At 52.9% G+C, this 55822-nt stretch carries 62 protein-coding genes and 1 tRNA gene (1 of these 63 cut by a window edge); 36 read left to right on the forward strand and 27 right to left on the reverse strand.

What is annotated here, in order from left to right:
* Window positions 1-49: 49 nt before the first annotated feature.
* The 5 genes from BLS94_RS08555 to rplM form a co-directional block, all read right to left on the reverse strand.
* A complete protein-coding gene (locus BLS94_RS08555; RefSeq protein ID WP_090959667.1) occupies window positions 50-493 on the reverse strand; it encodes a bactofilin family protein in 444 nt (147 codons plus the stop codon).
* A 10-nt stretch (window positions 494-503) separates the two neighbouring features.
* Entirely contained in the window at window positions 504-1238 is a 735-nt protein-coding gene (locus BLS94_RS08560) for a DUF6776 family protein (RefSeq protein WP_256325352.1), read from the reverse strand.
* Between the two features lie 191 nt (window positions 1239-1429).
* A complete protein-coding gene (gene argC, locus BLS94_RS08565; protein ID WP_090959670.1) occupies window positions 1430-2458 on the reverse strand; it encodes an N-acetyl-gamma-glutamyl-phosphate reductase in 1029 nt (342 codons plus the stop codon).
* Window positions 2459-2804: 346 nt separating this feature from the next.
* Complete coding sequence (rpsI, locus tag BLS94_RS08570) at window positions 2805-3197, reverse strand: 30S ribosomal protein S9 (RefSeq protein ID WP_072766515.1); 393 nt, start codon at window positions 3195-3197, stop codon at window positions 2805-2807.
* 4 nt (window positions 3198-3201) lie between these two features.
* Window positions 3202-3636 carry a 50S ribosomal protein L13 gene (rplM, locus tag BLS94_RS08575; protein ID WP_025040412.1) on the reverse strand — a complete coding sequence of 145 codons (435 nt, stop codon included), beginning with the start codon at window positions 3634-3636 and terminating at the stop codon, window positions 3202-3204.
* Between the two features lie 281 nt (window positions 3637-3917).
* On the opposite strand from rplM, the gene BLS94_RS08580 reads away from it, so the two are divergent.
* Together BLS94_RS08580 and BLS94_RS08585 are read left to right on the forward strand one after the other, a co-directional pair.
* Window positions 3918-4790: a phosphoribulokinase gene (locus BLS94_RS08580; protein WP_090959673.1), complete on the forward strand. Its 873-nt coding sequence runs from the start codon at window positions 3918-3920 to the stop codon at window positions 4788-4790.
* 309 nt (window positions 4791-5099) lie between these two features.
* A complete protein-coding gene (locus BLS94_RS08585) occupies window positions 5100-7334 on the forward strand; it encodes a UvrD-helicase domain-containing protein (RefSeq protein ID WP_090959676.1) in 2235 nt (744 codons plus the stop codon).
* Window positions 7335-7379: 45 nt separating this feature from the next.
* Here the strand turns inward: BLS94_RS08585 and BLS94_RS08590 are convergent, their stop codons facing one another.
* The 4 genes from BLS94_RS08590 to BLS94_RS08605 all read right to left on the reverse strand — a co-directional run bounded on the left by BLS94_RS08590 (window position 7380) and on the right by BLS94_RS08605 (window position 10364).
* Window positions 7380-8135 carry a BPSS1780 family membrane protein gene (locus tag BLS94_RS08590; RefSeq protein ID WP_090959679.1) on the reverse strand — a complete coding sequence of 252 codons (756 nt, stop codon included), beginning with the start codon at window positions 8133-8135 and terminating at the stop codon, window positions 7380-7382.
* A gap of 62 nt (window positions 8136-8197) precedes the next feature.
* Window positions 8198-9148 carry a homoserine kinase gene (locus BLS94_RS08595; RefSeq protein WP_090959682.1) on the reverse strand — a complete coding sequence of 317 codons (951 nt, stop codon included), beginning with the start codon at window positions 9146-9148 and terminating at the stop codon, window positions 8198-8200.
* A 63-nt stretch (window positions 9149-9211) separates the two neighbouring features.
* The gene (locus BLS94_RS08600; protein WP_090959685.1) at window positions 9212-9577 is read right to left on the reverse strand and encodes a DUF2782 domain-containing protein; all 366 of its coding nucleotides are present in this window, start codon (window positions 9575-9577) and stop codon (window positions 9212-9214) included.
* Between the two features lie 58 nt (window positions 9578-9635).
* On the reverse strand, window positions 9636-10364 hold the full coding sequence (locus BLS94_RS08605) for an LOG family protein (protein ID WP_090959688.1): 729 nt from the start codon (window positions 10362-10364) through the stop codon (window positions 9636-9638).
* Window positions 10365-10386: 22 nt separating this feature from the next.
* Between BLS94_RS08605 and polA the strand changes: the two genes are divergently transcribed.
* The 6 genes from polA to rplS all read left to right on the forward strand — a co-directional run bounded on the left by polA (window position 10387) and on the right by rplS (window position 15424).
* Entirely contained in the window at window positions 10387-13128 is a 2742-nt protein-coding gene (polA, locus tag BLS94_RS08610; protein ID WP_090959691.1) for a DNA polymerase I, read from the forward strand.
* Window positions 13129-13236: 108 nt separating this feature from the next.
* Window positions 13237-13395, forward strand: coding sequence for a hypothetical protein (locus BLS94_RS14900; protein WP_176767835.1), 159 nt, complete (start codon window positions 13237-13239; stop codon window positions 13393-13395).
* 21 nt (window positions 13396-13416) lie between these two features.
* Entirely contained in the window at window positions 13417-13680 is a 264-nt protein-coding gene (gene rpsP / locus BLS94_RS08620; protein WP_072766506.1) for a 30S ribosomal protein S16, read from the forward strand.
* Window positions 13681-13702: 22 nt separating this feature from the next.
* Complete coding sequence (gene rimM, locus BLS94_RS08625; RefSeq protein ID WP_072766505.1) at window positions 13703-14215, forward strand: ribosome maturation factor RimM; 513 nt, start codon at window positions 13703-13705, stop codon at window positions 14213-14215.
* A 4-nt stretch (window positions 14216-14219) separates the two neighbouring features.
* A complete protein-coding gene (gene trmD / locus BLS94_RS08630; protein ID WP_090959697.1) occupies window positions 14220-14990 on the forward strand; it encodes a tRNA (guanosine(37)-N1)-methyltransferase TrmD in 771 nt (256 codons plus the stop codon).
* 29 nt (window positions 14991-15019) lie between these two features.
* Entirely contained in the window at window positions 15020-15424 is a 405-nt protein-coding gene (gene rplS, locus BLS94_RS08635) for a 50S ribosomal protein L19 (RefSeq protein WP_072766503.1), read from the forward strand.
* A gap of 438 nt (window positions 15425-15862) precedes the next feature.
* Here rplS and BLS94_RS08640 read toward each other — a convergent pair whose 3' ends face one another.
* The 4 genes from BLS94_RS08640 to BLS94_RS08650 are packed head-to-tail and all read right to left on the reverse strand — an operon-like array spanning window position 15863 to window position 17563.
* Window positions 15863-16447: a c-type cytochrome gene (locus tag BLS94_RS08640; protein WP_090959700.1), complete on the reverse strand. Its 585-nt coding sequence runs from the start codon at window positions 16445-16447 to the stop codon at window positions 15863-15865.
* Window positions 16448-16449: 2 nt separating this feature from the next.
* Window positions 16450-16605, reverse strand: a complete 156-nt coding sequence (locus BLS94_RS14905) for a hypothetical protein (protein WP_176767836.1) — start codon at window positions 16603-16605, stop codon at window positions 16450-16452.
* Window positions 16602-17084: a DUF411 domain-containing protein gene (locus tag BLS94_RS08645; RefSeq protein ID WP_072766501.1), complete on the reverse strand. Its 483-nt coding sequence runs from the start codon at window positions 17082-17084 to the stop codon at window positions 16602-16604. Before BLS94_RS08645 ends, BLS94_RS14905 begins: the two co-directional genes overlap by 4 nt.
* Window positions 17081-17563 (reverse strand): cupredoxin domain-containing protein, encoded by a 483-nt coding sequence (locus tag BLS94_RS08650; RefSeq protein WP_090959703.1) that lies wholly within the window; start codon window positions 17561-17563, stop codon window positions 17081-17083. The genes BLS94_RS08645 and BLS94_RS08650 overlap by 4 nt, the downstream gene beginning before the upstream one ends.
* Window positions 17564-18254: 691 nt before the next feature.
* Here BLS94_RS08650 and BLS94_RS08660 point away from each other — a divergent pair.
* On the forward strand, window positions 18255-19307 hold the full coding sequence (locus BLS94_RS08660; RefSeq protein WP_371130258.1) for a hypothetical protein: 1053 nt from the start codon (window positions 18255-18257) through the stop codon (window positions 19305-19307).
* 13 nt (window positions 19308-19320) lie between these two features.
* Here BLS94_RS08660 and BLS94_RS08665 read toward each other — a convergent pair whose 3' ends face one another.
* The 6 genes from BLS94_RS08665 to BLS94_RS14910 form a co-directional block, all read right to left on the reverse strand.
* The gene (locus BLS94_RS08665; protein ID WP_090959713.1) at window positions 19321-19650 is read right to left on the reverse strand and encodes a DUF167 domain-containing protein; all 330 of its coding nucleotides are present in this window, start codon (window positions 19648-19650) and stop codon (window positions 19321-19323) included.
* Window positions 19650-20222 (reverse strand): YggT family protein, encoded by a 573-nt coding sequence (locus BLS94_RS08670; RefSeq protein ID WP_090959716.1) that lies wholly within the window; start codon window positions 20220-20222, stop codon window positions 19650-19652. Before BLS94_RS08670 ends, BLS94_RS08665 begins: the two co-directional genes overlap by 1 nt.
* Before the next feature lie 30 nt (window positions 20223-20252).
* Window positions 20253-21065: a pyrroline-5-carboxylate reductase gene (proC, locus tag BLS94_RS08675; protein WP_090959719.1), complete on the reverse strand. Its 813-nt coding sequence runs from the start codon at window positions 21063-21065 to the stop codon at window positions 20253-20255.
* An 82-nt stretch (window positions 21066-21147) separates the two neighbouring features.
* Window positions 21148-21276 (reverse strand): hypothetical protein, encoded by a 129-nt coding sequence (locus tag BLS94_RS15250; RefSeq protein ID WP_256325353.1) that lies wholly within the window; start codon window positions 21274-21276, stop codon window positions 21148-21150.
* Window positions 21277-21426: 150 nt separating this feature from the next.
* The gene (mutM, locus tag BLS94_RS08680) at window positions 21427-22248 is read right to left on the reverse strand and encodes a bifunctional DNA-formamidopyrimidine glycosylase/DNA-(apurinic or apyrimidinic site) lyase (RefSeq protein ID WP_090959722.1); all 822 of its coding nucleotides are present in this window, start codon (window positions 22246-22248) and stop codon (window positions 21427-21429) included.
* Window positions 22249-22275: 27 nt separating this feature from the next.
* Window positions 22276-22440: a hypothetical protein gene (locus BLS94_RS14910; RefSeq protein ID WP_176767837.1), complete on the reverse strand. Its 165-nt coding sequence runs from the start codon at window positions 22438-22440 to the stop codon at window positions 22276-22278.
* Between the two features lie 236 nt (window positions 22441-22676).
* Between BLS94_RS14910 and BLS94_RS08685 the strand changes: the two genes are divergently transcribed.
* From BLS94_RS08685 to BLS94_RS08725, 9 genes are all read left to right on the forward strand, one after another.
* On the forward strand, window positions 22677-24395 hold the full coding sequence (locus tag BLS94_RS08685) for a tetratricopeptide repeat protein (RefSeq protein ID WP_090959879.1): 1719 nt from the start codon (window positions 22677-22679) through the stop codon (window positions 24393-24395).
* 197 nt (window positions 24396-24592) lie between these two features.
* Complete coding sequence (gene lolB / locus BLS94_RS08690) at window positions 24593-25309, forward strand: lipoprotein insertase outer membrane protein LolB (protein ID WP_090959725.1); 717 nt, start codon at window positions 24593-24595, stop codon at window positions 25307-25309.
* A gap of 15 nt (window positions 25310-25324) precedes the next feature.
* Entirely contained in the window at window positions 25325-26170 is an 846-nt protein-coding gene (ispE, locus tag BLS94_RS08695; RefSeq protein ID WP_090959729.1) for a 4-(cytidine 5'-diphospho)-2-C-methyl-D-erythritol kinase, read from the forward strand.
* A 4-nt stretch (window positions 26171-26174) separates the two neighbouring features.
* Window positions 26175-26249 (forward strand) — tRNA-Gln (locus BLS94_RS08700).
* Between the two features lie 168 nt (window positions 26250-26417).
* Window positions 26418-27368, forward strand: a complete 951-nt coding sequence (locus BLS94_RS08705; protein ID WP_072766492.1) for a ribose-phosphate pyrophosphokinase — start codon at window positions 26418-26420, stop codon at window positions 27366-27368.
* A 127-nt stretch (window positions 27369-27495) separates the two neighbouring features.
* Window positions 27496-28194 (forward strand): 50S ribosomal protein L25/general stress protein Ctc, encoded by a 699-nt coding sequence (locus tag BLS94_RS08710; protein ID WP_090959732.1) that lies wholly within the window; start codon window positions 27496-27498, stop codon window positions 28192-28194.
* A 93-nt stretch (window positions 28195-28287) separates the two neighbouring features.
* Window positions 28288-28863 (forward strand): aminoacyl-tRNA hydrolase, encoded by a 576-nt coding sequence (gene pth, locus BLS94_RS08715; protein WP_371130259.1) that lies wholly within the window; start codon window positions 28288-28290, stop codon window positions 28861-28863.
* 97 nt (window positions 28864-28960) lie between these two features.
* The gene (ychF, locus tag BLS94_RS08720) at window positions 28961-30052 is read left to right on the forward strand and encodes a redox-regulated ATPase YchF (protein ID WP_090959738.1); all 1092 of its coding nucleotides are present in this window, start codon (window positions 28961-28963) and stop codon (window positions 30050-30052) included.
* Between the two features lie 113 nt (window positions 30053-30165).
* Window positions 30166-31209, forward strand: a complete 1044-nt coding sequence (locus tag BLS94_RS08725; RefSeq protein ID WP_090959741.1) for an IS481 family transposase — start codon at window positions 30166-30168, stop codon at window positions 31207-31209.
* Between the two features lie 163 nt (window positions 31210-31372).
* On the opposite strand, the gene BLS94_RS08730 is transcribed toward BLS94_RS08725, so the two are convergent.
* The 3 genes from BLS94_RS08730 to BLS94_RS08740 are packed head-to-tail and all read right to left on the reverse strand — an operon-like array spanning window position 31373 to window position 34991.
* Window positions 31373-33364, reverse strand: a complete 1992-nt coding sequence (locus tag BLS94_RS08730) for a DUF3732 domain-containing protein (protein ID WP_218124773.1) — start codon at window positions 33362-33364, stop codon at window positions 31373-31375.
* Between the two features lie 8 nt (window positions 33365-33372).
* The gene (locus BLS94_RS08735; protein WP_090959747.1) at window positions 33373-33834 is read right to left on the reverse strand and encodes a three component ABC system middle component; all 462 of its coding nucleotides are present in this window, start codon (window positions 33832-33834) and stop codon (window positions 33373-33375) included.
* Complete coding sequence (locus BLS94_RS08740) at window positions 33831-34991, reverse strand: hypothetical protein (protein WP_090959750.1); 1161 nt, start codon at window positions 34989-34991, stop codon at window positions 33831-33833. The genes BLS94_RS08735 and BLS94_RS08740 overlap by 4 nt, the downstream gene beginning before the upstream one ends.
* Before the next feature lie 664 nt (window positions 34992-35655).
* Between BLS94_RS08740 and BLS94_RS08745 the strand changes: the two genes are divergently transcribed.
* From BLS94_RS08745 to BLS94_RS08805, 13 genes are all read left to right on the forward strand, one after another.
* Window positions 35656-35850: a hypothetical protein gene (locus BLS94_RS08745; RefSeq protein WP_090959754.1), complete on the forward strand. Its 195-nt coding sequence runs from the start codon at window positions 35656-35658 to the stop codon at window positions 35848-35850.
* 456 nt (window positions 35851-36306) lie between these two features.
* Complete coding sequence (locus BLS94_RS08750) at window positions 36307-36603, forward strand: FmdB family zinc ribbon protein (protein WP_090959757.1); 297 nt, start codon at window positions 36307-36309, stop codon at window positions 36601-36603.
* Between the two features lie 17 nt (window positions 36604-36620).
* Window positions 36621-37286, forward strand: a complete 666-nt coding sequence (locus tag BLS94_RS08755) for a DUF502 domain-containing protein (RefSeq protein ID WP_090959882.1) — start codon at window positions 36621-36623, stop codon at window positions 37284-37286.
* Window positions 37287-37315: 29 nt separating this feature from the next.
* On the forward strand, window positions 37316-39082 hold the full coding sequence (gene aspS / locus BLS94_RS08760; protein WP_090959760.1) for an aspartate--tRNA ligase: 1767 nt from the start codon (window positions 37316-37318) through the stop codon (window positions 39080-39082).
* 118 nt (window positions 39083-39200) lie between these two features.
* Window positions 39201-39695 carry a dihydroneopterin triphosphate diphosphatase gene (gene nudB, locus BLS94_RS08765; RefSeq protein WP_090959885.1) on the forward strand — a complete coding sequence of 165 codons (495 nt, stop codon included), beginning with the start codon at window positions 39201-39203 and terminating at the stop codon, window positions 39693-39695.
* A 286-nt stretch (window positions 39696-39981) separates the two neighbouring features.
* Window positions 39982-41082 carry a quinolinate synthase NadA gene (gene nadA / locus BLS94_RS08770; RefSeq protein ID WP_090959763.1) on the forward strand — a complete coding sequence of 367 codons (1101 nt, stop codon included), beginning with the start codon at window positions 39982-39984 and terminating at the stop codon, window positions 41080-41082.
* Between the two features lie 90 nt (window positions 41083-41172).
* Window positions 41173-41925 (forward strand): endonuclease/exonuclease/phosphatase family protein, encoded by a 753-nt coding sequence (locus BLS94_RS08775; RefSeq protein ID WP_090959766.1) that lies wholly within the window; start codon window positions 41173-41175, stop codon window positions 41923-41925.
* On the forward strand, window positions 41922-42926 hold the full coding sequence (locus BLS94_RS08780) for an L-threonylcarbamoyladenylate synthase (RefSeq protein WP_090959769.1): 1005 nt from the start codon (window positions 41922-41924) through the stop codon (window positions 42924-42926). The genes BLS94_RS08775 and BLS94_RS08780 overlap by 4 nt, the downstream gene beginning before the upstream one ends.
* 62 nt (window positions 42927-42988) lie before the next feature.
* On the forward strand, window positions 42989-43750 hold the full coding sequence (locus BLS94_RS08785; RefSeq protein ID WP_090959773.1) for an HAD family hydrolase: 762 nt from the start codon (window positions 42989-42991) through the stop codon (window positions 43748-43750).
* Between the two features lie 139 nt (window positions 43751-43889).
* Window positions 43890-44333, forward strand: coding sequence for a phosphate-starvation-inducible protein PsiE (locus BLS94_RS08790; RefSeq protein ID WP_072766480.1), 444 nt, complete (start codon window positions 43890-43892; stop codon window positions 44331-44333).
* A gap of 15 nt (window positions 44334-44348) precedes the next feature.
* On the forward strand, window positions 44349-44840 hold the full coding sequence (gene purE, locus BLS94_RS08795) for a 5-(carboxyamino)imidazole ribonucleotide mutase (protein WP_072766479.1): 492 nt from the start codon (window positions 44349-44351) through the stop codon (window positions 44838-44840).
* Window positions 44837-46006: a 5-(carboxyamino)imidazole ribonucleotide synthase gene (locus tag BLS94_RS08800; RefSeq protein ID WP_090959776.1), complete on the forward strand. Its 1170-nt coding sequence runs from the start codon at window positions 44837-44839 to the stop codon at window positions 46004-46006. The genes purE and BLS94_RS08800 overlap by 4 nt, the downstream gene beginning before the upstream one ends.
* A 45-nt stretch (window positions 46007-46051) precedes the next feature.
* Window positions 46052-46942 (forward strand): phosphoribosylaminoimidazolesuccinocarboxamide synthase, encoded by an 891-nt coding sequence (locus BLS94_RS08805; protein WP_090959823.1) that lies wholly within the window; start codon window positions 46052-46054, stop codon window positions 46940-46942.
* Window positions 46943-46996: 54 nt separating this feature from the next.
* On the opposite strand, the gene BLS94_RS08810 is transcribed toward BLS94_RS08805, so the two are convergent.
* From BLS94_RS08810 to BLS94_RS08825, 4 genes are all read right to left on the reverse strand, one after another.
* Complete coding sequence (locus BLS94_RS08810; RefSeq protein WP_090959838.1) at window positions 46997-47794, reverse strand: sulfite exporter TauE/SafE family protein; 798 nt, start codon at window positions 47792-47794, stop codon at window positions 46997-46999.
* Window positions 47795-47875: 81 nt separating this feature from the next.
* Complete coding sequence (locus BLS94_RS08815; RefSeq protein ID WP_072766475.1) at window positions 47876-48331, reverse strand: EVE domain-containing protein; 456 nt, start codon at window positions 48329-48331, stop codon at window positions 47876-47878.
* Window positions 48332-48627: 296 nt separating this feature from the next.
* Window positions 48628-49944 (reverse strand): sugar-transfer associated ATP-grasp domain-containing protein, encoded by a 1317-nt coding sequence (locus BLS94_RS08820; protein ID WP_090959848.1) that lies wholly within the window; start codon window positions 49942-49944, stop codon window positions 48628-48630.
* Between the two features lie 254 nt (window positions 49945-50198).
* Window positions 50199-51146, reverse strand: coding sequence for a Kdo hydroxylase family protein (locus BLS94_RS08825; RefSeq protein WP_256325354.1), 948 nt, complete (start codon window positions 51144-51146; stop codon window positions 50199-50201).
* 223 nt (window positions 51147-51369) lie between these two features.
* On the opposite strand from BLS94_RS08825, the gene BLS94_RS08830 reads away from it, so the two are divergent.
* The 3 genes from BLS94_RS08830 to BLS94_RS08840 all read left to right on the forward strand — a co-directional run bounded on the left by BLS94_RS08830 (window position 51370) and on the right by BLS94_RS08840 (window position 53208).
* Window positions 51370-51603, forward strand: a complete 234-nt coding sequence (locus BLS94_RS08830; protein ID WP_090959851.1) for a hypothetical protein — start codon at window positions 51370-51372, stop codon at window positions 51601-51603.
* 172 nt (window positions 51604-51775) lie between these two features.
* A protein-coding gene (locus BLS94_RS08835) for an IS3 family transposase (RefSeq protein WP_090959854.1) occupies window positions 51776-52896 on the forward strand; the annotation gives its coding sequence in 2 pieces (ribosomal slippage) (window positions 51776-52034 and window positions 52034-52896; 1122 coding nt in all).
* Between the two features lie 39 nt (window positions 52897-52935).
* A complete protein-coding gene (locus BLS94_RS08840; RefSeq protein ID WP_090959857.1) occupies window positions 52936-53208 on the forward strand; it encodes a hypothetical protein in 273 nt (90 codons plus the stop codon).
* 259 nt (window positions 53209-53467) lie between these two features.
* On the opposite strand, the gene BLS94_RS08845 is transcribed toward BLS94_RS08840, so the two are convergent.
* The gene (locus BLS94_RS08845; RefSeq protein ID WP_090959860.1) at window positions 53468-53908 is read right to left on the reverse strand and encodes a pyrimidine dimer DNA glycosylase/endonuclease V; all 441 of its coding nucleotides are present in this window, start codon (window positions 53906-53908) and stop codon (window positions 53468-53470) included.
* 266 nt (window positions 53909-54174) lie between these two features.
* On the opposite strand from BLS94_RS08845, the gene BLS94_RS08850 reads away from it, so the two are divergent.
* Both BLS94_RS08850 and BLS94_RS08855 read left to right on the forward strand, forming a co-directional pair.
* Entirely contained in the window at window positions 54175-55146 is a 972-nt protein-coding gene (locus tag BLS94_RS08850; protein WP_143021671.1) for a GDSL-type esterase/lipase family protein, read from the forward strand.
* A 108-nt stretch (window positions 55147-55254) separates the two neighbouring features.
* Window positions 55255-55822, forward strand: partial view of a CapA family protein gene (locus BLS94_RS08855; protein ID WP_256325355.1) — the 5' end (the start) only. It continues 755 nt past the right edge of the window; 568 of the gene's 1323 nt are visible here — the first part of the coding sequence; it begins with the start codon at window positions 55255-55257; its stop codon lies beyond the right edge, outside the window.

The raw sequence follows: 55822 nt of genomic DNA on the forward strand, positions 1-55822 counted from the left end.
AAATCATCTTCGATGCACTAAAATGAATTCCTTTCCTTATGGCACAACGTTAACTGCAAAACTGTTTCGGTAACCTTTTTCTATGGCGCAACGCGGCCGGTATTAGCGTCACCACCTTGTTGTCGAGCTGCATCGTATCCTGGTGATGCAGCATTCCTCGAACGGATGCGCCAAGCTGAATTTCCATGGTTTTATAGTGTATATCTCCAGAGACTCTGGCCTTGGCTTGTAGTTCCACATACTCGCTCACTTGTATGGCACCGACTACCGTGCCATTGATAACCGCGTGAGAGACCTGGATTACCCCTTCGACGATTGCTTCGTCGCTTAGCACTAAAGTGCTGGGTTTGTCGCCCAGCGCGGTAATATTACCTTTGATATGGCCATCTACCCGCAAACCTCCACTGAAGCTTATATTGCCGTCGATGCGGGTGCCTGCACCTATGAGCGAATCGATCTGGTTCTGGGGCTTGCCTGTCTTCTTCCCAAACATTTTCTCTCCTTCACAAAGACAAATTGACGGTTTGCACCAGCTTAGCCTGGGCTACGTTTTTTTCAAACACTTTCACCTGCATACTTTCCACGGTGGCATCGGGCGGCATGCGGAAGATATTTTCCACTCTCTGGTAAAACTTGAAGCTAACCTCTGTCGTTGATGTGCTGTCTGCGAGTGGCATCGCTATTTTTTTACCATCTTGCTCGAAATTGATGGTGAATTCCAGGCTACCATGGAAATCGCCGGGGCGCTGCTTGCCTTGGACCAGCAGCAAGCTGTAACGGTATTCTCCGGGGAAATTGCCTCGTTCCAGTTTTAAGCGGCCAATGGAAATCCGTTGTTCGTTCTTTCCGGGGGCTGACCCAAGATTCTGGAAAAACGCGAGGTCTTCTTTCAGGCGGGTATTCTCGTGTTCCAGCGTCTTCACCTGCTTGGCGATATCTTCTCGTGCCACGAGGTCCATCTGCAATTGACGATCAAGTCCGGCAAGTCTGACACGCAGCTCCTCATTATCTCGCTGAAGGTCGGCGTTTAACTGGGCTAGCCGATCCAGCTCATGCGTTACCTCATTCTTGTCGAAACCAGCAAACTTGCGCCCGGCGTCATACATTCCCCAGGACAAACCAAGCGCCAGCAGGATAAGTGCGGCAATGGCCAACCATCGGATATACGCCGGGGTTTGCGGGCGAACCGCCACTCGCGACGCGGAGATGCCGGATTTTCTTTTAAACGATTTGATCATAACCCAAGCTTATGCCGTGCGGCAGCGAATTACCGAGACCCGGCGCCACTAAAAGTATTGGAGCAAAGCACTCAAACAAGATGGATGAAGTATTCTCGTTCGGTCGAAATAAAGACAGGGTTAATACCCTTATTGCCGGGTTAACACGGTTGTTGTCGTTGCGTCCCCCATAAGATTTATTCAATGAATACTTAAGGCAGTAATGGAGCGTGATTGATCGCCAGGGTTTCCGGCAAGCCGAACATGAGGTTCATGTTTTGCACTGCTTGTCCCGCCGCACCCTTTACAAGATTGTCTGTTACCGACAGTATAACTGCCATGTTGCCGCCTTGCGGGCGATGGACCGCAATCCGGCAAAGATTTGAGCCGCGCACTGAGCGGGTTTCGGGATGAGCACCTGCCGGAAGCACGTCAACAAATGGTTCATCGGCGTATCGTTGCTCATATAAAGCCTGCAAATCGATATCTGCCGCGAGTCTTGCATAAAGCGTGGCGTGGATGCCACGAATCATCGGTGTAAGGTGCGGCACGAATGTCAGCCCGACCGGACGTGTGGCTACATTCGACAGGCCCTGCCGGATCTCGGGTAAATGACGATGTCCCGCCACGCCATAGGCCTTGAAGTTATCAGCCGCTTCCGCAAACAGCGTATGAATTTCCGCATTGCGTCCCGCACCGGAGACGCCGGATTTCACGTCTGCGATGAGGTGGTCGAGATCGACAATGCCGGCCTCGATCAAGGGCAGGAAGCCCAGTTGCACGGCGGTTGGATAACAGCCGGGATTCGCTATGAGCCGAGCACTCCTGATTTTGTCGCGATTGATTTCCGGCAAGCCATAGACAGCCTCCGCCACGAGGTCGGGACAGGCATGAGGCATGCCGTACCATTTTTCCCATACCGCCACATCCTTGATGCGGAAATCCGCGGCAAGGTCTATCACGCGCACCCCTGAGGCAAGCAAGGATCGGGCTTGTTGCATGGCGATACCGTTGGGGGTGGCAAAGAAGACCACATCGCATTTCTCCAATCCTGCTTCCGCGGGATCGCAAAACTTGAGCGATACCCGTCCGCGCAAATTGGGAAACAGTTCAGCTACGCCAATACCTGCTTCTTTACGTGAAGTAATGGCCTGGATGTTCGCTTCAGGGTGTTGCGACAAAATGCGCAGCAATTCCACACCGGTGTAACCGGTTCCGCCTACGATACCAATTTTAAGCATGGTGTCTCCAGGTTTTAAAAGGACGCGTCAGGCTGCATGCAGCAAGCTTCAGAATGAAACTTGCTCGTGAGCATCCGCTTCGCCATCGGCTCCCCTGCTTTAACACAGCACTCCTGATGTCGCTAAAAAATTCGTTGATACAACCTCATTTTCGAGCTGGATATTTGCACGGATCTCAGTGGCGCCTCATGACGGATCAATTCGAGCCCATAGTCTCTAATGTGGGATTGAAGCTTTGTCCGATTATTTATCTTGGCAGGGGAGGTGAATCTCATCGATTGATTATAAGCAACAAATAAAAAAGCCGCCAGAAGCGGGCGGCTTTTTGTATAGCATCGTACAACGCTTATCTCTTCGAAAATTGCTTGCGCCGGCGTGCCTTGCGAAAACCCACTTTCTTCCGTTCCACTTCACGTGCATCACGTGTGACAAGTCCAGCGCTGCTCAATACAGGTTTAAGCGTCGAGTCAAAATCAATTAATGCGCGGGTAATACCATGTCGCACCGCGCCTGCCTGACCCGATTCACCGCCCCCGTGGATATTGACCAGGATGTCGAAACTCGTCAGATTTCCCGTCAGTTCGAGTGGTTGACGGACGACCATGCGCCCGGTTTCACGGGAAAAAAATTCGTCAACCGGTTTGTCGTTGACCGTGATCAACCCCTTTCCAGGTTTGATGAATACCCGCGCCACCGCACTTTTCCGGCGGCCGGTACCGTAACTATAGGTTGTGCTCATGGTATCAAGCCCTGACTTCGAGTTGACGCGGCTGTTGCGCCGCGTGCGGGTGGGAAGCACCCGCATAGATTTTAAGTTTCTTTAGCATTGCGTACCCGAGCGGACCTTTCGGCAGCATACCCTTGACTGCCTTTTCCAGGGGACGACCCGGGAAACGTGCATGCATTTTCGCAAAACTTGTTTCGTAAATGCCGCCAGGGTAACCGCTATGACGATAATAAGTCTTGTTTTCCGCTTTATTGCCGGTCACGCGTAGCTTATCGACATTGATGACAACAATAAAATCGCCGGTATCCACGTGAGGAGTGAAAATGGGCTTGTGTTTGCCGCGCAAACGATGGGCGATCTCTGCTGCGAGACGTCCCAGCACCTTGTCGGCTGCATCGATCACAAACCAGTCGCGGATTACTTCATGTGGTTTGGCTGAAAAGGTTTTCACAAAACCTACCCCTGCTTATTTCAGTAAAGCGGCGCATTCTATGCCAGAGACCTGTGAATGTCAAACTTGAGTATTTACCCAGGAATTTTCCCTATAAGAAAAAACAGATTGTCCGCAAGCTATTTGCTTACAAGCAAGCGTGAAATGACTTTATCCTCAACCGTTGCCACCAAAATTATTAAAAAAACAGTTATCATTACGCTGCTCGAGATTTGCTGAAATCAGCAAAACCACTGACGCACGCCCTATGAACATCTTATTATCCTGAGGAGAAAGTCTGTATGTCACAAAAGCACCCCGTCATCGCCGTTACCGGGTCGTCCGGCGCGGGTACGTCGACGGTCAAGAATAGCTTCGAGCATATATTTCGGCGCGAGACACTGACTGCTGCGGTGGTAGAAGGTGATAGCTTCCATCGCTACGATCGCGACGGAATGAAAAACGCCGTAGCTGATTCGGAGAAGGATGGCGGTCACGCCATCAGCCATTTTGGTCCCGAAGCTAACGAATTCGAGAAGCTCGAAGCTCTTTTCAAGGAATATGGCGAGAGCGGCAGCGGCCAAATTCGCTTGTACCTGCACAATGATGAAGAAGCTGCGCCATACCAGCAAAAAGCGGGCACCTTTACCCCATGGTCACCGATAAAGCCCGGTTCAGATCTGTTATTTTACGAAGGCTTGCATGGCGGGGTGAAAAGCGATAGCGTCGACGTTACGCAATATGTCGATCTGCTGGTAGGTGTTACGCCCATTGTCAATCTGGAATGGATACAGAAAATTCATCGCGACATGAATGCGCGGGGGTATTCGGCTGAGGCGGTAACACACACCATTCTTCGGCGCATGCATGATTATGTTCATTACATTACGCCGCAATTTTCACGTTCGCATATCAACTTCCAGCGTGTACCAACGGTGGACACGTCCAATCCTTTTATTGCTCGGGATATACCTACCCTGGACGAAAGTTTTGTCGTGATTCGATTCCGCGACCCCAAGAACGTCGATTTCCCGTATCTGCTTTCGATGATTCACAACTCATTCATGTCTCGTCCGAACACAATTGTAGTGCCGGGGGGTAAAATGGGTTTGGCGATAGAATTGGTTCTAACGCCGCTTATTCTGGATCTGGTGAGGAAAAGCCGAAGCAAATAGTCATGTAATATTATCGATAAGGGCGCCCTATAAAGCCCCGCTTCAACGGCTCATTTAATGGATTGCCTGTCGTTTTACACACCGATAGCGCTACATAATGCTTCGAAGCTGGAATTTATAGCGGCGCCATATCTTCTTTTTCTTCTTTTTGCTCGACTACTCCCAATTGCATAAACGCGGATAATCCCGAGCGCAGCAGTTATAGTCAAGTTATACAGGACTCATCGTGCCCTCACTGCACACTGAGCCTTTGCCCAATTTCGGGATTCAAGATCATTCCCGAATATCTGATCGGAAACCCTTTCCATAATGCCTTCTCCTTCTCTTTCCGCACTGAATCCTGAACAACGCGAAGCGGTCACTTTGCCGCATCAGTCGGCATTGGTGCTGGCGGGTGCGGGTAGCGGCAAGACACGGGTACTCACTACCCGCATTGTCTATTTAATCCAGTCCAGCCAGGTAAGTCCTCATGGCATACTGGCCGTCACTTTCACCAACAAGGCGGCGAAGGAAATGCTCACCCGCATCTCTTCAATGCTGCCGATCAATACGCGTGGTATGTGGATAGGCACGTTCCATGGCTTGTGCAATCGCATGCTTCGCGCCCATCATCAGGATGCCGGATTGCCGCAGGCTTTTCAGATTCTGGATTCCGCTGATCAGCTGGCGGTAATCAAGCGCATCCTGAAGAATCTGGACGCGGATGACGAAAAATTTCCGCCGCGGCAGGTCCAATGGTTCATCAACAACGCAAAAGACGAGGGGTTGAGAGCATCGCAGGTTGAAACCTATGACGATTTTGCGCGGAAGGCGGTTGAGTTTTACCATTTCTACGAGCAGCAATGCAATAAGGAAGGCGTGGTTGACTTTGCTGAGCTGCTGCTGCGCAGTTATGAGCTGCTGAGCCGGAATGAAATCATTCGCGAGCATTATCGTAGCCGCTTCTGCCATATTCTAGTGGATGAATTCCAGGACACAAGTCGTCTGCAATACAAATGGCTAAGGTTGCTCGCCGGCGAACAGGCTGCAGTATTTGCCGTTGGAGATGACGACCAGAGTATCTATGCATTTCGCGGCGCGAACACCGGCAATATGAAGGAGTTTGAAAGCGACTTTCGTATTTCAAAAATCATCAAGCTGGAGCAGAACTATCGCTCGCACGGCAATATACTGAATGCCGCCAACACGCTGATACGCAACAATAGCGGTCGGCTCGGCAAGAATTTGTGGACCTCCGAGGGCCATGGCGAACCGATACGCGTGTATAACGCGCCGAACGATTTTGATGAGGCTGCATTCATCGTGGGTGAAGCAAAATCGTTACGTGCGGAAGGCGTGGCGCTGTCCCAGATGGCATTGCTCTACCGTTCCAATGCGCAATCGCGGGTTCTGGAACATGCGTTATTCAATGCCTCGTTGCCGTATCGGGTCTATGGCGGAATGCGTTTTTTCGAACGGCAGGAAATCAAGCATGCCCTGGCGTATCTTCGGCTATTGGTCAACCTTGGCGACGACAATGCGCTGCTGAGGATTGTAAACTTTCCTGCGCGCGGAATCGGTATGCGAAGTCTGGAACAGTTACAGGATGAAGCCAAGCGGCAAGGAGGAAGCCTTTGGGAAGCGATGATTGAGAAATGCGGAGGTGGAGCGCTTTCCATACCGGAGGCGGAAGATAAAACCCCTGCCAGGTCCGAGGGCGGGAAGGGACCGGAGAAGTCAAAGAAAGGAATTGGCGGTTTTGTCGCGATGATTGAATCGATGCGTCACGTATGCGAGAAGTTACCGCTACCGGAGGTGGTGGAGCACGTTCTGGAGCATAGTGGGCTGGTGGCGCATTATCGTGCCGAACGCGAGGGAGCCGACCGGCTGGAAAACTTGAATGAATTGGTCACCGCTGCCGCCAGCTTCGTACATGAGGCGGAGGATGATAGCCTGACGGTATTTCTTGCCCATGCGTCGCTGGAAGCGGGCGAGCATCAGGCTGGCGGTGGTGAGGATGCGCTGCAGTTGATGACGGTGCACTCGTCCAAGGGTCTTGAGTTTCACAGCGTGTTTCTGAGTGGATTGGAAGAAGGCCTGTTTCCACATGATAACAGTCGTAACGAAGCAGCCGGCCTGGAAGAGGAACGGCGGTTGATGTATGTCGCGTTAACCCGGGCCCGGCGAAGGTTGTATTTGAGTTTCGCCCAAAGCCGCATGCTTCACGGCCAGACGCGCTATAACATTCCTTCGCGGTTTTTGAAGGAAATTCCGGATAGCTTGCTGAAGTGGTTACAGCCGCCGCAGAAGGCAGGAATCCGAAATCAGGAATCGGGCCTCGGGGATTACGGTCATGGGTATGGCAAGCCAATCCAGCAGCCAGCGAGGCACGACTCGCCGACATCTCCCTGGCGAGTAGGACAGAATGTTGTGCACGCCAAGTTTGGCGCAGGTGTAATCGTCAATTGCGAAGGAAGCGGCGCAGACGCTCGCGTCGAGGTCAAGTTTGGCCGTGCTGGCACAAAGTGGTTATTGCTGGAGTATGCCAAGCTGGTCGGTGCATGAAGCCGGGATAGATTGGAGCTTTTGAAGAGCTGTTTTGAAGAATTGTTATACGGCTTCCGCCGAGTCCTGGAAAATGTCGCGGTAGCTTGCAAAAATGGAAGCGAACAAGGTTGGCGACACGGCCGTGATTACTGCCAGCTGTACTATTAGCGAGGGGCCTAACAGGCCGCTTGCCAGCATAATCAGTATCGTCATGACGACTACCAGCGTAATGACGTAAACCTGGAGTGGAACGATATTTTTCAGGCAGGCAACAAAGCTGGACCGCATTGCGTCCAAGGCCCGCATATTACCGAATTTCACCAGCAGTGGCGCGAACCAGACAGCCATCAAAAGCGGAATGGTCAACACGAGCGCCACCAGGGATGCGGAGAGCATATCGCCTGATACATTCTGCAACTCATTTTCATCGACCCTTTTCCCCTCCAGCAACAAACCCATCAGTACGTCGCCTCCGACCAGCATGAACACCCCAACAATCAGCACTTGCCCTACCAGATAGATTCCCCCTATCGTAATCAACGGAGATGCAGTGCCGTGAAAGCCTGCCAACAAGTGGGTAATCTCCAGGCGGCCGCCCTCTTCCAGTGTTTTGCATCCTATCATCACGCCTGCCAGGAACACCGGCGAGAGCAAAGTGAAAATAAATTGTCCTGCTATTGGAATAAGCGCTAGTGTGGCAGCGATCAGCAGCAAGGTGGCGCACAGGACAATCCATACCAGAGGAGCTCTGCGGAACAAAAAAAAGCCGGTCATTATCCACTGCCACCCCTGTTTCGCATCGACTTGCCTGACTTGCATTTTTTATCTCCGATAGGGCTGTGCCCGCCGCAAAGGGTAACCGCAGTTTTATTCTTAAATACTTAAACCCAAACCGGCTTCAGTTTGGCTTGGGATGACGCGTGGTTCTTCAGTATATGCATGAAGTGGGCAGGGTCTTTTACATGAGTGAGTTCACCCATGCGCGGCAAATGATAATCCTGGAGCCGCGATAACCAGAAGCGCAAAGCCGCGGCACGCAGCATTACCGGCCATGCGTCGCGTTCGTTGACAGTAAGCGGGCGGGTGCGGTGATACGCCTGGAGTAAAGACGATGTACGTGCCGCGTCCAGTTCGCCATTTTCGTTCAGGCACCAGTCGTTGGCGGCAATGGCGAGATCGTACAGCAAGACATCGTTGCAAGCGAAATAGAAATCGATCACGCCGCCCATCGCGTTGTCGTTGAACAGGACATTGTCGCGAAACAGATCTGCATGAATTACGCCGCGGGGAAGGTTTTCAAAGCGATACAACGACTGAAAACGCAATTCTTCCCGAAGAACTTTCGCGTCTTCCGCGTTAAGAAATGGCATAACATCAGGCGCCGTGGCCTTCCACCACTTTGGTCCGCGCGAGTTCTCCATTTTCTCAGGATAGGAAAGGCCAGATAAATGCAGGCTTGCCAGGAGTTCGCCGACTTCCGCGCAGTGCAGGGTAGTCGGATGTTCCTGAGATTTTCCGCGCAGGCAGGTGACGATGCTCGCCGGTTTACCGTTGAGCTCGCCAAGAAATTTATTGTCGAGATCAGCAATTGGGCTGGGGCACGGAATGCCATGGCGTGACAGATAGGCCATCAGGTTCAGGTAATAGGGCAAATCGGAAAAGCTCAGCTTTTCAAACAGAGTGAGAACGTACTTGCCGTGATTGGTAGTGACGAAATAATTGGTGTTTTCGATACCCGAGGAGATGCCCTGCAGATCGATCAGGGACCCGAGAGAGTAGTTTTTCAGCCAAATGGAAAGCTGATGCTGCGTGACGGTGGTATAGACGGACATGAACGGGAGCAAAGAAGGCTAAGCAGCAAAAGGGAGAAGAATCTCGCTGCCTTTAATCAAAGGTCAAAACTCGCGTATTACCCACATCGGAGGACGAATGCGCTGGTCAAGGCCGCCGGTGTCGTGGGCAGCAAATGTTCCGTCCCCACGATTGTCCATCAAATAATATGGCAGGCCAATGCGGGGTGTCACCTTGATCATGTAGAGGCGCCCATTGATCCGGTACTCCTCGATCTTGTCCTCTCCACGCTTGGTGATCGTAACCTGCGGTTCCAGCGAGGCGTCCTCATCGTCCGCCCCCGGCGAAGGCAAAGGTAATTCTGGTGGTTCGGGAACCTCGGGCAAGGGCCGCAGATCCTTGGGCTGATTGGATTGCGCTGCTGCGGGTAGTGCGGAAATCAATAATAATGCAATCACTATACGACGCATGGCGCCTCCCGGCAGGGGGTCAGGGTCAATATGTTATTCTATCTGAAATGACCCGCCATTACAGATTGAGTTGGACTTCGCGCTCTGCCGCGGAAGGCTCGAACCCCCGGGTTTCATAATATTTGAATATGGCGTTCACCACTTCGCCCGGCTCATCGATCATCTGTATCAGGTTCATATCTTCCGAACCGATCATGCCTTCCGAGACAAGCACGTGCTGGAGCCAATCAATCATGCCGCGCCAAAAATCCGAACAAACGAGGATAATAGGCATTTTCCGGGTCTTGCCGGTCTGAACCAGCGTAAGTGCCTCCATTAGCTCATCAAGCGTGCCAAATCCGCCAGGTAAGACGACGTAGGCACTGGCGAACTTGACAAACATATATTTTCGCGCAAAAAAATGGCGAAAGGTCTGGCTGATATCCTGGTAGACATTGCGATGCTGTTCATGGGGAAGTTGGATATTCAGGCCGATACTGGGCGATTCACCAAAATAAGCGCCCTTGTTGGCCGCTTCCATGATACCGGGACCACCGCCGGAAATTACGGCAAAACCCGCATCGGACAATTGCCGGGTAATCTGCTCGGTCAGTTTATAGTATGGATGCTCGGGGAGCGTACGCGCACTACCGAAAATGCTTACAGCGGGCCTGATCGAACTCAAGCGTTCCGTCGCTTCGACAAATTCTGCCATAATTCTGAACACGCGCCACGATTCGCTGGCCGACCAGGTCTGTTCCCGAAATTCGTTCGTCATGGTACGGGCTAGCTTATCTTTCGGGCTCATTGGCAAAAACCTTTGGAGTTAGATGAAAACATTACTGCTGGTTGACGGTTCATCCTACCTATATCGCGCTTTTCATGCGTTACCAGACTTCCGCAACCGCAACAACGAGCCGACGGGGGCGATTTATGGCGTGATCAATATGTTACGCCGCCTCCACAAGGATTACGAAGCGCATTATAGCGCGTGCGTATTTGATGCAAAAGGCAAGACTTTTCGTGACGATCTTTACGCGCAGTATAAGTCGCATCGCCCTCCCATGCCGGATGATCTCGTTGCTCAGATAACGCCGCTATATGAGTGCATCAATGCGATGGGATGGCCGATGCTGATCGTGGAAGGGGTAGAAGCGGATGATGTGATCGCTACGCTGGCTAAACAGGCTGAACGGGAGAATATGCGTTGCATAATTTCTACCGGCGACAAGGATATCGCGCAGCTTGTAAATCAACAGGTAACGCTGGTGAATACCATGACAAACGAAATACTTGATGAAGCCGGCGTGGTGGCCCGGTTCGGCGTCGCGCCGTCGCGCATGATCGACTATCTGGCACTGGTCGGTGACACATCCGACAACATTCCGGGCGTACCAAAGGTCGGCCCTAAAACCGCGGTAAAGTGGCTCACGCAATACGGTACGCTGGACAATATTGTCGCCCATGCCGATGAAATCGGCGGTGTGGTCGGCGAAAATTTACGCGGTGCTCTCGATTGGTTGAGCAAGTCTCGCGAAATCCTCGCGATCAAGTGCGACGTCGTATTGCCCGTAAATCTGCATGGCCTTGGGCTGCAGCCGCAAAATACCGCCAAATTGGCAGAACTGTATGAGCGGCTGGACTTTAAAACATGGCTGCGAGAGTTGCGGGACGTGGGTTCAGGAGAAAAGGGCGGCGAGCTTTCCCTTTCCCTGACTCGGACCTATCCGCAAGCGAGTGCGGGCGAGGTACGCGCCGACCGGGCGCCGGTAGACTACCAAACCATTGTTACGCCGGCCCAGTTCGATGAGTGGGTCATGCGTATCGATGCCGCGCCGGTTGTTTCACTGGATACGGAAACCACAGGGCTGGACCCGATGCAGGCTCAGCTCGTCGGCATCGCATTTTCCGTCGAGGCTCACCAGGGCGCGTACCTGCCGTTGGCGCACCGATATGCCGGCGCGCCACAGCAACTGCCGATCGGTCTTGTCCTCGATAAGCTCAGGCCCTGGCTGACCAATCCGGCCAAACAAAAACTCGGGCAGAACCTGAAGTACGATAAGCATATCTTTGCCAGTTATGGTATTGCCTTGAACGGTATCGTCCATGACACGCTGCTCCAGTCCTATGTACTCGAATCCCACCGCCCGCACGACATGGATAACCTTGCATTGCGGCATCTCGGCGTCAAGACGGTCAGTTATGATGAGATCACGGGCAAGGGAGCCAGCCGGATAAATTTTGATCAGGTGGATATCGAACGCGCCTCCCGATATGCGGCTGAAGATGCCGACATCACGCTGCAACTGCATCAACACCTGTACCCTGAAATTGCGGCGGATGCAAAGCTTGAATATATTTATCGCGCTCTTGAAATGCCGGCGATGGAGATACTGTTCGACATGGAGCGCAACGGCGTACTGCTGGACTTGAAGTTGCTGGAAAATCAAAGCCGGGAACTCGGCGAAAAAATGCTGCTACTGGAGAACAGCGCGTGTTTAATCGCCGGACAGCCGTTCAATCTGAATTCAACGAAGCAGATTCAGGAAATCCTGTTCAACAAGCTTAAGCTGCCCGTCATTAAAAAAACCCCGGGCGGCGTGCCTTCCACGGACGAAGATGTGCTGCAACGGCTTGCACTGGACTATCCCCTTGCAAAAGTCCTGCTCGATTATCGTGGCCTCGCCAAGCTCAAGTCTACCTATACCGATAAGCTCCCGCGTATGGTGGATGCCGCTACCGGGCGGGTGCATACCAATTACGCGCAGGCGGTAGCAGTGACCGGACGACTCGCCAGCAACGAACCCAATCTACAGAATATTCCCGTGCGTACCATTGAAGGCCGTCGCATTCGTGAAGCATTTATCGCATCGCCGGGGCATAGCATTGTCTCCGCGGATTATTCGCAGATCGAGCTACGCATCATGGCGCATATTTCGCATGATGAAGGGATGCTCAACGCTTTCGCCAAGGGTGAGGACATCCATCGCGCCACAGCCTCGGAAGTGTTCGGCGTCCCGCTGGAAGCAGTGAACAACGAACAGCGGCGTTACGCAAAAATCATTAACTTCGGTCTGATATATGGGATGTCCGAATTCGGCCTTGCCTCTCAGCTCGGCATTGAGCGCGCGGCCGCCCGCGCTTACATGGACCGTTATTTTGCCCGTTATCCGGGTGTGGCGGACTATATGCAGCGGACCAGGGAAACTGCCAAAGAAACGGGCTGCGTAGAAACCGTATTCGGCCGACGACTACGGCTCCCGGAGATCAACAGCGCCAACGGCAATCGCAGGCAGGCTGCAGAACGTGCCGCTATCAATGCGCCGATGCAAGGCACTGCGGCGGACATCATCAAGCTTGCCATGATTGCGGTGCATGGCTGGTTGGAACGGGAAAATCTTCGCAGCAAGCTTATCATGCAGGTCCACGATGAACTGGTATTGGAAGTGCCGGCTGATGAAATCGAAATGATGAAACATGAATTGCCGAAATTGATGGGTAACGTGGCCGAGCTCGATGTGCCGCTGTTAGTGGAGGTGGGTGTTGGCTCAAATTGGGAACAGGCGCATTAAGGTAAGGAACTGCGAATAAATTATCGTTTTGCCAGCTTGGCCACCCGCCGCCGGTGGCAGGCGATCATGATAGAGATTCCGTGCTTTAATGAAAGAGCCGCCTTAAACATGGAAACGCGGAAACGAGCAAACGTGGAGGTGGCTGGCTTGCCCGATCAGCATGTGGTAATCTATTGGCTCTACGCCTTCTATCCCTATTGGCAAGCGGAAGTATTACTTGCTAATCCGGCAAAAATTACCGTAAAATCACACCCTTTTCAGTTTTAGACCCCAATAGGCAATATATACATGGTCATTATTCGATTGGCACGCGGCGGCGCCAAGAATCGCCCGTTTTTCAATATGGTAGTAGCGGACTCGCGCAATGCTCGTGATGGAAAATTCATCGAGCGCATCGGTTTTTATAATCCCAGAGCGGCTGAAGGTGAAGAAGGGCTGCGGGTCAAACTGGATCGAGTCACTTATTGGCAATCACAGGGTGCGCAGCTGTCGGACACCGTAACGAGGCTGGTCAAGCAGTTTGGCGCGAAACAAGAAACCGCAGGAAGCTAGACCGGGCACAGCGGTCGAGCCGATGGTGGTGATGGGGCATATCGTTGGCCCTTACGGTTTGTCAGGTTGGATCAAGGTTTTCCCCTATACCGAATATATAGATGGGCTGGCTGACTATCCGGTGTGGTGGTTGGGCAGCGGCAATGGCGAATGGCGCAACGTTAAGGTTAACGCAAGCGGTGTTCACGGGAACAGATTGACCGCGTTACTTGAGCAATGCGCCGATCGTAACGCAGCGGCGGAACTGAAGGGCCTGCAAATTGCAATTCCTCGCGGTCAATTGCCGGTCTTGTCGAATAGCGGTAACGACGGCTATTACTGGTCGGATCTGATCGGGCTTGAAATCGTTAACCAACAGGGCGAAGCACTGGGGAAAGTCACTGGATTGCTTGAAACCGGCGCCAACGATGTGCTTCAAGTGCAGAGTTTGAAAGAACCCGAAAGGGAAAGATTGATTCCTTTCATCAGCCAGGTAATTGTAAAAGTAGATTTCAAGGCGTGCCGGATAACGGTGGATTGGGGTGTGGACTACTAAGAACATGGCTCGTGAATTTGATGTCGTTACCCTGTTCCCCGAGATGTTCGACGCGATCACCAAGCATGGCGTGACCGGAAGGGCGAACGCAAACGATATTTATCGTCTGCATACCTGGAATCCGCGTGAGTTTACCGTGGATAATTACCATACAATAGATGATCGTCCTTATGGTGGCGGGCCAGGGATGGTAATGTTGGCTGAGCCGCTTGAAAAAGCGCTCACTGCTGCAAGGAATCGGCAGGCAGCGCTCGACGTTGCGGAAACGAAAGTGATTTATCTGTCTCCGCAGGGACGCCCGCTGGATCATGGTCTGGTTGTAGAGTTGGGCGAGCTACCGGCGCTGGTACTGCTGGCGGGACGCTATGAAGGCGTGGATGAGCGTTTGATAGGGCGTCAGGTCGATTATGAAATTTCTATTGGCGATTACGTGCTTTCTGGCGGCGAACTGGCCGCGATGGTGCTGATAGACTGCCTGGTGCGGCAGATGCCAGGCGTGCTGGGCGATCCCGAATCGGCGAACCAGGACTCATTTGTGGCGGGGTTGCTGGACTTTCCCCAATACACGCGGCCGGAGATATATCGGGGAAATGTGGTGCCTGAGGTTCTGATGTCTGGCAATCATGCCAGGATCAAGCGGTGGCGTTTACAGCAGTCCCTCGGCAGGACATGGCTGAGGCGACCGGATTTGATGGCATTGAAAGTGGAACGTGGCCTGACGAGAGAAGAAAAGGAGTTGCTGGAAGAATTCCAGCATGTCCACATCAGAAATTGAAACCAGAGAATATAAAGTAAGGAGTGCAAATGAACCTGATCGAACAGCTTGAAAATGAAGAAATCAGCCGTCTCGGCAAGACAATTCCGGATTTCGCTCCTGGGGATACCGTGATCGTTAACGTCAACGTAGTGGAAGGCGACCGTAAACGGATACAGGCTTATGAAGGTGTCGTCATCGCCAAGCGCAACCGCGGTCTCAATTCGGCCTTTACTGTACGTAAAGTATCCAGCGGGGAGGGTGTGGAACGGACTTTCCAGAGCTACTCACCGCTGATTGCCAGCATAGAGATCAAGCGTCGCGGGGATGTCCGTCGCGCCAAGCTTTATTATCTGCGGGATCGTTCCGGCAAGTCGGCGCGCATCCGGGAAAAGCTTCCCGCCCGTGCTACGGTAAAGAAGGCGGCGCCGAAAGCCAGCCAACCCGAGGGTTAAGCGTAGCGCTTTTGATCGGGAGTGTGAGCGACGTTGAATTGCCGACTGCTACCTTGCAGCCTGTCGAATTTGAAGAAAATCGGCTGCAAGCGTCTTGGCGGTTTATATGTCGCCGCTTTTTAGGCCAATAGAATAACTATTGGCCTTCAAAATCCTCAAAATCTGTCCTCACCCGGCCACCTTTTAGGTGCGATTCTTCAACAGGCTGCTGGATAAGATAGGGAAAGGTCGGCGGATTGATCGGTCTGGTGGCCTTGTTGTTATATCTCAACTCTACCTGAATCCTTCGCCTGTCGCAGTTCCTGTCCCTTCAGGTGGGATTAGCAACCTAGCGAAACTCTGGTCGCCCTTTTCGGGCTTAAACCAGGTCTCAGCCCGAAAAGTAGCGCTATCTCCGTTATCCCAAAACCAACGCAGCAAATAGCCGGCGCTTAGAGCCTAGCCTCGTTTTGGTTCCGGCTTACTCTCAATTTCCTTAAGCCAGATATCGTAGACTTCATCTGGCCATAGCGATTTTATCCAGACGATCACGTCATCTATTTCCTGTTTCGTCAGTTTTCCATCCCACGCTGGCATACCGGCACCCGGGCTACCGACCCGGATCATTGTTTCCAATGTTTCGGTTGAGTGATGCCAGGCATGGGCACTGCCGTCCAAAGGAGGCGGTGGATATCTCCCGTCAGCCGCCGGTATTCGCCAACCTGGAGTGGCCTCGCCATTGGGTCCATGGCAGCTTGCGCAATTTTTGGTATAAGTGGCCTGGCCACGCTTGATTTTTTCCGGATCCAGCTTGCGCGCTGCCAAGTTTTTGGGTTGTTCCACCGGTGCCGGTACAGATGCCGCAGCTGGTGGCCCAGGTTCAGCAACAGGCGCGGCGGGTTCGGCAGTAGCCGGTGCGGCGGCTGGTGAGGCTGGTGCAGCGACGGGTGAAGCCGGCGGCGCTTCTGTTGTGGCAGGCGGTTTGGATTCGCCGCAGCTTGCAATGATACCGATTACCGCACTTAAGAGAATGAAACGATGCATGCTCAAGGCCGCTTGCCTCCCGCGCCAACCATTCCTTGCCCGGTGAGCGGCATAATGGTCGGGACTGCAAAGAAACTTACTGGCGGGGTCAGGGAAACCTTGCTGGATCTCTCTTTCATGCCTTGGGGGGTGAGGTTACAGGATTCGATACTCTTCATTTCAGCCTCATCACTGAATCTTTTGCGTCAGATGGACGATGCTGGCTGTAAACCGTGGTATCGCCTTGCTTGTTTATCAAAAGCACGTCATAAGGATCGCTGCGTGCCCCTTCCATTCCCGGAGAACCGTGAGGCATGCCCGGAGCGGTCAGGCCAATAGCACGGGGACGCTCCTTGAGAAGGCGCTTGATATCCTGGGCGGGCACATGGCCTTCAATTGCATAGCCGTCGACCAGGGCAGTATGGCATGAGCCGAGGGTAGTGGAAATTCCGGCTTGCTCGCGGGCTTCCTTGTTGCCCACATCGTGGGTATTGACCGTAAACCCGTTTGCTCGCATGTGATCAACCCATTTTGCACAGCATTTGCAGGTCGAACTCTTGTAAACCTCGACCGTAGTTGCAGTCGCATGAGCACCGCTTCCAGCCAGTGCGCTGATGAGGATGGATCCTGCTAATAATACCTGCTTTGATATTTTCATTTGGTCTCCACTTCGATTGTTCCTTTCATACCTGGAAAATTCATACCCTTGAAATGGCCTGGCAACGGGCAGGCAAAGTCAACCGTCCCGGCTTCGGTGAAATGCCAGACCAATTCCGCGGTCTTGCCTGGAGCAACGCTGACCATGTTGGGCTCGTCAGGGTGCTCCATGTCGGGAAATTTTTTCATCATTTTATTGTGCTTATCAATGTCTTCTGGCGTACCGATCATCATCTCATGCTTTTTCTTGCCAGTATTGTTAAGCAGAAATTTAACTGTTTCACCTTGTTTTACTTTTATTTCCGAAGGCTTAAAGCGATTATCCACCATTGTTATTTCGATGGTTCGTGAAACCTCGCCGGGATCGCCGGGGTTGCCGAGGGAGGTGTTTTTTTCTTCACTGTGATGATCATGCTGCGCAAAGGCGACGGGTGAGGCCAAACCTAAAGTTAACGCAGATACGATCAAAATCTTTTTCATGTGATTTTCCTCCCGGCAGAGATTCGAATTCCCATTTTCAGTATCGATCTTATTGCTATTGGGGTACCTCAATACAAATATAGCAAAAAAGCTCACCGGCTCGTTTTGCCCCAACTGCCAGTGGCAATCAGATTTCCAATATACAGGCAGGACGCATTCATTTTACATTATTATCCGGATATTATCTGATGGGTGGCTTCCATTCATTTTGTCAATGCCTTACTTCGTAGCCTTGAATTAACATCTTGACCGCGGGGATTGGAAAGAGGTAATGTCTTGCCGGAAATAGACTGAGAAGCGGCAGCGGAGTTCCTCACTTTCAGGCTGGCGGGGAGTTCATACCCATTTGGGGTATGTAGACAGTGCTGAGCCAACTTCTCGACATTCGCGGATTATACAGGTGGACCTGCGAAGTGCTATGCCTTGAGTCGAACCCGTACCGTCTTGAGCATTTACTTTAAATACAACAAGAATCTGTTATCTCGCTCCCATTCTGCTCGCCTATCCGTTTATCCAGATGAACCTACAGTACATGGGCAGTTTTTGCTCTCGCCTTAAACGTTCGCTATGCGTGTTATTTTGCCTGTTAGCCCCGCTGATGCTGTCGGCTTGCCTGTCTCCCATCACGCTCAACCGAGCAGTGGGCGCTTATGATAATGCCATAACCAGTGCGGCGTCCAAGCAGCTATTGATGAACATTGCTCGTGCGCATCACCGTCAACCCATACATTTTACCGGAGTCTCAAACATTGCGGCGACGTTCGATTTCCGATTCAATGCCGGAGCCACACCCGCCCTGGGCGGGCTGGCGGGCCCGGTGCTCATGCCATTATTCGGCGGTAGCGTCGCGGAAAATCCGACCATCAGCATTGTTCCGATCGAAGGGGAAGAATTTACGAAACGGCTTCTTACCCCGTTTCACCAAAACAAGTTTACCCTGCTGCTTCGACAGCGTTTTGATATTGATCTCTTGCTGAGGCTGATGGCTCAGGAAGTACGAATTCAGCATTCTGAGCACCATGTCGCCTATCGCAACAGGCCGTCCGATACAGCGGGCTACGAAATGTTTCGCCGCGCGGTTCTTCACCTCTCGGCCATTCAGGATCAGGATCAGCTCCACGCCGAACCGTTGACCCTGGAACAAGCCTGGAGTATTCCCGCAGGGTCGGTTACGGCGGAGGGCTTTCAAGCGCTGGAGAAAGAGTTTTCCGTGCTCTATAACAGGGTGGATAATACTTTCACGCTTCGCAAACAAGTGCCTGGGCCCATTCTCATGACCAATTACGACCCAAAGACTTTGTCTACTGACGAACGCATGCGGTTGAGCCGGGAGGCGGTAGATTGGACCAGTAACGATATTGCGTTCGACATCCGTTCCGATTTTCCGGGGGGGACGTGGCCTATGAGAGGCGTTTTCCGGCTCAGAAGCTTCCATTCGGTCCTCAATTTCCTGGGCCGCTCAATCGGCGACGATCCAGAGTATGATGTCGACAAGGATCCAAGAACTCCCGCAATCCATAACGACGAAAATCCCGCCGCCACCATCGGACTCGTTGTTTCAGAGTCGGATCCCGAGGAAGCCGACCTTTCGGTTCACTCGCACGGCCGATATTACGCGGTGGACACGGCAGGACCTCTCGCGAATTGGAACCGGGATGCCTTCCAGATGTTGTACCTTCTGTTTCAGATAACCGTCACCGATTTACCCCGTGTTGGTGTGCCCAGTATCACTATCGCCAAATGACTTGCCGAAACCGCTAGCCCGTATTCGCATCCCTGGCATATTTCCATAGCACGCTGGGGTCACGGAGCGGATGGCTAATCTCAACTACTTTACGCCGGGATTTAATCCCGTGCTTGAGCGTCACCTGGCATTGGGGCACCCCAAATATTCCGGCGAGAAATTCAATCACCGCAGCGTTGGCGGCGCCTTCTGCAGGTGGCGCAGCCAGCCTGACTTTCATCGCGTCGCCATGCAACCCAACCACTTCCGTTTGCTTCGCGCCCGGCTGTACGTGCAGGGTAAGGATAAGCCGTTGTCCGCCACTATCACAGCGGTACCAAGTGGAAGATGTTATATCCGACATCAGAACAGGCGGGAGATTTCCCCTTCCGTCCTTGCCACTACAAACAGCAGCAATTGGATAATTATCAGCACAAACAGTGGCGACAGATCAATGTTGCCGATAGGGGGAATGCGTGCCCGGATAACCCCGAGGAACGGCCGGGTAAAACTGTCGAGTACCGGCGCCAGTGCGCTATAGGGATTGAACCAGGAAAGCACCGCCTGAATGATTACCGCCGCCATTATGATATAAAGCGTCATCTTGATGATTTCCACAAGCGCCAGGAGCGCCAGCGCGCCGGCTGCAAGGCCGATAGTCGAGGTGAAGTTGTACCCCTGAAGTATGTACACACCTGCCAATAATATGAGTTGCGTAAGCCATGCCAGCAGCAACGTGGGAAAATCGATACCTCCGAAGCCGGGGATTACGCGTCGCGCCGGTCGTACCAGAAAATCCGTAATCGCGATGAGAAATTGCGATAGCGGATTACGATGGGGCGCCCGTAGCAACTGCATATAAAAACGCAGCAGCAGCACCAGGGAAAATAGCCCCAGAAGGGTGTCGAGGAGGAATATCAACATCTGGTTGAGCATTCAATTTCCTAAAATAATAGTAAGCGCTGTTTATATATTGCCAAACTCATCGCCCAGCTCGCGCGCCCGCGCGTTCGCGACATGTATCGCCCGCAGAATGGCGCTCTTGACTCCTTCGTTTTCTAGAGCTCGTATTGCGCGCTCGGTAGTTCCCCCTGGGGACGTCACTCGAGCACGCAGCGCGGCGGGTTCTTCACTGCTCAGGCTTGCAAGCCTTGCCGCACCGACGAAAGTATCGATACTCAACTTCCGTGCCTGGGCCGCATCCAGGCCTAGTTCATGCGCTGCCTTTTGCATCGCTTCGATGAAATAAAATACATAAGCCGGGCCGCTGCCGGAGATGGCTGTAACGGTGTCCAGCAATTCCTCACGCGCAACCCACAGTACGGAACCTACCGCACCGAGTATGGCCTCTGCATCACCTCTTTCCGCTTCATTCACGCCAGCCATGGCATATAGGCCGGTAACAGCCGCGCCAACCAGGGCCGGGGTGTTGGGCATCGCTCGCACGATTCGTGTATAGCCACCCAGCCAGCGGGAAATATCCTTTGCGCGAATACCGGCGGCGATAGAAATAACCAGGTGATTATTGAGTAGCGCTGCAAGCTCTCGTGCCACGGCGGGTAGCTGCTGCGGCTTTACCGCCAGCACAACCACGTTGCTGTTGGCTACGCCTTGGAAGAGCTCCGCTACGGCCTCTACATTAAACTCCTGCTTTATCCTTTTGCGCCCTTCAGCGCTGACTTCCACTACGCATATCTGAGTGGGCAGATAGCCTTGCTGCAACAGGCCACCGATCAAGGCGGAGGCCATGTTGCCGCCGCCGATGAAAGTAATGTTCATATAAACTCTAAACTCGTAATAAATGCGATGGATCGCGATCTGGAGGCGCTTGTGTCCTGGTCATGAATGTTGTGGCACACATTCAGGCGAAGATACCCGCGAAACCGGGCACGGCTGTGCCAGCGTACGCCGTACGTATTTGGCAAATGCCGAGATCGCGCTTTTCGGCAACGATCTCGGAGACATTTTCGCCTTTCATCGTGTAAAACATGTTTTTTTTCCGGAACTCAGCCCTTACCCCTTGCGTAGCGTAACCCACCGGTAACGTAACGGGGTTAACGTAATGGGAGCTGTGGCAGTTTATCAGATTCCGCAGCAGGTAAAGCCTGCGCCCCTTACTGCAACGATGGCCTTGCGCAGCTTATTCTTGACATTGTGGACAATAAAAAGTTGACCGCTGCCCCTGCCTTGCTTGCAAAATGTTCGTTCCGCACTTCCGGCAAGGCCGGCCGGTTTGGCGGTATACCCAGTACTGCTGCTGAAAATAACCAGGGTTGCCGCTGGTATCAACAAAATCACGCAAGCTGCTGCCGCCGGCTTCAATTGCGAGATCCAGGATCTCTCTTATTGCCTGCACCAGTTTTTCGCATTCGAGTAACTCAAGTCCACCCGCTGGCCTCATGGGATTGATGCTTGCCCGGAAGAGCGCTTCATTTGCGTAAATATTGCCGACGCCGGCGACGATGCGGCTATTCATCAGCACTTCTTTGATGCTGGCGCTACGGTTCCGGGTCCGCTTATATAGCAGGTATCCGTTGAACGCTTCAGTGAGCGGTTCGGGGCCAAGCTGAGCCAGTAACGGGTGGCGCATGACATCAATCGATGTCCACAGTATTGCGCCGAAGCGGCGAGGGTCCTTGAAGCGGAGAGTCATGCCGTTGTCTAAAGTCAGATCGGCATGGTCATGTTTTTCCGGCACGGTTGTTGCTCCAGTTGGCAGCAACCTCAAGCTCCCCGACATTCCAAGATGCAGGATCAGCGTGCCTTTGCCACAGCCAAACAAGAGGTATTTTGCGCGCCGCTCCACCTTGTCGATTGTCACGCCGCGAAGTGTTTTATTCAGATCGGATGGCACCGGCCAGCGCAGATTTGGATTCCGTATCGTGACGCAGGCAACGCGGCGGCCTTCCAGATGGGGGGCGATTCCGCGACGGATAACTTCGACTTCAGGCAGTTCAGGCAATTGCGATTACCAAAAATATGGTTCAGCTTACAAAAAATCAGTCAAAAAAAGCACAGCACGTCGATCGAAGCGCATTTCCGCCAGATTGGTTCCGCATACCCGGCCGGCCAGCGAAATGATGGCAGGGGCACGAGCCGGCATGGCGGCTGAGGCGCTGGCCGACATGGCGGCTGAGTCGAGCTGTTCGGCCATGAGAATATCATGATGAATTCGGATTCGGGCATTCCTCCCTTATCTGCTGATCTCTGTGCTTCTTCATACGATTTGAGAAGTCGTTTTTGAATTAACAGGTGCGACGATAAGCGCATTTACGACATCGTCGTTCTGATGTGCACTTGTGATAAGCGTAAAATATACCTAATATGTGGATTGTACTGAAGGACAGCCCCGTCCTTGACAGCCTTTTTTCGAACGTTGCGGACTTCCCCATGAGTTTTAAGATTTTTGGCGCATTGCCGCTGCTTTTCCTCGCTGCCTGTGCGCAGTTTCCTGCCAAGACCGATGTCACGACGAGCAATCAGTCGAACAAGACAGGAGTTGGACAGTCGAAATTGCCCGATCAGGAGTTGACCCCACCCATGCTGTTCGATTTCTTGCTGGGGGAGACGGCTTTTCAGCGCGGTGATCCGGAGATCGCTACCAATACTTATCTCAAGCTAGCGAGAACCACGCGCGACCCGCGTGTCGCTCAGAGAGCGACAGAAATCGCCCTTCAATCACGCCAACCCCTGCCGGCACTTGAAGCAGCGAACATCTGGGCAACGCTTGATCCGAATTCGGTCGGTGCCCGCCAGACGCTGGCAGCGCTACTGGTTAACTTTAACAGGCTGGACGAAGCCCGGCCCCATCTGGAGAAATTGCTGGCCTCTGGCGGAAGCAATATCGATGAGGCTTTTATGCAATTGAATAGCCTGTTGGTGCGCAGCTCAGACAAAAATGCGACATTTGAGCTGGTCAGAAAACTTGCCGAACCTTATCCAAAACTACCGGAAGCACATTTCGCCGTGTCTCAGGCAGCATGGCTCGCCAATCGTTTCGATATTGCCTTGGCAGAGATGAGAAAGGCATTGGCACTTAGGCCGGAGTGGGAGATGGCGGCAATTTATGAAGGCCGAATTCTTGCGCGCGAATCCAATGCCAGCGCTATCAGATTTTTTGAACGCTATCTTGAAACCTATCCCAAAGCCAACGATACGCGCATTACCTACGCCCGGTTATTGCTGGCGGAAAAAGATTACGCCAAGGCACGCGACCAATTTCAGCAATTGCTGGCGGAAAATCCGGATAATGCCGATGTCGCTGTGGCTGTAGGTTTGCTTTCGATGGAATTACGGGAATATGGTTTGGCCGAATCCAATTTCAAGAGAGCGCTGGAGTTGGATTACAGAGACCCGGGCTTGGTGCGTTTTTATCTGGGTGGCATTCATGAAAAAACCCAGGATGATGCCACCGCGATGGAGTGGTATCGCTCAGTAACGGCTGGCGCACAGTATCTTCCGGCACAGATAAAGTATGCCATCCTGCTGAGCAGAAAAGGCAAAACCGACGAGGCTTTACAGCACTTGCAGCAATTGCCGGTGACAAACGACCAGCAGCGTGCGCAATTAATGATCGCCGAGGCGCAATTGCTGCGCGAGGACGGTTCGTACCGGAAAGCGTTCCAATTGCTGAGTAATGGCCTTGAGAAGCTTCCTGACTCTCCTGATTTGCTCTACGACCGCGCGTTGGCAGCGGAAAAAATCGGTAAATATGAAATTCTGGAGCAGGATTTGCGTAAGTTGATCCAATTGAAGCCGGATCATGCTCATGCTTACAATGCCCTTGGCTATAGCCTTGCAGAACGTACTGACCGCCTGCCGGAAGCGCTTGAACTCATCGAGAAGGCTATCACCCTTTCTCCTGGTGATCCATACATAATGGACAGCCTGGGGTGGGTGCATTACCGCATGGGCAATCTCAACCAGGGGCTCAACTACCTGAGACAGGCATTCGGGCTGGCGCCGGACCCGGAAATTGCAGCCCATCTGGGAGAGGTGCTATGGGTACAGGGAAAAAAGGAAGAGGCTACAGAGGTTTGGGAGGCAGCGCTCAAGAATCATCCTGGCAATGAGGCATTGCTCAGCACAATGAAAAAATTCATGAAGTAGTATAATCCCAGATAATCCATTGGGACGCGAGATGATGGCGAGGCAGGTTGCGAGACAGTTTTGCCGGTTGAGAGAAGTCCATAGTTTGGTTTATGGACGCCGCGCAGGTAGCAAAAATGGCGGCGAAAATGGCCGCCAACTAACCGCCAGCACTCGGGCAGGCTCGCGGAGCCGCCTAATGAATTATCTGGGATAATATGAGTCATTCTGGTATTGCGACGATGCAGCCAGGCATCCGGGTGGGTCTGCCGTTAAAACAAGATTTCGTTTTCTCTTGGCAGGTTTTCATATTCTGCATACTGTTCATACCGGTTTTTTTTTCGGGATGCGCTACTTTCAGCACTCATACCCACAAAAATGCCGTCAGCACTATCGTCACCGAACCTGTTGCCGGTCTGACCAACGCGACGGCAGCGGATTTCGGGCTTATTGGCAGGGTATCGGTGAAGGGCGGCAAAGAAAGCTTCTCAGGTGGAGTACAATGGCGTCACAGCGACAGAGGCGATGAAATTCTTCTGCTTTCTCCATTAGGTCAGACGCTGGCGCAAATTCAGCACACTACCGATGGCGTATACCTGACTACCTCCGAGCACAAGCGTTATTACGCGACCGATGTGGAAAGCCTGACGGAACAGGCGCTAGGGTGGCGATTGCCCCTCATAGGGTTGCAATACTGGGTACAAAGCCTGAATTCGCCCACTACGGCATCGGCGATAGACCTGGACATGGACGGGTCCGTGGTGGCTATTCGGCAGGACGGATGGGAAATTGATTATGCGGGCTATGCCCCTGCGGCGCTGACACAAGCCAGGCAGTCCGGGACTACGTATCCGAGTCCGAGGTTATTGGTACTTAAGCGAAACGGTCTTCAGATAAAACTCATAATAGATAACTGGAACCCAGGGGACCGCTGAAGCCACGTGGATTTGATGACCAGACTTGCTTGCCCTGCTCCCGCCAAACTTAATCTGTTCCTGCATGTAGTAGGACGTCGGGAGGATGGCTATCACCTGTTGCAAACTGTGTTCCGATTGTTGGATTTCTCGGATCAGCTTCATTTGGCGCCACGGACAGACGGCTTGGTTAAGTTGCATACGCCAACTCCCGGTGTACCTGAAGACAAGGATCTGTGTGTGCGTGCTGCAAGGTTGCTGCAGCAGGAAAGCGGCATTTCTCTGGGTGTCGATATCTTTCTAGAGAAGCGTATTCCGATGGGAGGCGGGCTGGGAGGCGGCAGTTCCGATGCGGCCACGACATTGCTTGGACTCAACCGTTTGTGGGGCTTGGGCTGGAAAAAGAGTCGGCTATTAGAACTGGGACTCAGATTGGGTGCGGACGTGCCGGTATTCATCTTCGGAACCAATGCCTTTGCTGAAGGCATAGGCGAAGCGCTTTCGGCTATCGCCCTACCAGACGCATGGTATCTGGTCCTGACGCCGTCCGTGCACGTGTCGACCGCGCAGGTTTTTGGCAGCAAGGAATTGACACGAAACACAATCCCAATCAAAATACCGCCCTTTTCCATCGAGCACGGGCATAATGATCTGGAACCGGTGGTATGCCGGCTATATCCAGAGGTGGCGCGCCATCTTGAATGGCTGAAGCAGCTCGATGGTCCCCGGATAGCTGCAATGACGGGCTCCGGCGCTTGCGTATTTGCGGAGTTCGCCACAGAGCGGGCGGCAAGGTCGGCGCTGTCGCAAGTTCCGTCCGGTATGAATGGTTTTGTGGCACAGGGACTGAACCATCATCCCATGCATGATTTTGCGGAATAGTTATTGGGGAGTCGCCAAGTGGTAAGGCACCGGATTTTGATTCCGGCATTCGTAGGTTCGATCCCTACCTCCCCAGCCAGTTTTCAGGTTTTGAAATATAAGGAACCTCCGAATAATCCCACGCGCACTCCACGGAAGCGTAATCAGGCTTTCCAGACCCAGCCGGATCAGACGTGCGAGAGCCGCTTGTATTCGCTTGAATCCCTCAGTTCCAGGTTTAGAATTTTCAAACTTATAGCTTCCAGCCATGGCCTACGATAGCTTGATGGTTTTTACCGGCAACGCCAATCCCAAGCTGGCTCAGGATGTGGTGCGGCATCTGAATATCCGTATCGGCCGTGCCACGGTGGGCCGCTTCAGCGACGGCGAGGTGATGGTGGAGATCCTCGAGAATGTCCGAGGCAAGGATGTGTTCGTGTTGCAATCCACCTGCATGCCTACCAACGATACACTGGTAGAACTGCTGGTCCTGGTGGACGCGTTGAAGCGGGCTTCCGCTGGGCGAATCACGGCGGCGATACCCTATTTCGGCTACGCCCGCCAGGATAGACGGCCGCGTTCGGTGCGGGTGCCAATCACCGCCAAAGTGGTAGCTAACATGCTGACCACCGTCGGGATAGACCGATTGTTGACCATGGATCTGCATTCCGACCAGATTCAGGGATTTTTCGATATTCCCGTGGACAATATTTATAGCATGCCGATCCTGCTGGGCGATCTGTGGAAAAACGATTACCAGAACCTGGTAGTGGTTTCTCCTGATGTGGGCGGAGTGGTACGGGCCAGACAGATGGCAAAACGCCTGGAATGTGATTTGGCAATCATAGATAAACGCCGCCCCAAATTTAACGTCGCCAAGGTAATGAACATTATCGGCGAGGTTGAGGGGCGTACCTGCGTAATCATGGATGACATGGTGGATACCGCCAACACCCTGTGTGAAGCAGCCCGTGCCTTGAAGGAGCAAGGGGCGGAGCGAGTGCTCGCTTATTGCACCCATCCGGTACTGTCGGGCAATGCCGTGGAACGCATCGAGAATTCCGCCCTTGATAAATTGGTGGTCACCGACACAATTCCGCTACGGGAGGACGCCAAAGCTTGTGTTCGTATTCATCAGCTGAGCGTGGCCAGTCTGTTGGGGGAAACGATGCTGAGGATCAGCAATGAAGATTCTGTGAGCTCACTGTTCATGGAATAAGAAGGACATATCTACGAATTCGGAAGAAGAGAAAAAAGAAATATCTCAACAAGAATTCCGGGAACGGTACAAGTTTTATTAATCAGGATCATCTGGTCGCGGATGATCCACATTTTGGAGAAAACAGATGCAAATTGAAATCAGCGCCAGAAAGCGCGTACTGCAGGGCAAGGGTGCGAGCCGCCGCCTGCGTGGTTCCGGTGTCGTCCCGGGAATCATCTACGGCGGAGAAAACCCGGCCCAGGCAATCGAGCTGGATCATAATAATCTTTATCATAAGCTCAAGCTCGAAGCCTTCCATGCCTCCATCCTTTCCATGGATGTGGAAGGCCAGAAAGAACGGGTTCTATTGCGCGACATCCAGATGCACCCGTTCAAGCTTCAAGTGCTGCATATCGATTTCCAGCGTGTCGACCCGAACAAGAAAATACACATGAAAGTGCCATTGCACTTCATTAACGCGGACATTGCCCCCGGAGTGAAGCTTTCCGGCGGGATCGTCAGCCACGTGCTTACCGAACTGGATATTTCCTGCTTACCCAAAGACCTGCCCGAATTCATTTCGGTGGATCTGGCCGAGCTGGCTTCCGGAAATACGTTGCACCTGAGCGATCTGAAGCTGCCGGAAGGTGTGGAAATTCCGGCGATCACCAAGGGCGACAATTTGCCTGTGGCGACCATCGTCATTCCGCGAGCAGTGGCAGCGGAGGAAGCCGCCGCGGTCGTGGCCGCGGGCGATATCCCGACAACGGTACAGAAGAAAGAAGCTTCAAAGGAAGGGGAGAAAAAGGATTCCGGCAAGAAAGACGGGGGAAAGAAGAAATAAACCCTGTAATTTACGTGAGGCCCGCTGGAGCCATGTCTGTTCCAGCGGGCTTTTCTTTAATGAACAAGCGTATTTTTCCTTCTGTCGGATTCAATGAAACTCATTGTCGGCCTGGGCAACCCCGGTAAGGAATATGCGGCGACTCGCCACAATGCGGGTACCTGGTGGATATACCGGCTCGCGGATGAGTTGCGTATTACGCTAAAAGCAGAAGCCAGGTTTCACGGCTTGTGTGCGCGCATTGGGCGGGGTGATTCAGAGTTGTGGCTGCTCAACCCTCAAACCTATATGAACGTAAGCGGAAAATCCGTTGCAGCCTTGTGCCGCTTTTATAAAATCCAGCCTGAAGAGATTCTCGTGGTTCATGATGAACTGGATTTGCCGCCCGGAACCTCCAGACTGAAGCTGGACGGTGGATTGGGTGGACACAATGGCTTGAAGGACATCGCTGCTCATCTTGCCACCAGAGAGTTCTGGCGCCTGCGCATTGGCATCGGTCATCCAGGCGATAAAAACGCCGTGGTGAATTATGTATTGCAGCCTCCCCGCCGGGAAGAAGCGGCGCTGATAGACGACGCTATTCACCGCAGCCTGGAAGTCTGGCCGCTCATCGCGGAGGGCAATTGTCAGGCAGCGATGATGAAATTGCACACCAAAAGTAAGGAATAAACGGTAAGTCTTGCGAAAGACCGGCGGTTCATCTCATCTTTACATTTCAGGATTCATTTAGTCTGAAATCTTCTAATCTTTACAGTTCGAAAAACTTATGAGCCTGAAATGCGGTATCGTTGGTTTGCCCAATGTGGGGAAATCCACTCTATTCAATGCACTGACTAAGGCCGGCATAGCCGCGGAAAACTATCCGTTCTGCACCATCGAGCCCAATGTCGGTATCGTCGAGGTTCCCGATAAGCGTTTAACTGCGCTCTCCGCCATCGTCAAGCCGCAAAAAGTGCAACCCGCCATCGTCGAGTTCGTTGATATCGCCGGTCTTGTGGCGGGCGCATCCAAGGGCGAGGGGCTGGGAAACAAGTTCCTTGCCACCATCCGCGAGACAGACGGCATCGTCAATATGGTGCGTTGCTTCGTCAATGACAACGTCGTGCATGTTGCCGGTAACGTCGATCCGGTTTCGGATATCGAAACCATACAAACCGAATTGGCGCTAGCCGATCTCGCTACGACGGAAAAGGCATTGCATCGAGAAACCAAGCTCGCCAGATCCGGCGATAAGGATGCGATCAAGTTGGTGGCGCTACTGGAAGCGACACGGGCACACCTCGACCAGGGTAAACCCGTCAGAAGCATGGGGCTGGACAAGGAACAACAACAACTGCTGCAACCGCTCTGCCTGTTGACCGCCAAGCCAGCCATTTACGTGGCCAACGTCGATGAAAAAGGCTTCACTGATAATCCGTTGCTGGGCCGAGTGGAAGAATATGCCGCGCGCGAGGGTGCGCCGGTGGTAGCAATATGCGCAGCTCTCGAATCGGAAATTGCAGAGATGCCGGACGAGGATAAGCAAATCTTCCTGGACGATATGAATCTGGAAGAGCCGGGATTGAATCGTCTGGTTCGTGCAGCATACCAACTGCTCGGCCTTCAAACTTATTTCACCGCCGGCGTGAAAGAAGTGCGCGCCTGGACCATATCAAAAGGAGATACGGCGCCCCAGGCCGCCGCAGTGATTCATACAGATTTCGAGAAAGGCTTCATCCGCGCCGAGGTTATCGCTTACGAGGACTTCATCGCGTGCAAAGGCGAGCAGGGCGCCAAGGAAGCCGGAAAAATGCGGTTGGAAGGCAAGGAATATGTGGTCAAGGATGGAGATGTGATGCACTTTCGGTTTAATGTGTAGTAGTTTAGATTTAATCTGACAGTAGGGCCTTGCCAAGAGTGGGGTTACCCGGTTTGATAGAGGTTGCGAAATCTTTATCAAATAGAGCGCTGGAAGCGCAAAGGAGTAACCCCATGAGTAGTGTTCAACAAAACGTTATTAAACACAAGGTAGGCCTGCTTAATCTGGCAGCCGAGCTTGGCAATGTATCCCGAGCCTGCAAGGTGATGGGTTTTTCCCGCGATACCTTTTATCGTTACCAATCGGCCATGGAATCAGGCGGTATTGATGCCCTGATTGATGCCAGTCGCAGGAAGCCCAACCCCAAGAATCGAGTGGAAGAAGCAACCGAGTTGGCGGTAGCTGCATTTGCCATTGAGCAGCCTGCCTTCGGGCAAGTGCGGGTATCCAATGAGTTGCGCAAACGCGGCATCTTCATCTCGCCTTCAGGCGTTCGCTCCGTCTGGTTGCGCCGTAACCTGGAGTCATTCAAGAAGCGTTTGTCAGCCTTGGAGCGCCATGTTGCGGAAACGGGCCAGGTTCTGACCGAGGCGCAGGTCAGTGCGCTGGAGAAGAAGCAGGATGATGATGTGGCTCATGGCGAGATTGAAACGGCTCATCCAGGCTACCTGGGCTCCCAGGACACCTTCTATGTCGGCACCATCAAAGGCGTGGGCCGGATCTACCAGCAGACATTCGTCGATACCTACTCCAAGTGGGCCGCGGCCAAGCTCTATACGACCAAGACGCCCATTACCGGCGCCGATCTGCTCAATGATCGGGTGCTACCTTTCTTTGCAGAACAGGGCATGGGCCTGATCCGAGTCCTGACTGATCGCGGGACCGAATACTGCGGTAAACCCGAGACCCATGATTACCAGCTCTACCTGGCGATCAATGACATCGAGCACTCCCGCACCAAGGCCAATCACCCGCAGACCAACGGCATCTGTGAGCGCTTCCACAAGACCATTCTGCAGGAGTTCTACCAGGTGGCGTTCCGGCGCAAAATATACCGGTCAATCGAGGAATTGCAGATCGATCTGGACGACTGGCTGCACAGCTACAATCATGATCGCGCTCATCAGGGCAAAATGTGTTGCGGTCGAACACCTATGCAAACATTAATTGACGGAAAGGAGGCCTGGCACGATAAAATCACAGCACTGAACAACTGAATCTGATCTGACATTCAGGGAAGTAGAGGTCGAGTGGGTGGAATTCGACCTTGAAGCCACGCTCTGGCGCATCCCCGCTGAACGCATGAAAAAGAAGGAGCATTCAGCGCCACTCGCCCATGCTCATCGCTGGATTCCGATTAACTAGTCCCACTCAGGTCTATCAATCATCAGCAATGAACCCTCGTTCGCGCCAGTTCGCCCGCACGTAGTCCTTGAACACGTAGCCTTCACCGAGCTCCAGATTATCTGCATGGTCGGAGACAATAATTTGCGGCATCACCCCGGTCTCCTTCTCAGTTTCGGCACAGAACTTAGCGAACTGTGTGAACATGTTGATCACCGAGCCTAGGTCAGCATCCAGTTTCTCTTCTCGTTTTGCCTGCTTTGCCAACTCTCTCGGCTCAAAGGCCTTGCCGTCATCTAGCGAAGCCGGGAAATACACCTGAGTGGGCTGATCCAAAAACAAGATCGGCGGGATCTTGCATCCCTCGTCTGAGCGCGCAGCAAATTGATGGTGCAGCGACATGAACAATGCCAGGTGTGAGTACAGCCAGTTCGCCCCGCTGCCCATTGAGCGCAGGTAAACGCGGGTATTGGAGTCCCGCTGGTACCAGAGGTCGAACGACTCAAGGTCGAATTTCAGGTTGACCGGCATGTAGGTCGCCTCGAAATCAAAGTGATCGCCAATCTCACACATCTTGGTGTTGATCGCCTCCTGCAGACCATTCAGTCGTTCCTCAATGTTGTACGCCGTCAATTGCTCGTCGAGTTCCTTCACCCGACCCTGCCAATGTTTCTTCTCCTTCTCCAGTTCCGACAACGGCTTGTCGATCTGCGCTTGGATTGCGATCTCCAGCTTCAGCTTCGCCTTCATTGCCTGCTCATCAATCGACTTCGACGTTTGCAGTTTCTCAATTTCCTCTTCGAGAGGCCGGAGGTCGGCCTGGATGCGTTTAAGTTGATGGTTGATCTCCTTGAGTTCACCATCGACTTTTCGGCGCTCTTCCACGAAGCTCTCGCGCGCGTAGGCAGACAGCCGCAGCTCACCATTCAACCACTCGATAGCAGCGGCAAGCTTGTTCGCCTCAATTATCGGAATGCTGATCTGAGTTTCACACCAAGGGCAATGCGCCTCGGCCAGCTCTGTCGACTTCGGAATGCCACTGCCGGTCATATCCAGTCCGAATTGCACGGCCGATTTGATCGAACCATCGATCAGACGCAGTTGACCTTGTGCCCTCCGTTTCTTGACCAGGACGCCCGCTTGTTCATCCAGTAGCTTCCGGCGCAGTTGATCGGCCTGATTCGAAAGCACATCGATCTTGACCGAGCGACCCGAAATCAACTTTTGCGCCGACTTGGGATCGGCCCAAATCTCATCTGCTGTCATCTGAACCATGGAATTGCCGGCCAACGCCTCGAACTCCGAGAGGTACCTCTTATATTCCTTTATGCCGTCTTCTTTGCGCTGCTGCATCTTGGGAATTTGAGTCTGGATTTTTTTCAGCTCGTACTTAGCCAACTCGAAGTCTTTGGCTAAATCGAAATATCCCTCACCTACCAATCCCATTAGGATCTTGAAATGGTCGATCGCTTGGTCACGCTTGTACTTCTGATCGAAGCGATAGAAGATCGCGTGCTTATTTGCCACCAAGTTCTGGTGCTGCAGCATGAACGACGAGAAGCTACGCACCGATGGGGTTTCGGTTTTTGAGCGGCCGCTTGCCTTGACGAAGGGATCCTCGTCGATATTCTCCAGCGTTATGGCGAAGTGCCGCCCTACGCTTTTCTTGAAATCGTCCAAGGGCATGAAACGGCGCTCATCAAAGAACGCCGAAGGCTGCTTCAGCAAACCCAATAGATAGTCTAAATCCCTGCCCATCACCTCCTGCAGGAAACACCGATTGGCCTTGGCAAAGCGCGCTGTTACCAGCATATAGGTGGGGAATTGGAAGACCGTGAAGAACAGCTTCGAACGATCGGTAATAACCCCGACTGGAATAGTGTCCTCGGTACTGCCCAAGCAGTAATCGAAGATCTCGATGATCGCACTTTTACCCGTCGATGACTTACCGGTGATAATATTCAGGCCCGGCAGGAACGATACATAGTGGAGCTTGTTCTCGTAATCCGCCACACCGATGTACTTCACAAAACACTTCACAGTGATTTCAACCCCAACGTCCTGTAAATGGAAACAACGTTTACACTCGAAAAGACAATAGAAATCTTTCTACCCGCGTCAAGAAGCTCTTTGTTTGCATTGGCCACCCGCACTTCCCCGATCGACCTCACTGATAAGTCGTCGGCTACCTCGATACCGCGCTCGGCGGTTAGGATCAGCATCGCCGCATTGGTAAGCGACTTGAAATCCTGTACCCTCGCCGCGAGGCCCACCAAACGGCTCTGCTTCTTACACATCGTTCTCAGCGAGCTCGTCTTATTGGCGCCTATCAGGAAGGCGCGCATGGGTGGATAAAGCACCATCGGTAGCACCAGGTAACTGAGCAGCACGCTTCGCTCCTTGATGTCTGACGTCTCATAAAACTGGTGAATGACAGGGGCCAGGGCGAAGGGCGAACGCTGGAGTGTAAATAGAAAATCAATTGGACTGCTGTTCATTCCCACATCTTCCAATGTAATTCTTGTGACCGAGTGCTTGGTTCTTCGTCTGCCAGCATTTGGTATATCCCGTTGCGAAATTCACTCGGGGTGTGGTCATATCCACAGAGTCGGTCAACCTGCAGTGCGCATCGTTCAAAATAGAATTTCTGCGACTTTTTGTGCAGGTCAGCGATGCTCAAGCCAGCCGGGCAGTCGACAAGGTAACTACGCCGACTACTGATATGGGATTTATATTGATTGCGAGTATAGTCCTTGATGTCTGATTGGGAAACGGTGCAATCCTCGATCAATTCAGAAATATAGTGTTGCGCACATAACAAGTCTACTGTCGCGTCACGAATACTGCTATCAGCACCAATCTCACTAAGTTTTTTAGCAAACCGGCGGGGCTGAACGTCCATGCCATTCGCCGTGCATTCAAGCATCTCATGATCCACCTCGGGAAATTTCAAAGTGCCCGCCATATACCTTGAAGTCAACTCCCGCGTCTTTGAGGTAAATGCTTGGCCGGTAATCTGCCAACCACTAGTCATTAAAATCGGGCTGGTCATGAAGCCGAACATATCGTTCATGTACTCATCGCAGCGATGATCCCAGACGGCGCGCAGGCACTGTTTCTGGTAGCGCGCGATGCGCTCCGTGAGGTTGGGCTGGTCGGTTGCGATCTGCATCTTCTCAAGCACATCCATAAGATCTGAACGGCGCTCGTAGGCAAGTACCTCTCGTTGCAGCTTCAACGATTTGGAAGCAATCGCCTTGTCCGATTCCGCTAGCCTCGCTTCCGCAGCGTTGTAGATGTCCTCCAGCACCTTCAGTCTTTCCTCAGCCGTCAAACTATCCCAACTTTTCAGGCTTGCATTTTCACCAAAAATCTGGGTCGTCAGAAGAACTAAGTTAGTGTACTTCCGACAGTCGAACTCCGGCTTGAGCCAGTTATTCAAAGTTTTCCAAAAATTATGGTGACTGTCCGTCAAATTGTCGGCATAGTACTTAACTTCTATCTGTTTCTTGTCCGAGACAGTTACATCACCGAAGACTTCAATCCACAGGCTTTCATCATCCCCAAGTAAGTGGCAGCACTCCATCGCCACCAGTATCTGGTACTTGAGGGCTATAAAAAGCTTGGTTGCATCAAAATCGAGTTTTACGTCCACGACCACTCCAATCTCGAGAGACAGACCGGCCAGCGAGCAGCATCTGCCTTCCTGGCCTCAAAACCTCCAACATTGCTGGATGTATATCCAGCTTTTTTTGCAAATGGCATTGGTAGGTTATAAGGACCAGAATACATGATGTCCCTTTGGTCGAAGCCAGCCACTTCCCTTTTATTTACGCAAGCTCTATACAGCAGTAGAAGTAAACATGGACCAGCGAAACTGGTCAGCCGTGATCGGTACTTTGATCAATTTTCATTAGAACCTGCACTGTAGCCAAAGCCCTTCCTCGCTCTAATGAAATAGTCGCCTGAACTTTATATAGTGCTTATACACGCGCTGCCGTTCGTGTTCATGAGCCAAAAATCGCTCATCAGTTTGATGCTCATCAAAATAGATTCGTTGGACACCGCCAAGGAGGTGGACCGTATTTTACATCAGCATGCAACCAATTTGGTCCGTCATGGAAATTTGTAAGACATTCGCGCCAGCAGCATTATTTTAGGTCCGATACTATTGATTATCTGTGCTGTGAGTATCGGCATCTCAATTTTTTCGTGACGCATCTAAACGCAGACTTTGGCGGCGCCAATTGTTGCCTATACTATATTCAGCCGCAAATAAAATTTTGCGAAGTCAGTTGCGAGAGAAATATGGAGGAGTTATGAAATACAAGGTTCTTATAACACCTGCCGAGCCATCGATAAACGGTGAGCCCAATTACAGTGGCGTTCTGGCTGATTACGATATCGAAGCCGATTCGGAGACTGAAGCTGGAGATTTGGCGTTCACTCGATTTTGTCAGGAAAAACCTTATCACTCTCTCAATCGCGATGACTATCTCATAGACGTGCATTGAAAATCGGATGTGTCGTGTCGTGTCAGGTCTGATCTGCGCTGGAAACGCGCTGTAGATCTGCCTTAAAACATACTCGTGCCATTTTCGATATCCACCTATCAGTATTTTACTCGGGTTCGATTTCCTGTTTCCTATCCCAACTTCTTACCCTTAACTCCGAATTTCGGTATTAATCCAAGGTTCGTTCAGCTATATTTCCGTGCACCATTCACAGTTTGATGAGTGGGTCGCTCGATAGCTTGGTAGGTCGGGCTGCGCCCGACGATCAAAAAACGATGTCGGGCGCAGCCCGACCTACAGTGCTACGCTTCACCCATCCTGCTGCACGCCAAAAGCATATTCAGGTATATCCGCAGCTCCATCTTGTAATCCCCGCTTGCAGCCCATATTTTCCGGTTAGGCAAGTGGTTGAGGTATAATTCCATTTTTTCTATTCCGCTGTATTGGAGGGCTGTCATGCCGATCTATGAATACCGTTGCGGGTCCTGTGGTTTTGAAAAAGAATATCTGCAAAAGGTGAATGATGCGCCGGTTGCGGCGTGTCCCTCGTGCGGCAGCGATGCTTATGTCAAGCTTATTTCCGCTGCGGGCTTTCAATTGAAGGGTAGTGGCTGGTACGTTACCGATTTTAAGAACGGTGCAAAGCCGAAACCGAAATCTGATGCGGAAGCGCCAGCCGCTGTCAAGAATGAAACCGGACCTGCAGCAGCACCAGCTTCGGGCGCTGCGTGCCCGGCTTGCCCGGGTGAGTAAGCTTGCAACCTGCTAACGTGAAACGCTATTTCATTACCGGGCTTTTGATCTGGGTACCGCTGGGCATTACCGCTTGGGCGCTGAAATTTCTCATTGGTACCATGGATCAGTCCCTGCTGCTCTTGCCGGAGGCCCTGCGCCCTGAAGCGCTTGTGGGCGTATATGTGCCCGGCGTTGGTACGGTGTTGACCTTGCTTGTGGTATTTCTCACCGGCTTGCTGACGACGAATATCATCGGCCAGCGGCTGGTGATATTCTGGGAAGGCGTTTTATGGCGCATACCGGTCGTAAAATCGATCTATTACGGGGTCAAGCAAGTCAGCGACACGCTGTTTTCCAGTCAGGGTGAGGCGTTCCGCAAGGCATTGCTGGTGCAATATCCGCGTAAGGGTTCGTGGACGATCGCATTCATGACCGGGCACCCGGGCGGTGATGTGGCCAACCATCTCAAGGGAGACTATGTGAGTGTCTATGTGCCGACTACACCCAACCCTACTTCCGGATTTTTCCTGATGATGCCGAAAAGTGATGTGATCGAGCTCGACATGAGTGTGGATGCGGCATTGAAATATATTATTTCCATGGGTGTCGTCGCGCCCGGCAATGGTAAAAAAGATGCGAACCAACCCCAGGCAGCGCTGCTGCATGGCGCTGCCAGTTCCGCTTCAAGCGACAAATCCTGATTTCTTTTTCCCCCGATTACAGAGCTGTCATGCGTACTGACTACTGCGGCCTCATTGATGCCAAATATCTGAAGCAGAATGTCACCCTCTATGGCTGGGTGCATCGCCGTCGCGACCATGGTGGAGTCATATTCATCGATCTGCGCGACCGCGAGGGGTTGGTGCAGGTGGTATGCGATCCCGACAATGCGCCCACTTTTGAAAGCGCGGAGAAAATTCGCAACGAGTTCGTACTCAGAGTTACCGGCACGGTAAGACCCCGTCCTGCTGGGACCATCAACCCCGACCTCGTCAGCGGTGAAATCGAGGTGCTGGCACAGTCCATCGAGATACTCAATGCTTCGCTCACGCCACCGTTTCTGATGGACGATGAAAACCTGAGTGAAGCCGTGCGCCTGGAACATCGCTATCTCGATCTGCGACGTCCGAAAATGCAGGAAAACCTGCGGTTGCGCTACAAGGTGGCGATGGCGGTTCGCGTATTTCTCGACCAGCACGGCTTCATCGATGTTGAAACGCCCATGCTGACCAAATCGACACCCGAGGGTGCGCGCGATTACCTGGTGCCGTCACGTGTCAACACGGGACATTTTTTCGCGCTTCCACAATCGCCGCAGTTGTTCAAGCAGCTCCTGATGGTTGCCGGATTCGACCGTTACTACCAGATCACCAAATGCTTTCGCGATGAGGATTTGCGCGCCGATCGCCAGCCGGAATTCACCCAGATTGATATCGAAACATCTTTCCTGAACGAAGCTCAGATCATGGCGCTGATGGAAGAGATGATTTGCGGAATATTCAAAAGCGCAATGAATATTGATCTGCCAAATCCCTTCCCGCGCCTGGCTTACGGAGAAGCAATGTCCCGGTACGGCTCGGACAAACCGGATTTGCGTGTCTCGCTGGTTCTGACCGAGCTTACCGATGTGATGCAGGATGTGGAATTCAAGGTCTTCCGCGAAGCCGCCCTGAAAACCAGCGGCAGGGTGGCCGCGCTCCGGGTACCGGCGGGTGGGACATTATCCCGCAAGGAAATAGATGACTACACCAGTTTCGTAGCAATATATGGGGCGAAGGGGCTGGCCTATATCAAAGTCAACGCGCTGGAAAAAGGCCTTGAAGGCTTGCAGTCGCCGATACTGAAATTTCTGCCAGAGGCAGTGATACAAGTTATTCTCGAGCGTACGGGCGCTGAAGATGGCGATCTCATATTCTTCGGTGCGGACAAGGCCCAGGTGGTGAATGAGGCGCTGGGCGCGTTGCGCGCCAGGGTCGGGCATGACCGTGGACTTGCCGAATTTGGCTGGAAGCCTTTATGGGTAGTTGATTTTCCCATGTTCGAGCGCGATGAGGAAGAAAACCGCTGGAAAGCCTTGCATCATCCGTTCACCTCTCCTGCGGATGGCCACGAAGACCTGCTGGAAAGTGACCCTGGAAATGCATTATCCAGGGCTTACGATATGGTGCTGAATGGCTCGGAAATTGGCGGTGGCTCGGTGCGTATCCATCGCCAGGAAGTACAGTCAAAGGTATTCCGTGCGTTGAATATCGGCGCCGATGAGGCGCATGAAAAATTTGGTTTTCTGCTGGAAGCATTGCAATACGGCGCGCCGCCTCATGGCGGCATCGCGTTTGGACTCGACCGTATCGTTGCCATGATGACGGGCTCCGAATCAATCCGCGATGTCATTGCTTTTCCGAAGACGCAGCGCGCCCAATGCCTGCTGACCCATGCGCCCAGCGCGGTGGCTGAAAAGCAGTTGCGCGAATTGCACATCAAGCTTCGAAATATGTAAGCGCCAAAAGCAAAAGCTCGGAGCATGGTCGCGCGGAGATCCGGATTGAAAACAGTGCTCTCCGCAGGTGGGAGTAATTTTTCCAATCTCTATTCTTTGCGCAATAATCGCGGTGAAAATTTATAAGACGCCGGTTTCCGTCCTGGTAATTATCCACACGCCGGATAGGCAGGTTCTGTTGCTGGAGAGGGCGGATCATCCCGGGTATTGGCAATCGGTTACGGGGAGTCAGAATCAAGGCGAAACGCTTCTGCAAACGGCAGCGCGCGAAGTGGCTGAGGAAACCGGACTGGATGCCAGTTGCTACGAGTTGACCGACTGGAACATTCAGAGCGAATACGAGATTTATGAGGAATGGCGGTGGCGGTATGCACCTGAGGTGACGCACAATACCGAGCATGTTTTTGGCCTGCTCGTGCCAGCGCCGGTTCCGGTCACGGTGGCAGCAAGAGAGCATCTTCGCTTTGCCTGGTTTCCTTTGGAGAAAGCAGTGGAAAAGGTTTTTTCACCGACTAACGCAGAGGCGATACGAAAGCTGACGTCAGATAAAAGCGACAGAAATAATCGTAGCGAAAAAAATCCATGCCTGGAGCCGGGTAGAACCGATAGTTAGGATATTGGTCTGATAAAGTATTTTCCAGGCAGACCTTTGGATAGCTACCCGAGTTGCCAGCAGGATACTGGAGCATAATCGTGGCAAAACAGCATCTGTAATGAGCTGCTTCAAAAATGAAATGCTCCGTGCAGATGGACCGCGTCAACGGCGCATATGCCTTGAATTAGTCCAGTTTTAACAGCTCAGTTGCATTGCAGTTGCCAACTCGGCTCTTGATAAGCGATCCATGTGGGTCCTATTAGAGGTTGTCTAACCGTTTCCAGAGGAAAGAACAGGAGTAGCCATGTCAGCGGAAGCTATTGCATTTGAACGTTTTGATAACTTGAAAGATGATGACTGCGCGCAGCGCATTGTGGAGGCTAAAGCCGCACTCGGAAAGCGCGTCGTTATACTCGCTCATCATTATCAGCGTGCAGACGTTTACAAGCATGCCGATCTCACTGGCGATTCCCTGAAGCTATCGCGCCTTGCCGTGGAAACCGATGCGGATTATTTGGTATTTTGCGGCGTGCATTTCATGGCTGAGGTGGCGGATGTTCTCTCCAAGCCGGAGCAAATCACCATCCTGCCTGATCTCGCGGCCGGTTGCTCGATGGCGGATATGGCAAGTCTTTCCAAGGTGGAGCGTGCCTGGCGCGAGTTGTCGGAAGTGCTTGACCCTGATGAGACTATCACGCCCGTGACCTATATTAATTCGGCCGCTGATCTAAAAGCCTTTTGCGGCGAGCACGGCGGCATCGTCTGCACTTCCAGCAATGCGACAAAGATTCTGGAGTGGTCCTTTTCGCGCCGCGAAAAAGTACTTTTTTTTCCGGATCAGCATCTGGGACGCTGGAGCGGCCACAAGCTGGGGGTTCCATTGGACGAGATGGTGGTGTGGGACTTTGATGAGCCGTTGGGCGGGCTTACACCAGAGCAAATCAGGAAAGCAAAAATCCTGCTATGGAAGGGGCATTGTTCGGTGCATCAGATGTTTCAGCCGCAGCACATATTGCGATTCCGCAATCAGCATCCGGACGGAAAAGTGATTTCACATCCGGAATGCAGTTTCGAAGTATGTAAAAATTCCGATTTTGTTGGTTCTACCGAGTACATCATCAAGACCATCCGCGAAGCGGAGGCGGGAACCCGCTGGCTGGTGGGTACCGAACTGAATCTCGTCAGCCGTATTGCGGAGGAGTTCAAACCCGAAGGGAAAATAGTGCAGTTCATGGCCTCGACAATCTGCATGTGCTCCACCATGGCGCGCATCGATCCACAACATCTGGCGTGGACACTGGAAAACCTGATCGAGGGCGAAGTGGTGAATCAGATCAAGGTGCCGGCTGCCGAAGCGGTACTTGCCAAGCTGGCACTGGAGCGGATGCTGGAGGTTTCAATATAATGAAAAGATACGATTTCTCCAGGGGACCGGAAACGGATATCGGCGGGGAGCATGCATATCAATTTTCCGGGATAAGCTGACGTTCACCATATGCTCAATACGCTGCATATCGCGACCTATAACATTCACAAAGGTTTTTCCCATTTTAATCGGCGCATGGTGTTGCATCAGTTGCGTGACAGCTTGCGCGCGCTCAATGCAGACATCATTTTTTTGCAGGAAGTGGTCGGCCTCCACAAGGGGCACGCGGCGCGTTTCGAAAACTGGCCTTGCAACCCCCAGTACGAGTTTCTTGCCGATTCGGTCTGGTCGGATTTCGCATACGGAAAAAACGCGGTATACACTGAAGGGCATCACGGCAATGCAATTCTAAGCCGTTACCCTATTATGCGATGGATCAACCTCGATGTTTCGGCGCATCGTTTCGAGAGCCGGGGCCTGCTCCATTGCGAGATCGATGTTCCTGGCTGGCCGGAAAGGCTCCACTGCATATGTGTGCACCTGGGGCTGTTCAAGAGAGGGCAATCCCAGCAATTGCAAGTGTTGGGGCAGCATATCGAGCAACTGGTCCCGCGAGGGGCACCGCTGGTCATTGCCGGAGATTTCAACGATTGGCGCGAAATAGCGAGCCGCGTTCTGGTTGAGCGATTCAGCTTGATCGAAGCTTTTGAGTCGACTGAGGGTAGGGCGGCGCGCAGCTATCCCTCGGCATTACCGTTGTTCCGGCTCGACCGCATCTATGTGCGAGGGTTCCAGGTAGAAAAGACGCAGGTGCATCGAGGCCATCCCTGGTCGAAAACTTCCGATCATGCTGTGCTGTCGGCGACAATGACGCTCAGATGACATTATCCGAACCGCACAGCCAGATCACCGCTGCTGCTGCGCTGCTAAGGGCGGGCGGGGTAGTGGCCTTTCCTACCGAAACGGTTTATGGTCTTGGGGCGGATATCTCTAGTCCTTCTGCGGTACAACGTATATTCGAGATAAAAAAACGGCCGGTGGATCATCCTCTCATCGTTCATTTTGCCGGCTCGTCCCATTTGCAATGGTGGGCGCAAGAAGTGCCCGAACAGGCTTGGCAACTGGCCGAACACTTCTGGCCGGGGCCGCTGACTCTGGTATTGCGGCGCAGCCGTCACGTGCCGGAAAGTGTAACGGGAGGTCAGGATACGGTTGGGTTGCGGGTGCCGGATCACCCCGTCGCGCTTGCCTTATTGAATGCACTGGGCTCGGAGAAAGCGCTTGCCGCACCGTCCGCCAACCGGTTTGGGCGTATAAGTCCCACAACGGCGGCTCACGTGCGGGAAGAGCTGGGTGAGTCGGTAGATATGATTCTGGATGGCGGTCCGTGCCGAGTTGGCCTGGAAAGCACAATTGTCGGATTTGATGGCCAAATGGCCGTCATATTGCGGCCTGGCGGCATCTCGTTGCCAGCACTGGCAGAGGTATTGAAAGGCAGGGTGACACTATCCGGACAAGAGAAGCTTGCTGTACGCGTGCCGGGTGCGCTCAAGTCTCACTATGCGCCGGAAACGCCATTGGAGCTCTGGCCTTCGGGATCATTATCTCCCCGCGCGCTCCAACTTGGAGCAAGAGGATTGCGCGTTGCGGTAATAGCTTGGTCGGACCAACAAATGGATCATGCCGAAAACAAAAATATCGTCCATTTTTCCATGCCTGCTGAACCGGCGGGATACGGTCGTCTTTTATATGGAACGTTGCGCCGTTTCGACCATGAACGGTTCGATTGCTTGCTAGTGGAAGCCCCTCCGGATAAACCAGGCTGGATGGCGATTGCGGATCGGTTACAACGCGCCAGTTGTGCCGTTCAGCGCGATGATTGAACTATATCGTTCATGGCAAAAGATCTCGAAAATAAAGTGATAAGGTGGAGGTAAAGGTGGCGATGAATAGCGCGGTTCGTGCGGTACTGTTTGACGTTGACGGCACATTGGCTGATACCGAGCGTGACGGGCACCGTCTCGCTTTCAATGCCGCGTTCGAAGAGTCCGGCCTCGACTGGGAATGGGAAGTCGAACTCTATGGCGAGCTGCTGGCTATAACGGGTGGAAAAGAGCGCATCCGGCATTTCATGGAAAACTATGCACCCGCCGAACTGAGCAGAAGCGGACTGGATGAGTGGATAGCCGGCTTGCATAAGGTGAAAACGAAGCACTATGTGAATTTGCTCGAAAGCGGCGGAATTCCGCTACGTCCCGGTGTGGCTCGCCTGATTCATCATTTGCGCGATACGAATATAAAAATGGCTATTGCGACTACCACGACACCGGAAAACGTAACCGCACTTTTAAAATCTACGCTAGGGGAGGATTCCCCCGGCTGGTTCGATGTTATTGGCGCGGGAGACATTGTTCCCGGAAAAAAACCCGAACCGGATATTTATCACTGGGTACTTGATCAACTGGGGTTGCCGGCACAACAATGCGTGGCAATAGAAGACTCTGAAAACGGGCTGAGAGCATCGCTTGCTGCAGGGCTCGATACGGTAATCACGATTAGCGATTACACTCGACTACAGGATTTTAGCGGAGCGGCGGTAGTATTGTCGGATCTGGGCGAACCGACGCAACCATTTACTATGCTACAGGGGAATCTGCCTGTCACCGGTTGGGTGGATAGTGCACTACTGCTGAGGTTGAAGGGTTGAAATACAGGGGGAAAGCCATAGAGCCGCCTGCAATAATCATCGCCCACTTCAATCAAAATCCGCGCCCCAAAATTGGAATTGTCATCTGGAAGAGGTAGTATCGGTTTTGATTGCTGGCAATTGCTGACAGAAAAATAAAATGCTGAATCCCCGCACCACTATTTATTCCCGCAGAATGCTTCGACTCTTTGAAGCCGCAGGACTCATCGTTATCGCGTTGGCCACGATATTCGCAGGTTATCAAGAAACCATGCTGATGGTACACAACGCCAGAGTTACGCTTGCAGATCTGCTGCTGATGTTTCTCTATCTTGAAATCCTGACTATGGTGGGGTTATATTTCGAGTCCGGCAAGCTGCCGGTACGATTCCCTCTTTACATCGCAATGGTGGCGATGGCGCGATATGTGACCGTCGATATCAAGGAGATGGATAGTATGAGGCTGCTCGGTGTCTCCGCCTCGATTGTACTGGTCGCATTGGCGGTTCTGGTCATCCGTTTTGGACATGTGCGTTATCCCTACCTGGAAGACCTGGAGGATCTGGAAGACGCGACGTCCAGAAAAACGCGTCCCCTCGATTGAAATGAAGGGCATTAGATGAACAATCCTGTGGTTGGCGTAATAATGGGTAGCAGTAGCGATTGGGAAGTCATGAAGCATGCGGCTAATATATTGAGTGAGTTTAATGTGCCTTACGAGGCCGAGGTGGTTTCCGCTCATCGTACTCCGGATCGCATGTTCGAGTATGCGGAAACCGCAGTCAAGCGAGGGCTCAAGTGTATTATCGCTGGTGCCGGCGGTGCGGCCCATCTCCCTGGAATGATTGCCGCCAAGACTATCCTGCCGGTACTGGGCGTACCGGTTACCTCCAGGCAGCTTAAAGGGCTGGACTCGCTTCTTTCCATTGTGCAGATGCCCAAGGGTATCCCCGTCGCCACCTTCGCCATAGGCGATTCGGGTGCATCCAACGCGGCATTGTTTGCCGTTGCGTTGCTGGCGGTGGAAGATACAAAACTCGCAACGCGTCTTGTCGCATTTCGCGAAACTCAGGCAGCAACGGTCGCGGCAACGACACTGCCTAAATTATGAGCATCAGGCCGGGAGCGATGCTGGGGCTTCTTGGCGGCGGCCAGCTCGGCCGCATGTTTATCATGGCTGCGCAGCGCATGGGCTACCGTGTCACCGTACTCGATCCAGCCGAAGGGAACCCATCGAGCAGCGTGGCTAACCGCCATTTGCGTGCGGATTATCTCGACGCCGATGCGCTGGGTGAACTCGCATCCACCTGCGCGGGCGTTACCACGGAATTCGAGAATGTTCCCGCTGAGTCCCTTCGAATACTCGCTGAGCACTGTGTGGTCAGTCCGGCAGCAAACAGTGTAGCGATTGCGCAAGATCGCATTCTTGAAAAAAATTTCCTTGCGGCAAACGGGTTGGGGGTTGTGCCGTATGCGGTAATACAGAATTCACATGAATTGCATAAATCGCTCAATCTGGATGAGGTGTCGCCCCAAAAGCGTCCGGAACTGTTTCCTGGATTATTTCCGGGTATTCTCAAAGTAAGCCGTTTCGGTTACGACGGCAAGGGCCAGGTACGGGTAAAAAACGCAATAGAACTGGATCATGCGCTGAGTGGAATGAACCGGACTGCATGCGTGCTGGAAAAGCTGTTGTCATTGGAACGTGAGGTGTCGGTTATCGTATCGCGCGGATTCGATGGCGAAGTTAACACTTTTCCCGTATCGGAGAATCAACACCGTAACGGCATACTCGATGTCAGCATTGTTCCAGCCAGGGTATCGGAGGCTGTCGTTCAGAAAGCACGTGAAATTGCGGTTCGGGTTGCGGAGAAACTCGATTACCGTGGCGTTTTATGCGTGGAATTCTTTGTGCTTGCCGATGGCAGGCTGCTAGTGAACGAAATTGCTCCGCGCCCACACAACAGCGGCCATTACACTATTGATGCCTGCGCCACCTCCCAGTTCGAACAGCAGGTAAGAATACTTTGTGGCCTGTCGCTCGGCAGCACGGCCATGCACGGGGCAGCGGTGATGGTGAATTTGTTGGGCGATCTATGGCAGCGGGGAGAGCCGGAATGGGAACAGTTGCGGCGGCATCCGAATGTCGAATTACACTTATATGGCAAGCTTGACGCTCGTCCAGGACGAAAAATGGGGCACTATACCGTGCTCGCCGAGACGACTGAAGCCGCGTTGCAGCTTGCGCTCGAAATCAAGCAGTCGCTGGAATGTTAGCGTGTCTCCATATTTACAATGGCACGTTTGTAAAAGATAAACATCATGCCCGATCAATACACGTTGTTTGAATCCAGCATCCGAAGCTTGCCTCTGTTGCATCGCGGAAAGGTGCGCGACATCTACGCGGTAGATGGAGACAAGCTCCTGATTATCCAGACCGACCGACTTTCCGCATTCGACGTGATCCTGCCGACGCCCGTCCCGGGGAAGGGAAAGCTGCTCACCGCTCTATCCAGTTTCTGGTTTGAAAAACTGGCTCGCATTATTCCTAACCATCTGACCGGCATTGCGCCGGAAGCGGTTGTAGCTAAGGGCGAGCATGAACAGGTGTCCGGCCGTGCATTTGTGGTAAAGCGGTTGAAGCCGCTGGCAATAGAAGCCATCGTGCGAGGATACGTTGCCGGCTCAGGCTGGAAGGATTATAAAAGTACCGGCATGATCTGCGGGATCTTATTTCCTCCTGGATTACGGGAAGCCGACAGGTTGCCTGGAGGGGCGGTCTTTACGCCCTCAACCAAGGCTGAGCATGGCGCGCATGATGAAAACATCCCATTCAGTGAAGCAGAAAAACTGCTGGGCAAGGGGTTAGCGGAGCAAGTGCGAGACAAAGCCATCGCGCTGTATACAGAAGCGGCAGATTACGCGATAACAAAAGGCATCATTATCGCGGACACCAAGTTCGAATTCGGTCGGGACGACGCAGGCGAACTTTATCTGATAGACGAGGCCCTGACTCCCGATTCCTCCCGTTTCTGGCCTGCCGACCAGTATGCACCCGGAAAAAATCCCCCCAGCTACGATAAACAGTTCGTGCGTGACTGGCTCGAGACTCAGGACTGGAACAAAAAAGCCCCCGCTCCTGCGCTACCCCCCGATGTGCTCGCCAAGACAACACAAAAATATCAGGAAGCCCTGCGACGTCTGGCCGGTTAGCTATAGGGCTGAAAAAACGAGCACAGCAAGCATGCCGCCAGGGAGGTTTTGCTGTTAAAAAAGCCCTATCAGCATCTTTGTTCCCAACAGGTAAAGCAGTACGACAAAAATTGCCTTGAGCGTGCCCGTCCGAATAATGTGGGTTGCTTTTGCGCCAAGGGGCGCGGTTAGCATGCTGGCGAGCGCGACCCAGCCTACCGCCGGTAGATGGACGTAACCGAGGCTGTAATCCGGCAACGGCTGGGATTGCGTCATCCCATTCACAATATATCCAATGGTGCCAGCCATGGCGATGGGAAAGCCCACCGCCGCGGAAGTGGCGATGGCATGTTGCAGTCTGACGTTGCAGATGGAAAGAAACGGCACCGTCAGCAATCCCCCACCGATCGCGACAAAACTGGAAACCATCCCGATTATGCTGCCCGCCCCAACCATACCCCACCTTCCGGGAAGCGTGCGGCTGGGTTTGGGTCTGATTTTAAGCAGCATTTGTGTGGCGGCATAATAGATGAACACGACTACAATAATGCTGAGGACCTGGCTGGAGAGCATTCCCGCCACCGTCGCGCCACTCAATGTGCCCAGGATGATACCCGGAGTGATAAATTTCACCACTTGCCAATTCACCGCGCCATGAGCGTGATGTGCGCGCATGCTGGAAGCGGAAGTGAAGATGATCGAGGCCATGGTAGTGCCCAGGGCAAGGTGCAGGATGCGTTCAGGCGGAAAATGCTGGGCACTGAAAATGAAGCTGAGTACCGGGACCATGACTAATCCGCCACCAATACCCAGCAGTCCGGCAAAGAAGCCCACGAACATGCCCAACAGCAGATAGGCGAGCCACCACTCCACTTCAGCCTTTGCCGTAATGGGCGCTCGGCTTCGGCGCGCCGGGATAACTCCCTGGAGGGGAAATCCTCGACAAGCCCGACATTACAGAATTCCCATGATGAAATTCCACTCGGCCGGATCCACCGGTGTAATGGACAGACGGCTACCCTTTTGTAGAATACGCAGGGTGGCCAGTTCGGGATAACCCCTTAATTCCTTGATGCTAACCAGGCGCGTCTTTTTGACGAGCCGCACGTCAACGTTGAACCAGCGCGGGCTCTGCGGTGTCGCTTTCGGATCGAAATATTTACTGCCGGGATCGAATTGTGTAGCGTCCGGGTAGGCAAGTTTGCTAACCTCGGCAATGCCGGCGATTCCGGGTTGTTTGCAGCTCGAATGGTAGAAAAAAACCCCATCGCCGACGCGCATTTGATCGCGCATAAAATTGCGTGCCTGGTAGTTACGCACGCCATACCAGGTGACGGTTTGTTGGTACATTGCGCCAAGGTCGTCAATACTTACGTCGGAGGGTTCAGATTTCATTAGCCAGTAGCGCATATCAGTTCCTTGCTGTTCCTATAATGTTCCAAGATTGTTTCAAGAGAATATACTCGAATCCATCACCTTGATTGTTCGACAAGACCGGTAAAATCTCGTCCGGAATCCCACCCAAAACCATTCCCGAGGGAACAATATGGGAACCCTGCAGCATGACGTACGGACAAAGCCGATCCGAAGCGCGGCCGCTTCTCTCCGACGGGTGGTGATTTGCTTCTGCGATACGACCAAGGGAACGAAGATATGGTCATGACTCTGAATTGCAGGGAAGCTGCACATCACTCTTCGGACTCCTGCTAAACCGAATGATGCTTGGCCTCGACAGTACGCCTCAGGTTGAACGCGAGGAGTTTTCCCAGCCGTTCGTTGCCCACCGGCCCCCTGCCGATCCGCTGGAGCATGTCAAAATCCGGTGCTTTGTTAATTGCGACCATGCATGGTCCGTTGTCAAGCAGGGCGACGTCCCAGCCGATCACCACCTGGTCAGAGAACGCGGTGCCATGGGCATATCGGACCAGATCGATCAGCTCAGGCCAGCATGGAAGCTTGCGATGCAGAATCTGCGCGCCATTTTCGTAATACTGCTCATACCATCCATCCACGGTAGACCCCCAGGCTCCGCAGGTTGCCCTCCCCAGCTTGCCGGTATGAATATCCACATTGGCCGCGATTCCCCCTTTGTGAAAATTGTCGACAACGGCGGTGCTATTTTGCGCCATGCGAAAAACCGCATTGGTAACTTCGAATTCGCCTCGCTCATTACGGCAGCTCATCACCCGGATCGTTGCAAGGGTGCCATTGCCGAGGTCGGCGATCTCCCTGTGATTCACGAGCCGTGGCTGCACCAGGAAAGCTCTTCGTTGTGATGCCTGGCGCAAGCATTCAAGCACCTCGTTCGCGGTAGCATTCTTACCGTCGTTGCGTCGATATTGCCCCGAACCTAGATAATCCCAGCGTGTGGCATTTTTTCCGTTCTGACCATGCAACGGCTTCACGAAGAGATCGATCTCCGGGAGGCCCGGCCCGCTCCAATCAATTGCCGTAATCTTTCCCTTTGCGACGCTTAGAAGGGCAGGCGCAGTGGCAATATCAAATTCACGGCAACGGGACATGAAGCGTAATTTGTCTTTGATGCACGCGGTGCTGCGCTCCGCCGGAATGGGAAGGCCACCATTGTAGTCGCGCAGGAGGCGATATAGCCCGCTTTTCATCTCAAAGCGATTCACGTATTCGGAGGCGTGCTGTCGCTTATCATCGTCATGCAGTTCGAAAATATAGTACCAGGGAGGCAAAATCGCGCACCGGAGCGCGAGTCCGATCTGCTCGCGGGCTTGGCGGGTTATCCCCTTCCCAGTCCTCTTCTTTATTGTCTGCCCGTTTAGCGCGGTAAAGACTGTTGCCAGTACAGCGATCACCAATGGCACAAACGGTAGCACCGCACAGATTACGATACGTTCGCGGAGCCTGATCTCGTGCCAAATCTCGTGCTGAAAGCATCGGTGGACAAAAGTTGCTGCCGAGGTATCGTCAGGCAAGCGGGAAAACGTCCACATCGCACCGCTCAATTCGCGCGTGATCCTGTCAAAGCCCCAGCCGCTTACAATCTTCGTCATGGCTATCCAAAATTATAGCTTCAATATAGTTATTATAAATCAACGACCTGTGTATGAAGTTCTATTGCAAGCATTTGGTGCTTGAGTAAAGAGTCAAGGCTTAAGTCGAGGACTCCCACCGTTTCCCCGGTCTGCCCGAGGAGGAGCAGAGCAGTACGCAGCCGCTAAGGTAATCGTGATGGCTCTGGAACTCCGGGACCTTCTCTCGTCGGGCCGGCAGGAGCGTCTTGACGAGTCCTGCGGCCGTCGCTCGCTTAAACCAGGGCCTCGCCGGTCAGCCTCTCCAAAATGCGAAGCGATGAACGCGACGGATCGTTCATCGCATCCACGGGCAGGTAGAACGTCTGATCGAAGCTGTGCTGCCCCGACACCGCGCCGTGCAGCACCAGGTCGGTGATCGCGATCCAACTTGAGCCGGGCGGAAACTCCATGAACTTGTGCGGTGCTGTCTGCTGGTATTCCTTGTCGCTCATGCCGAGGGCGCGAAGCGCCGCAATGTACTGATCGTATTTGGTCTTGGTTCCATCGACGATGCCGAGGCGGGCCAGAATAGAAGAAATCAAACTCGGCTCTTTGAGGCGCACGGAAGGCAGGAAGCGACGCACGAAGGGTTCAAACGGTTCGCCGAGCTGCCAGATACGCGGTCGAGTGGTGGGATGGATGTTGGAGAAAATGCGCAACATGCCGCGCCCCTGGGTAGGATACCCGTAGCTCGAGTCGATGTGCAGGGCCTGGATGTTACTGCGCTGAAAAGGCCGATAGGTGACCCGTTTGCGGTCCAGCGTTCCTTGATAGCTGGGGAACAATTGGCCGATCACACTTTCGGTCCACTTGCCGTAGCGCGCCATGGCCGCCTCGAGATCAGGACGCGCCGTATCTCTGACCTTGGCGCGCATCATCTTGCCGCGCACGCGCGCGTAATGATATTTCTTGATACTGCCGCGCGCAGGATCGAAGATGATTGTGGGCCGGCCGTCCTGAACGTCGGGCTCTTGGGTCAGGATCTTCGCCGTGTCAGAGATCAGGTCCCGCTCTTGCTCGGTCAGCTCAAAACCGCTTCTGGGCAGGTAGATGACGCCTCCCCCTTCCAACGTCTCAATGGCTGTGCGTCGCATTTCCGGCGTCGATAGATCGGCTCCGGGCTCGATCGTCAGCATCTTCACGGTTTCAGCTTCGCATACGGAAACATGTTCTTCATTCACCACGGCATCCCCTCGAGGTTTAAGAGTGTAATAGCCAGCCAGCAAATTAATAATACTACTTCATCGCTGGTATCGGGTAGTATCATATTGATACCATTCTGATCCGCCCTAGGATCATGCCCGCGAGAAATGGAAATTCCGACTCCATTGGCATGCAGGATGAGGCGTTTTTTTGCCCAGTGTGCGAATTGCGCCAGCGCCGCCGTCGCTATGCAGAGTAGGGATGCGGCTCACTCCAGTCGTGCCGCTACTCATCAATTTTGCGCTTGGCATCCGCGGAAGACAAGAGTCACTGCGCATTGTGGCGCTCCTGTCGCAAGCGTCCATTGAAGCTTTTCAACAGGCGTTGCCGGTCAGCTTGACCTGGTCAGCTATTCCCAGATCGCAGGTGGTTATCGTACCGGTCATGCTGTCTTCCTTTCGACATCATCTCATGACCTTTCATACACAAGAATAGCTGATAGTTCTTACTTTGGCAGCTTCTGTCCGCTGCGCGAATTGCGCTATATTAAATGTAACCGAAAGGTATTCTAAGAAATAACGTTGCGCCATATTAAAGGTTACGACGTCCCCCCGAATTCGAGTAGTGTCTGAGTTTGGAGTCCAATCTTACGCAAAGGAGATTGGACATGAAGAAGCGATTTACCGAAGAACAGATCATTGGATTTTTACGGGAGGCTGAAGCCGGGTTGCCGGTGGCGGAGTTGTGTCGCCGGCACGGGTTTTCTGAGGCGAGCTATTATCTCTGGCGCAGCAAGTTTGGGGGAATGAACGTCTCCGATGCGAGGCGGCTAAAGGAACTGGAGGCCGAGAACACGCGGTTGAAGAAACTGCTCGCAGAGTCGATGCTGGAGTGCGAGATCACGAAGGAGGCCCTCCGAAAAAAGTGGTAAGCGCACCGTCACGTCGTGATCTGGTGCGCCATATGATCGGCCGGGGATTAAGCGAACGGCGGGCATTACGGGTAATTGGCATGAGTGCCAGTGCCTATCGCTATCGACCTGTTGCAGACCGAAACTCGGCGTTGAAAGCGCAGATCGTGGCATTGGCACAGCAGCACCGTCGTTATGGGGCAGGCATGATTTATCTGAAGCTGCGTCAAGCCGGGGTGGTGGTCAATCACAAGCGCGTCGACCGTTTGAATGCAGAGGCCGGTCTTCAGGTAAGAAGGCGTAAGCACAAGAAGATTCCGATGGCCCATCGCCAACCGCTGTGCAGGCCACAGGCCGCCAACCAGGTTTGGTCCATGGACTTCATATTTGACCGCACGGCGGAAGGCCGCAGCATCAAGAGCTTGACCGTGGTGGATGATGCAACCCATGAAGCGGTGGCCATTGTTCCAGAGCGAGCCATTGGCGGACAGCACTTGGTACGAATCCTGGACAGGCTGGCGGCCGCGCGCGGACTCCCTCAAGCAATTCGCACGGACAACGGGAAGGAGTTCTGCGGACGGGCCATGTTGACCTGGGCACACGAACGGGGTGTCAAGCTGTTCCTGATCGAACCGGGCAAGCCCAATCAGAACGCCTATATCGAGTCATTCAATGGACCTTTCCGCGAGGAATGTCTGAACGAGCATTGGTTCACCAGTTTGCAACATGCCAAAGTCATCATCCATGCATGGCAGCGGGAATACAACGAGGAACGCCCCAAGAAATCATTGGGGGGATTGACACCTTCCGCCTATGCCAAAACACTCGTCCATAAATCAGATAAACTACCCTCGGACTCTAAAGCCCGGTGCTACTGAAAACGGGGGGACGTCGGTTACAGAAAAGGAGGCCATGATATGGTAAAGAGTGCCCGGCGTGAATATCTGGAAGCGATCCGAAGACGTTATCGCCAAGCGCGCAGGAAAGACAAGAATCCCATCCTGGATGAATTCTGCGCCAATTGCGGCTATCACCGCAAATACGCCATTCGACTCTTGGGCTTGCGCTCCAGACCCCAGGGCGAAGGCCGGGCGCCGAGCCAGTTTACGCTTGAGCGGCGTTGCTCATGCCGCTCAAGCGCATCTGGTTTGCCACTGATCAGCTGTGTTCGAAGAAGCTCAAGGCTGTAATCCAGTAACGCATTTGATGTTCAGCAAGCCCTGTAAGTTACTTTAAGCCCCCTTATTATCTTAGAGGATTGAGTACGAGCTTTACGCTACCCTGCGTTATGCAGGTCGGGTATGCCGGTAATTATCACTGAAAGTATAGCAATCCAGTTCTGGCGAGCGGAAGCATCCATGACAAGAATCGTTAAGTACCCAGGATTTAACTTCGGGTGGCAGATTTAATTCTTGAATATAGAAACCGACATACTCAAGAGGCTGAGCCTCATCCAGGAGATTTAACCTTTTCCCACTCTCTGACTTGGCCCGGAATGATACGAAACAATGGATGAGACTCGGGAATAATGATGCTTCGAAACTGCCGATGAAGGTTTGGCGTTCGCCTGTGAAGTTTTTCTCTGAGGTGAGCCCACTCGTACAATAACTGTCCTTCTGTTTCCTCAATTTGCTTCACGGTTACCGGTTGCAAAATCTTGCTTGTGTCAAAAGCATAGCCGCGCCTTTCGCCCTCCTCCGCAAGTCCGGTCAGAAATGCTCCCACTGCTGGGATCGGCTCTGGATGTGAACTAAATCGGATAAGCTGAGGATGCTGCCTGTAGCCGCGAGTTACCCCGCCTAATACCGCTTGGGCGAGTAACGCCTCTCTCCATGCTGCGACGAGGCCTTTGGCGTCTAGAAAACGCGGATGAACAGTCCAGAGACGCATAGTAAGCTTCTGCGCCACTCCTATCGATATGGCCGAAGATTAAAGTATACGCTCCTAGCAGCCTGTCGGGCTTGAAGAATCGAAGCCGATTTCCTTTAAGTACGACAGGTTGCGAGCATCGGCCGTAAAGAATCTTGAGAAATGCAAAACATAGGATAGGCAAATGTGAGTACCGCAAATTTTTCGCCTTTCCCATCAATAACGGCAATAATTATTATCATATGCGCTATATTGAATTCAGCTATCTTGAACTGAGGAGGAAAGCCATGCTACCGAGCGCAACGAGTTCCCCTCTGGACGCTGCCATTAAAGTGGGCGAAGACCTTGCGCTAAAAGTGCTCGAGTATCGTCTGGGCGCCATAAAAACGCGCGCCGTTGCACTGGAAGAGTTCGAAAAAGATTTGCCTATAGACTCTTTAACTGAGATGAAAGCCATGCCTGAATCCGATTTCATAAGGAACTTCAGGGATGCGAGATCAAGAGGTACTCTTATGGCAGAGGGTGATTCCTGGTTTGATTACCCCTGGAAAGATGTTTTGAGTTGCCTCGAAGATGAGCATGGCTACGATGTCGAGTCGGTGGCGCACAAGGGGGATCATGTTGAACATATGGCCTATGATGGTGGCCAGTTGGTGCAATTTTTACGGCGCCTGGAGAGGCTGCTGTTAAGGCAGAATAAAATCCCGAAGGCAGTTCTTTTGTCGGGCGGCGGTAACGATTTCGCGGGCAGGGAGTTTGGGATGATATTGAATCACAAGTTATCACCCCTGAGCGGATTGAACAGCCAAGTGGTGGACGGTGTCATTGAACGAATCTTCACTGCTTTTGGAACGATATTGAGTGAAGTGACTACACTTTGTAACAGAACCATCGGTAGAAACGTTCCGATTTTGATTCACGGTTATGACTATCCTGTTCCAGATGGCAGAGGATTCCTGGGGGGATGGGGTCCTTTTCCTGGCCCCTGGCTAGAACCCGGGTTTCGCGAAAAAGGTTTCGATGATCTTTCTGAAAGGATGAGCCTGGCCAGGGTACTGGTTGATGAAATCAACGACATGCTTCAAAGCATAGTAGGTCATCCGGAATTCTCGCATGTAATATACATCAACCTTCGCGGTACATTACGTGACGATTTGTCAGTCTATCAGGAAGACTGGGCCAACGAGCTGCATCCATCATCTGCTGGATTTACTCTGGTTTCGAATCGTTTCGCGGAAGAAATTAATCTCCTGCCGTGATCAACCATACCACTAGAGGCAATAATCAGGCACACCTTCAGCCGTACTTTTTCACGGCTTCCAGCCCGACAATATGCAGAGATGAAGGCTGGTCGAGCGCGGTTCTCGATGAAGAGTCCTGAAAATTCCGGACCTGTAAACCAGCAACTGGAGCGGCGCCAGTTTATCGGCTATGCGCTTGCTGCGGGAATTACCATTGCAATTCGGCCTATGTGTGTGCAAGCGCTTGCAATCGATACCGGCAACAACGCCGCCGAAGCCGAAAGCTCATCCAAGGATAGTGAACAACACACTGGCCGGCGGCATCTACAGTCCCTTCACCCGATTACCTTGTTTCTCTGCGGCGATGTCATGACGGGAAGGGGTATCGACCAGGTATTGCCACATCCCGGCAACCCCATCCTCTTCGAGGGCTATATGAAAAGCGCTAGGGGATATGTGGAGCTTGCCGAAGAGACAAATGGTCCGATTCCGAAGCCGGTCGATTTTCCCTATATCTGGGGCGATGCGCTTGCCGAGCTGGACCGCAGAAAGCCCGACTTGCGCATTATTAATCTGGAAACCGCGATCACCCGCAGTGATGACGTGGAACACAAGGCGGTCAATTACCGCATGAGTCCACACAATATTCCTTGCATTACCGCAGCGAATATCGATTGTTGCGCTCTCGCGAACA

The organism is Nitrosospira sp. Nsp18 (genome assembly GCF_900103145.1).
Classification (GTDB): domain Bacteria; phylum Pseudomonadota; class Gammaproteobacteria; order Burkholderiales; family Nitrosomonadaceae; genus Nitrosospira.

What these genes read in the sequence shown, in the direction of transcription:
- BLS94_RS08555 (WP_090959667.1), bottom strand. Translation starts at nt 493, where the DNA reads ATGTTTGGGAAGAAGACAGGCAAGCCCCAGAACCAGATCGATTCGCTC.
- BLS94_RS08560 (WP_256325352.1), bottom strand. Translation starts at nt 1,238, where the DNA reads ATGATCAAATCGTTTAAAAGAAAATCCGGCATCTCCGCGTCGCGAGTG.
- argC (WP_090959670.1), bottom strand. Translation starts at nt 2,458, where the DNA reads ATGCTTAAAATTGGTATCGTAGGCGGAACCGGTTACACCGGTGTGGAA.
- rpsI (WP_072766515.1), bottom strand. Translation starts at nt 3,197, where the DNA reads ATGAGCACAACCTATAGTTACGGTACCGGCCGCCGGAAAAGTGCGGTG.
- BLS94_RS08580 (WP_090959673.1), top strand. Translation starts at nt 3,918, where the DNA reads ATGTCACAAAAGCACCCCGTCATCGCCGTTACCGGGTCGTCCGGCGCG.
- BLS94_RS08585 (WP_090959676.1), top strand. Translation starts at nt 5,100, where the DNA reads ATGCCTTCTCCTTCTCTTTCCGCACTGAATCCTGAACAACGCGAAGCG.
- BLS94_RS08590 (WP_090959679.1), bottom strand. Translation starts at nt 8,135, where the DNA reads ATGCAAGTCAGGCAAGTCGATGCGAAACAGGGGTGGCAGTGGATAATG.
- BLS94_RS08595 (WP_090959682.1), bottom strand. Translation starts at nt 9,148, where the DNA reads ATGTCCGTCTATACCACCGTCACGCAGCATCAGCTTTCCATTTGGCTG.
- BLS94_RS08600 (WP_090959685.1), bottom strand. Translation starts at nt 9,577, where the DNA reads ATGCGTCGTATAGTGATTGCATTATTATTGATTTCCGCACTACCCGCA.
- BLS94_RS08605 (WP_090959688.1), bottom strand. Translation starts at nt 10,364, where the DNA reads ATGAGCCCGAAAGATAAGCTAGCCCGTACCATGACGAACGAATTTCGG.
- polA (WP_090959691.1), top strand. Translation starts at nt 10,387, where the DNA reads ATGAAAACATTACTGCTGGTTGACGGTTCATCCTACCTATATCGCGCT.
- BLS94_RS14900 (WP_176767835.1), top strand. Translation starts at nt 13,237, where the DNA reads ATGGAAACGCGGAAACGAGCAAACGTGGAGGTGGCTGGCTTGCCCGAT.
- rpsP (WP_072766506.1), top strand. Translation starts at nt 13,417, where the DNA reads ATGGTCATTATTCGATTGGCACGCGGCGGCGCCAAGAATCGCCCGTTT.
- rimM (WP_072766505.1), top strand. Translation starts at nt 13,703, where the DNA reads ATGGTGGTGATGGGGCATATCGTTGGCCCTTACGGTTTGTCAGGTTGG.
- trmD (WP_090959697.1), top strand. Translation starts at nt 14,220, where the DNA reads ATGGCTCGTGAATTTGATGTCGTTACCCTGTTCCCCGAGATGTTCGAC.
- rplS (WP_072766503.1), top strand. Translation starts at nt 15,020, where the DNA reads ATGAACCTGATCGAACAGCTTGAAAATGAAGAAATCAGCCGTCTCGGC.
- BLS94_RS08640 (WP_090959700.1), bottom strand. Translation starts at nt 16,447, where the DNA reads ATGCATCGTTTCATTCTCTTAAGTGCGGTAATCGGTATCATTGCAAGC.
- BLS94_RS14905 (WP_176767836.1), bottom strand. Translation starts at nt 16,605, where the DNA reads ATGAAGAGTATCGAATCCTGTAACCTCACCCCCCAAGGCATGAAAGAG.
- BLS94_RS08645 (WP_072766501.1), bottom strand. Translation starts at nt 17,084, where the DNA reads ATGAAAATATCAAAGCAGGTATTATTAGCAGGATCCATCCTCATCAGC.
- BLS94_RS08650 (WP_090959703.1), bottom strand. Translation starts at nt 17,563, where the DNA reads ATGAAAAAGATTTTGATCGTATCTGCGTTAACTTTAGGTTTGGCCTCA.
- BLS94_RS08660 (WP_371130258.1), top strand. Translation starts at nt 18,255, where the DNA reads ATGAACATTGCTCGTGCGCATCACCGTCAACCCATACATTTTACCGGA.
- BLS94_RS08665 (WP_090959713.1), bottom strand. Translation starts at nt 19,650, where the DNA reads ATGTCGGATATAACATCTTCCACTTGGTACCGCTGTGATAGTGGCGGA.
- BLS94_RS08670 (WP_090959716.1), bottom strand. Translation starts at nt 20,222, where the DNA reads ATGCTCAACCAGATGTTGATATTCCTCCTCGACACCCTTCTGGGGCTA.
- proC (WP_090959719.1), bottom strand. Translation starts at nt 21,065, where the DNA reads ATGAACATTACTTTCATCGGCGGCGGCAACATGGCCTCCGCCTTGATC.
- BLS94_RS15250 (WP_256325353.1), bottom strand. Translation starts at nt 21,276, where the DNA reads ATGTTTTACACGATGAAAGGCGAAAATGTCTCCGAGATCGTTGCCGAA.
- BLS94_RS14910 (WP_176767837.1), bottom strand. Translation starts at nt 22,440, where the DNA reads ATGGCCGAACAGCTCGACTCAGCCGCCATGTCGGCCAGCGCCTCAGCC.
- BLS94_RS08685 (WP_090959879.1), top strand. Translation starts at nt 22,677, where the DNA reads ATGAGTTTTAAGATTTTTGGCGCATTGCCGCTGCTTTTCCTCGCTGCC.
- lolB (WP_090959725.1), top strand. Translation starts at nt 24,593, where the DNA reads ATGAGTCATTCTGGTATTGCGACGATGCAGCCAGGCATCCGGGTGGGT.
- ispE (WP_090959729.1), top strand. Translation starts at nt 25,325, where the DNA reads ATGACCAGACTTGCTTGCCCTGCTCCCGCCAAACTTAATCTGTTCCTG.
- BLS94_RS08705 (WP_072766492.1), top strand. Translation starts at nt 26,418, where the DNA reads ATGGCCTACGATAGCTTGATGGTTTTTACCGGCAACGCCAATCCCAAG.
- BLS94_RS08710 (WP_090959732.1), top strand. Translation starts at nt 27,496, where the DNA reads ATGCAAATTGAAATCAGCGCCAGAAAGCGCGTACTGCAGGGCAAGGGT.
- pth (WP_371130259.1), top strand. Translation starts at nt 28,288, where the DNA reads ATGAAACTCATTGTCGGCCTGGGCAACCCCGGTAAGGAATATGCGGCG.
- ychF (WP_090959738.1), top strand. Translation starts at nt 28,961, where the DNA reads ATGAGCCTGAAATGCGGTATCGTTGGTTTGCCCAATGTGGGGAAATCC.
- BLS94_RS08725 (WP_090959741.1), top strand. Translation starts at nt 30,166, where the DNA reads ATGAGTAGTGTTCAACAAAACGTTATTAAACACAAGGTAGGCCTGCTT.
- BLS94_RS08735 (WP_090959747.1), bottom strand. Translation starts at nt 33,834, where the DNA reads ATGAACAGCAGTCCAATTGATTTTCTATTTACACTCCAGCGTTCGCCC.
- BLS94_RS08745 (WP_090959754.1), top strand. Translation starts at nt 35,656, where the DNA reads ATGAAATACAAGGTTCTTATAACACCTGCCGAGCCATCGATAAACGGT.
- BLS94_RS08750 (WP_090959757.1), top strand. Translation starts at nt 36,307, where the DNA reads ATGCCGATCTATGAATACCGTTGCGGGTCCTGTGGTTTTGAAAAAGAA.
- aspS (WP_090959760.1), top strand. Translation starts at nt 37,316, where the DNA reads ATGCGTACTGACTACTGCGGCCTCATTGATGCCAAATATCTGAAGCAG.
- nadA (WP_090959763.1), top strand. Translation starts at nt 39,982, where the DNA reads ATGTCAGCGGAAGCTATTGCATTTGAACGTTTTGATAACTTGAAAGAT.
- BLS94_RS08775 (WP_090959766.1), top strand. Translation starts at nt 41,173, where the DNA reads ATGCTCAATACGCTGCATATCGCGACCTATAACATTCACAAAGGTTTT.
- BLS94_RS08780 (WP_090959769.1), top strand. Translation starts at nt 41,922, where the DNA reads ATGACATTATCCGAACCGCACAGCCAGATCACCGCTGCTGCTGCGCTG.
- BLS94_RS08785 (WP_090959773.1), top strand. Translation starts at nt 42,989, where the DNA reads ATGAATAGCGCGGTTCGTGCGGTACTGTTTGACGTTGACGGCACATTG.
- BLS94_RS08790 (WP_072766480.1), top strand. Translation starts at nt 43,890, where the DNA reads ATGCTGAATCCCCGCACCACTATTTATTCCCGCAGAATGCTTCGACTC.
- purE (WP_072766479.1), top strand. Translation starts at nt 44,349, where the DNA reads ATGAACAATCCTGTGGTTGGCGTAATAATGGGTAGCAGTAGCGATTGG.
- BLS94_RS08800 (WP_090959776.1), top strand. Translation starts at nt 44,837, where the DNA reads ATGAGCATCAGGCCGGGAGCGATGCTGGGGCTTCTTGGCGGCGGCCAG.
- BLS94_RS08805 (WP_090959823.1), top strand. Translation starts at nt 46,052, where the DNA reads ATGCCCGATCAATACACGTTGTTTGAATCCAGCATCCGAAGCTTGCCT.
- BLS94_RS08815 (WP_072766475.1), bottom strand. Translation starts at nt 48,331, where the DNA reads ATGCGCTACTGGCTAATGAAATCTGAACCCTCCGACGTAAGTATTGAC.
- BLS94_RS08820 (WP_090959848.1), bottom strand. Translation starts at nt 49,944, where the DNA reads ATGACGAAGATTGTAAGCGGCTGGGGCTTTGACAGGATCACGCGCGAA.
- BLS94_RS08830 (WP_090959851.1), top strand. Translation starts at nt 51,370, where the DNA reads ATGCGGCTCACTCCAGTCGTGCCGCTACTCATCAATTTTGCGCTTGGC.
- BLS94_RS08840 (WP_090959857.1), top strand. Translation starts at nt 52,936, where the DNA reads ATGGTAAAGAGTGCCCGGCGTGAATATCTGGAAGCGATCCGAAGACGT.
- BLS94_RS08845 (WP_090959860.1), bottom strand. Translation starts at nt 53,908, where the DNA reads ATGCGTCTCTGGACTGTTCATCCGCGTTTTCTAGACGCCAAAGGCCTC.
- BLS94_RS08850 (WP_143021671.1), top strand. Translation starts at nt 54,175, where the DNA reads ATGCTACCGAGCGCAACGAGTTCCCCTCTGGACGCTGCCATTAAAGTG.